At 44.4% G+C, this 57671-nt stretch carries 57 protein-coding genes (1 of these 57 running past the window's edge); 47 read left to right on the top strand and 10 right to left on the bottom strand.

Annotated features, from left to right (window positions below; all coding sequences use genetic code 11):
• Nucleotides 1-1650, top strand: partial view of a DNA polymerase I gene (gene polA / locus VF412_RS19840; protein ID WP_331341019.1) — the 3' portion only. Its footprint begins 936 nt before the window's first position; only the last 1650 of its 2586 coding nucleotides appear in the window; its start codon lies beyond the left edge, outside the window; its stop codon occupies nt 1648-1650.
• 23 nt (nt 1651-1673) lie between these two features.
• On the opposite strand, the gene VF412_RS19835 is transcribed toward polA, so the two are convergent.
• Nucleotides 1674-2453 (bottom strand): methyltransferase domain-containing protein, encoded by a 780-nt coding sequence (locus tag VF412_RS19835; RefSeq protein WP_331341018.1) that lies wholly within the window; start codon nt 2451-2453, stop codon nt 1674-1676.
• A gap of 85 nt (nt 2454-2538) precedes the next feature.
• Here VF412_RS19835 and VF412_RS19830 point away from each other — a divergent pair, with 85 nt between their 5' ends.
• Nucleotides 2539-3447 (top strand): LysR family transcriptional regulator, encoded by a 909-nt coding sequence (locus VF412_RS19830; RefSeq protein WP_331341017.1) that lies wholly within the window; start codon nt 2539-2541, stop codon nt 3445-3447.
• On the opposite strand, the gene VF412_RS19825 is transcribed toward VF412_RS19830, so the two are convergent.
• The gene (locus VF412_RS19825) at nt 3405-4037 is read right to left on the bottom strand and encodes a hypothetical protein (RefSeq protein WP_331341016.1); all 633 of its coding nucleotides are present in this window, start codon (nt 4035-4037) and stop codon (nt 3405-3407) included. The genes VF412_RS19830 and VF412_RS19825 overlap by 43 nt on opposite strands.
• A 102-nt stretch (nt 4038-4139) precedes the next feature.
• Between VF412_RS19825 and VF412_RS19820 the strand changes: the two genes are divergently transcribed.
• Nucleotides 4140-5129, top strand: coding sequence for a flagellar basal body-associated FliL family protein (locus VF412_RS19820; RefSeq protein WP_331341015.1), 990 nt, complete (start codon nt 4140-4142; stop codon nt 5127-5129).
• On the opposite strand, the gene VF412_RS19815 is transcribed toward VF412_RS19820, so the two are convergent.
• The gene (locus tag VF412_RS19815) at nt 5119-6351 is read right to left on the bottom strand and encodes a sigma-54 interaction domain-containing protein (protein WP_331341014.1); all 1233 of its coding nucleotides are present in this window, start codon (nt 6349-6351) and stop codon (nt 5119-5121) included. The genes VF412_RS19820 and VF412_RS19815 overlap by 11 nt on opposite strands.
• 150 nt (nt 6352-6501) lie before the next feature.
• On the opposite strand from VF412_RS19815, the gene yihA reads away from it, so the two are divergent.
• The 4 genes from yihA (at nt 6502) to VF412_RS19795 (ending at nt 10515) form a co-directional block, all read left to right on the top strand.
• Nucleotides 6502-7104, top strand: coding sequence for a ribosome biogenesis GTP-binding protein YihA/YsxC (yihA, locus tag VF412_RS19810; protein ID WP_331341013.1), 603 nt, complete (start codon nt 6502-6504; stop codon nt 7102-7104).
• Nucleotides 7101-7847 carry a 3-deoxy-manno-octulosonate cytidylyltransferase gene (kdsB, locus tag VF412_RS19805; protein ID WP_331341012.1) on the top strand — a complete coding sequence of 249 codons (747 nt, stop codon included), beginning with the start codon at nt 7101-7103 and terminating at the stop codon, nt 7845-7847. The genes yihA and kdsB overlap by 4 nt, the downstream gene beginning before the upstream one ends.
• Before the next feature lie 71 nt (nt 7848-7918).
• A complete protein-coding gene (locus VF412_RS19800) occupies nt 7919-9523 on the top strand; it encodes a CTP synthase (protein WP_349259019.1) in 1605 nt (534 codons plus the stop codon).
• Between the two features lie 11 nt (nt 9524-9534).
• Nucleotides 9535-10515: a KpsF/GutQ family sugar-phosphate isomerase gene (locus tag VF412_RS19795; protein WP_331341010.1), complete on the top strand. Its 981-nt coding sequence runs from the start codon at nt 9535-9537 to the stop codon at nt 10513-10515.
• A gap of 21 nt (nt 10516-10536) precedes the next feature.
• Here VF412_RS19795 and VF412_RS19790 read toward each other — a convergent pair whose 3' ends face one another.
• A complete protein-coding gene (locus tag VF412_RS19790; RefSeq protein ID WP_331341009.1) occupies nt 10537-11055 on the bottom strand; it encodes an asparaginase domain-containing protein in 519 nt (172 codons plus the stop codon).
• Nucleotides 11056-11312: 257 nt separating this feature from the next.
• Here VF412_RS19790 and VF412_RS19785 point away from each other — a divergent pair, with 257 nt between their 5' ends.
• Complete coding sequence (locus tag VF412_RS19785) at nt 11313-12926, top strand: fibronectin type III domain-containing protein (protein WP_331341008.1); 1614 nt, start codon at nt 11313-11315, stop codon at nt 12924-12926.
• Nucleotides 12927-12980: 54 nt separating this feature from the next.
• Here the strand turns inward: VF412_RS19785 and VF412_RS19780 are convergent, their stop codons facing one another.
• Nucleotides 12981-14888, bottom strand: coding sequence for a DUF4105 domain-containing protein (locus VF412_RS19780; protein WP_331341007.1), 1908 nt, complete (start codon nt 14886-14888; stop codon nt 12981-12983).
• 194 nt (nt 14889-15082) lie between these two features.
• Here VF412_RS19780 and VF412_RS19775 point away from each other — a divergent pair, with 194 nt between their 5' ends.
• Both VF412_RS19775 and VF412_RS19770 read left to right on the top strand, forming a co-directional pair.
• Complete coding sequence (locus VF412_RS19775) at nt 15083-15412, top strand: hypothetical protein (protein ID WP_331341006.1); 330 nt, start codon at nt 15083-15085, stop codon at nt 15410-15412.
• A gap of 10 nt (nt 15413-15422) precedes the next feature.
• Nucleotides 15423-16628 (top strand): hypothetical protein, encoded by a 1206-nt coding sequence (locus VF412_RS19770; protein ID WP_331341005.1) that lies wholly within the window; start codon nt 15423-15425, stop codon nt 16626-16628.
• A 56-nt stretch (nt 16629-16684) separates the two neighbouring features.
• Here VF412_RS19770 and VF412_RS19765 read toward each other — a convergent pair whose 3' ends face one another.
• Nucleotides 16685-17278, bottom strand: a complete 594-nt coding sequence (locus VF412_RS19765) for a pyroglutamyl-peptidase I (protein WP_331341004.1) — start codon at nt 17276-17278, stop codon at nt 16685-16687.
• An 86-nt stretch (nt 17279-17364) separates the two neighbouring features.
• On the opposite strand from VF412_RS19765, the gene VF412_RS19760 reads away from it, so the two are divergent.
• The 24 genes from VF412_RS19760 (at nt 17365) to lepB (VF412_RS19645) (ending at nt 40933) form a co-directional block, all read left to right on the top strand.
• Nucleotides 17365-17763, top strand: a complete 399-nt coding sequence (locus VF412_RS19760) for a hypothetical protein (RefSeq protein WP_331341003.1) — start codon at nt 17365-17367, stop codon at nt 17761-17763.
• A gap of 196 nt (nt 17764-17959) precedes the next feature.
• Nucleotides 17960-18439, top strand: a complete 480-nt coding sequence (locus VF412_RS19755; protein WP_331341002.1) for a KdsC family phosphatase — start codon at nt 17960-17962, stop codon at nt 18437-18439.
• 3 nt (nt 18440-18442) lie between these two features.
• Nucleotides 18443-19186, top strand: a complete 744-nt coding sequence (locus tag VF412_RS19750; RefSeq protein ID WP_331341001.1) for an outer membrane beta-barrel domain-containing protein — start codon at nt 18443-18445, stop codon at nt 19184-19186.
• Between the two features lie 12 nt (nt 19187-19198).
• Nucleotides 19199-20014 (top strand): outer membrane beta-barrel domain-containing protein, encoded by an 816-nt coding sequence (locus VF412_RS19745; protein WP_331341000.1) that lies wholly within the window; start codon nt 19199-19201, stop codon nt 20012-20014.
• Complete coding sequence (locus VF412_RS19740) at nt 20011-21579, top strand: hypothetical protein (protein ID WP_331340999.1); 1569 nt, start codon at nt 20011-20013, stop codon at nt 21577-21579. Before VF412_RS19745 ends, VF412_RS19740 begins: the two co-directional genes overlap by 4 nt.
• A gap of 2 nt (nt 21580-21581) precedes the next feature.
• On the top strand, nt 21582-24755 hold the full coding sequence (locus VF412_RS19735) for a tetratricopeptide repeat protein (protein ID WP_331340998.1): 3174 nt from the start codon (nt 21582-21584) through the stop codon (nt 24753-24755).
• The gene (locus tag VF412_RS19730; protein ID WP_331340997.1) at nt 24755-25615 is read left to right on the top strand and encodes a tetratricopeptide repeat protein; all 861 of its coding nucleotides are present in this window, start codon (nt 24755-24757) and stop codon (nt 25613-25615) included. The genes VF412_RS19735 and VF412_RS19730 overlap by 1 nt, the downstream gene beginning before the upstream one ends.
• A gap of 20 nt (nt 25616-25635) precedes the next feature.
• Nucleotides 25636-25980, top strand: coding sequence for a hypothetical protein (locus VF412_RS19725; protein ID WP_331340996.1), 345 nt, complete (start codon nt 25636-25638; stop codon nt 25978-25980).
• The gene (locus tag VF412_RS19720) at nt 25977-28076 is read left to right on the top strand and encodes an AgmX/PglI C-terminal domain-containing protein (RefSeq protein ID WP_331340995.1); all 2100 of its coding nucleotides are present in this window, start codon (nt 25977-25979) and stop codon (nt 28074-28076) included. The genes VF412_RS19725 and VF412_RS19720 overlap by 4 nt, the downstream gene beginning before the upstream one ends.
• A 96-nt stretch (nt 28077-28172) precedes the next feature.
• Nucleotides 28173-28838, top strand: a complete 666-nt coding sequence (locus VF412_RS19715; RefSeq protein WP_331340994.1) for a MotA/TolQ/ExbB proton channel family protein — start codon at nt 28173-28175, stop codon at nt 28836-28838.
• Nucleotides 28839-28934: 96 nt separating this feature from the next.
• On the top strand, nt 28935-29408 hold the full coding sequence (locus VF412_RS19710) for a biopolymer transporter ExbD (protein ID WP_331340993.1): 474 nt from the start codon (nt 28935-28937) through the stop codon (nt 29406-29408).
• Nucleotides 29409-30008, top strand: a complete 600-nt coding sequence (locus VF412_RS19705) for an ExbD/TolR family protein (protein WP_331340992.1) — start codon at nt 29409-29411, stop codon at nt 30006-30008. It abuts the gene before it with no gap.
• Nucleotides 30009-30091: 83 nt separating this feature from the next.
• The gene (gene lptC, locus VF412_RS19700) at nt 30092-31096 is read left to right on the top strand and encodes an LPS export ABC transporter periplasmic protein LptC (protein ID WP_331340991.1); all 1005 of its coding nucleotides are present in this window, start codon (nt 30092-30094) and stop codon (nt 31094-31096) included.
• Nucleotides 31093-31815, top strand: a complete 723-nt coding sequence (lptB, locus tag VF412_RS19695) for an LPS export ABC transporter ATP-binding protein (RefSeq protein ID WP_331340990.1) — start codon at nt 31093-31095, stop codon at nt 31813-31815. Before lptC ends, lptB begins: the two co-directional genes overlap by 4 nt.
• 54 nt (nt 31816-31869) lie before the next feature.
• A complete protein-coding gene (rpoN, locus tag VF412_RS19690) occupies nt 31870-33306 on the top strand; it encodes an RNA polymerase factor sigma-54 (protein WP_331340989.1) in 1437 nt (478 codons plus the stop codon).
• Between the two features lie 85 nt (nt 33307-33391).
• Nucleotides 33392-33889: an adenine phosphoribosyltransferase gene (locus VF412_RS19685; RefSeq protein ID WP_331340988.1), complete on the top strand. Its 498-nt coding sequence runs from the start codon at nt 33392-33394 to the stop codon at nt 33887-33889.
• A gap of 16 nt (nt 33890-33905) precedes the next feature.
• Complete coding sequence (locus VF412_RS19680; RefSeq protein WP_349259018.1) at nt 33906-34454, top strand: 5'-nucleosidase; 549 nt, start codon at nt 33906-33908, stop codon at nt 34452-34454.
• A gap of 114 nt (nt 34455-34568) precedes the next feature.
• A complete protein-coding gene (locus VF412_RS19675; protein WP_331340986.1) occupies nt 34569-35120 on the top strand; it encodes a hypothetical protein in 552 nt (183 codons plus the stop codon).
• 89 nt (nt 35121-35209) lie between these two features.
• A complete protein-coding gene (gene hpf / locus VF412_RS19670) occupies nt 35210-35560 on the top strand; it encodes a ribosome hibernation-promoting factor, HPF/YfiA family (protein WP_331340985.1) in 351 nt (116 codons plus the stop codon).
• A gap of 77 nt (nt 35561-35637) precedes the next feature.
• Nucleotides 35638-36261 (top strand): hypothetical protein, encoded by a 624-nt coding sequence (locus VF412_RS19665; RefSeq protein ID WP_331340984.1) that lies wholly within the window; start codon nt 35638-35640, stop codon nt 36259-36261.
• A gap of 118 nt (nt 36262-36379) precedes the next feature.
• Nucleotides 36380-37543, top strand: a complete 1164-nt coding sequence (gene metK, locus VF412_RS19660) for a methionine adenosyltransferase (protein ID WP_331340983.1) — start codon at nt 36380-36382, stop codon at nt 37541-37543.
• A gap of 81 nt (nt 37544-37624) precedes the next feature.
• Nucleotides 37625-39424, top strand: coding sequence for a translation elongation factor 4 (lepA, locus tag VF412_RS19655; protein WP_331340982.1), 1800 nt, complete (start codon nt 37625-37627; stop codon nt 39422-39424).
• A 4-nt stretch (nt 39425-39428) separates the two neighbouring features.
• Nucleotides 39429-40220: a signal peptidase I gene (lepB, locus tag VF412_RS19650; RefSeq protein WP_331340981.1), complete on the top strand. Its 792-nt coding sequence runs from the start codon at nt 39429-39431 to the stop codon at nt 40218-40220.
• On the top strand, nt 40220-40933 hold the full coding sequence (gene lepB / locus VF412_RS19645; RefSeq protein ID WP_331340980.1) for a signal peptidase I: 714 nt from the start codon (nt 40220-40222) through the stop codon (nt 40931-40933). Before lepB (VF412_RS19650) ends, lepB (VF412_RS19645) begins: the two co-directional genes overlap by 1 nt.
• Nucleotides 40934-40975: 42 nt before the next feature.
• Here lepB (VF412_RS19645) and VF412_RS19640 read toward each other — a convergent pair whose 3' ends face one another.
• A complete protein-coding gene (locus VF412_RS19640) occupies nt 40976-41779 on the bottom strand; it encodes a helix-turn-helix transcriptional regulator (protein ID WP_331340979.1) in 804 nt (267 codons plus the stop codon).
• A gap of 12 nt (nt 41780-41791) precedes the next feature.
• Nucleotides 41792-41944, bottom strand: a complete 153-nt coding sequence (locus VF412_RS19635) for a hypothetical protein (protein ID WP_331340978.1) — start codon at nt 41942-41944, stop codon at nt 41792-41794.
• A 232-nt stretch (nt 41945-42176) separates the two neighbouring features.
• Here VF412_RS19635 and VF412_RS19630 point away from each other — a divergent pair, with 232 nt between their 5' ends.
• Both VF412_RS19630 and VF412_RS19625 read left to right on the top strand, forming a co-directional pair.
• On the top strand, nt 42177-42866 hold the full coding sequence (locus tag VF412_RS19630) for a hypothetical protein (RefSeq protein WP_331340977.1): 690 nt from the start codon (nt 42177-42179) through the stop codon (nt 42864-42866).
• A 3-nt stretch (nt 42867-42869) separates the two neighbouring features.
• A complete protein-coding gene (locus VF412_RS19625; protein ID WP_331340976.1) occupies nt 42870-43697 on the top strand; it encodes a hypothetical protein in 828 nt (275 codons plus the stop codon).
• Nucleotides 43698-43709: 12 nt separating this feature from the next.
• On the opposite strand, the gene VF412_RS19620 is transcribed toward VF412_RS19625, so the two are convergent.
• The gene (locus tag VF412_RS19620) at nt 43710-45053 is read right to left on the bottom strand and encodes a hypothetical protein (protein WP_331340975.1); all 1344 of its coding nucleotides are present in this window, start codon (nt 45051-45053) and stop codon (nt 43710-43712) included.
• Nucleotides 45050-45679 carry a 2OG-Fe(II) oxygenase gene (locus tag VF412_RS19615; protein WP_331340974.1) on the bottom strand — a complete coding sequence of 210 codons (630 nt, stop codon included), beginning with the start codon at nt 45677-45679 and terminating at the stop codon, nt 45050-45052. The genes VF412_RS19620 and VF412_RS19615 overlap by 4 nt, the downstream gene beginning before the upstream one ends.
• 372 nt (nt 45680-46051) lie before the next feature.
• Here VF412_RS19615 and lepB (VF412_RS19610) point away from each other — a divergent pair, with 372 nt between their 5' ends.
• From lepB (VF412_RS19610) to VF412_RS19560, 11 genes are all read left to right on the top strand, one after another.
• The gene (gene lepB, locus VF412_RS19610) at nt 46052-46729 is read left to right on the top strand and encodes a signal peptidase I (RefSeq protein ID WP_331340973.1); all 678 of its coding nucleotides are present in this window, start codon (nt 46052-46054) and stop codon (nt 46727-46729) included.
• A 35-nt stretch (nt 46730-46764) separates the two neighbouring features.
• Nucleotides 46765-47667 carry an aspartate carbamoyltransferase catalytic subunit gene (locus VF412_RS19605; RefSeq protein WP_331340972.1) on the top strand — a complete coding sequence of 301 codons (903 nt, stop codon included), beginning with the start codon at nt 46765-46767 and terminating at the stop codon, nt 47665-47667.
• A complete protein-coding gene (carA, locus tag VF412_RS19600) occupies nt 47667-48728 on the top strand; it encodes a glutamine-hydrolyzing carbamoyl-phosphate synthase small subunit (RefSeq protein ID WP_331340971.1) in 1062 nt (353 codons plus the stop codon). The genes VF412_RS19605 and carA overlap by 1 nt, the downstream gene beginning before the upstream one ends.
• Nucleotides 48725-49372: a hypothetical protein gene (locus VF412_RS19595; RefSeq protein ID WP_331340970.1), complete on the top strand. Its 648-nt coding sequence runs from the start codon at nt 48725-48727 to the stop codon at nt 49370-49372. Before carA ends, VF412_RS19595 begins: the two co-directional genes overlap by 4 nt.
• A gap of 9 nt (nt 49373-49381) precedes the next feature.
• Nucleotides 49382-52576: a carbamoyl-phosphate synthase large subunit gene (carB, locus tag VF412_RS19590; RefSeq protein ID WP_331340969.1), complete on the top strand. Its 3195-nt coding sequence runs from the start codon at nt 49382-49384 to the stop codon at nt 52574-52576.
• Complete coding sequence (gene phnD / locus VF412_RS19585; RefSeq protein WP_331340968.1) at nt 52573-53481, top strand: phosphate/phosphite/phosphonate ABC transporter substrate-binding protein; 909 nt, start codon at nt 52573-52575, stop codon at nt 53479-53481. The genes carB and phnD overlap by 4 nt, the downstream gene beginning before the upstream one ends.
• 5 nt (nt 53482-53486) lie before the next feature.
• Entirely contained in the window at nt 53487-54230 is a 744-nt protein-coding gene (locus tag VF412_RS19580) for an ABC transporter ATP-binding protein (protein WP_331340967.1), read from the top strand.
• On the top strand, nt 54223-54993 hold the full coding sequence (locus VF412_RS19575; RefSeq protein ID WP_331340966.1) for an ABC transporter permease: 771 nt from the start codon (nt 54223-54225) through the stop codon (nt 54991-54993). Before VF412_RS19580 ends, VF412_RS19575 begins: the two co-directional genes overlap by 8 nt.
• Entirely contained in the window at nt 54986-55777 is a 792-nt protein-coding gene (locus tag VF412_RS19570) for a prepilin peptidase (protein ID WP_331340965.1), read from the top strand. Before VF412_RS19575 ends, VF412_RS19570 begins: the two co-directional genes overlap by 8 nt.
• Nucleotides 55778-55900: 123 nt before the next feature.
• Entirely contained in the window at nt 55901-56956 is a 1056-nt protein-coding gene (gene pilM / locus VF412_RS19565) for a type IV pilus assembly protein PilM (protein ID WP_331340964.1), read from the top strand.
• Complete coding sequence (locus tag VF412_RS19560; RefSeq protein ID WP_331340963.1) at nt 56953-57558, top strand: PilN domain-containing protein; 606 nt, start codon at nt 56953-56955, stop codon at nt 57556-57558. The genes pilM and VF412_RS19560 overlap by 4 nt, the downstream gene beginning before the upstream one ends.
• The last annotated feature ends 113 nt before the right edge of the window (nt 57559-57671 follow it).

Genomic DNA, 57671 nt, shown 5'->3' with positions numbered 1-57671 from the left:
TCAGCAACTGTCGAAGAGATCGCAGAGTATTCTGCTCAAAACTATGCAGAAAAGAAAATGTCGACTCGCGAGCTGGCAGACGCATTGAATGAAAATCAAGCCCTTTGGGCCATTTCTGATGACCGCGGTATCTTTATCGGTACAGATAAAGATGTCATTTCCGTCAGTGACCACGAGAATTTAGGTGTTCTTACAGATACATTCAAAATCCGTTGGAGTGGTTTCGATTTGAAGGAATACTGGCATAAAATCAATGCGAAAACTCCGATTGCAGCTTGGGATTCTATGCTTGCGGCTTATGTTTTGAAAGCCGGCGACTCTACGGACTTTGCAAAAATCTATCACAAGATCATGGGTGACACCTTGCCGGAAATGATCACTCCATCACAGCTTTTAAATTGTCATCGTCATTTGGCGAAGACATTAGAAGAGCGTTTGAAGGCAAGTCAGGGTGAAAAGGTTTACCGTGAATTGGAATTGCCGTTGGTGCGCGTTCTTCTTGCTATGGAAAACTTGGGAGTAAGAATCGACACGGATCTATTGGCTAAAGAAAGTTCTGATTTAGAAACTGAAATCAAAGAGCTAGAAAAAAATATTCATGCAACGGCGGGCGAGACATTTAATGTGGGAAGTCCGAAGCAGCTGGGTGTGATTCTATTTGAAAAGCTAGGTTTGCCAGCAGGTAAAAAAACGAAAACAGGTTATTCAACAGACACGGACGTTTTGGAAGGTTTGGATCATCCCATTGCAAAGCTAGTTTTGCAGTGGCGTGAGCTTTCCAAGTTAAAATCGACCTATGTGGATGCGTTGCCAACGATGATTAGTGCTAAAGATGACCGTGTTCACACGAGCTTTAATCAAGCCACAACATCAACGGGGCGTCTTTCAAGCACTCATCCAAACTTGCAGAATATTCCAATCCGTACCGAGCGAGGCCAACGCGTAAGAAAAGCGTTCATCGCTGCGAATCGCATGCAGCTTTTATCAGTGGATTATTCGCAAATTGAGTTGCGTATCTTGGCGCATATTTCAGAAGATCCAAACTTGTGCAAAGCTTTCGCTGAGGATTTGGACATCCATGCGGCAACAGCGGCAGAAATTTTTGGCATTGATTTGAAGGCTGTGACCTCTGAGCATCGTCGCGCAGCTAAGGCTGTCAATTTCGGTATTGCTTATGGACAAGGGGCTTTCGGTTTGGCTGAAAACTTGGGAATTCCAAGGGGCGAAGCAAAAGAGATCATTGATCGCTATTTCACGCGCTTTAAAAATGTCCGCGACTATATCGAAGGAACAATCAAACTTGCTCACGAGCAGGGGTATGTTGAAACTTTATTCGGTCGTCGTCGTTATATCGACGAACTTCAATCTAAAAACATGGCCTTGAAGAAATTCGGCGAGCGTGCCGCGATCAATGCTCCCATCCAGGGAACAGCCAGTGACCTAGTCAAGAAGGCTATGATTGAAGTGCACGAGAAAATTCCAATGCGCATGCTTTTGCAAGTGCATGACGAATTGATCTTTGAAGATACGCAGGAAAACCTGCAGAAGTATTCGTCAGAGCTTGTGAAGATCATGGAAAACGTAGCAAAGTTACGAGTTCCGTTGAAAGTGAATTACGCCATTGGCGCCAACTGGGATGAAGCCCACTAAGGAAAAGGCCTGCAACTGCAGGCCTATTTTTTTGCCCAAAGCAAAATGCGTTTGAACGGATAGAAGAAGGGCTTTTCGTCAGGCAAGAATTGGAAAAGTCTTTCGCGGTACTCTTGCAAAAACTCTTTATAGTTGTCTTCACTCATATGAGATCGGAAGTGAGTCAGCATCGAGCCTTTGACCCACTCGATCACTTCCTCTCGCGAATTCAAAACATGTCCATAGACTTTCATGGTGACGGTTTGTTCTCTGAAGCCAAGCTTAAATAATAGCTTCGCATACTCTTCCACCGACAGCATGACATCGGGTTTATCATAAGTTGCGCCGCCCAAGGCCGCCTTCCAGCGAGGCTCGTGGCTCATTTGCTTGGAAAGGATGTGTGTTGGAAAGTCATGGTTCATGGGCATTTGCACAGCCAATTGCCCGCCGTCTACTAATGCATCATAAAGATGCTGAAAGATTTCTCGATGGTTTTCGCACCATTGAATAGCCGCATTTGAAAAAACAACCCCATACTTTTCTTTTTCGCTCCAAGTTTTAATGTCACCCATGACAAAGGAAACTCCATCACCGGAAAACTTTTCGGACTCTTTAAGCATTTCAGTGGAGGAATCAAGCCCCACTGTCGAAGCTGCTTCTAGATATTTGTGTAAAGTTTGAGTCAACTCGCCAGTTCCACACCCTAGATCGATGGCTTTTCCGTTCGGAATGGGGTGGACCATATTCATAAGATCAATAAATGGCTGTGATCGTTCGTTTTTAAACTTTTCATATTGGGAAGGATTCCAGGTGCCTTTGCTCATAACTACCTCTTCTTGGTTCCACTTTAGCCTAAATCATTATAGAATCCATGGAATATAAATACTTTAATCAAGTAGGCTTTGGAATATGTTGGATTTTATTGAAACCTTGTTGGCTGTCAAAGAACTTGGAACTATGGGAAAGGCGGCAGCTCGTCTGCGCATTACTCAGTCTGCTGTCAGCAAGCGGATAAAAAGCCTGGAAGCAGAATACGGTCAGCCCCTCTTAGAGGCTGAAGGACGTCGAGTGCGTCTTACCAATGAAGGTGAGATTCTTCTCTTAAAAATTCGGCCTCTTCTTTTAGAAATTAAGGCCTGCATGCAAGAGCCAGAGCGTGAAGTGCAAAAGAAAATCATTATCGGAGTTTCTGAATCGCTCATGGCCTCGACAGCTCCCGTTGTCTTGGAACGCCTACGTCGAAGTTTGCCGCAGCTAAGCTTCGAGCTTCATGCTCATAGAACTCCCATTGCTGTCGAGCATGTCAGGTCTGGGGAGTACTCTTTAGCTTTGTGTGCTGAGGACGCTGTTTCTAAAGACTTAGAGGTGATACCGATTTGCAAAGAACCTATGGTTATTATTCCATCTCATGGAAAGAAATTTCGCTGGGGAGGTAAAGATGAGATTCAGATAATCAGTATCGAATCTTCGTCGGCGACATGGCTGACTCTTTTAAAACAGATTCCGCATTTCACTAGGAAATCTGGTGTCCAAATTGTGCCGACAATGACTTTAGAGTCATTCACAAGTATTGCGCAAATGGCAAAAGCTGGTTTTGGTCATGGCCTAGTGCCGTGGGGAATTGCTTGGGGAATGGGACTCGAGAAAGAGGCCATGTCTTTGCCTATGCCGGGTTTGCATCGTCAGGTGGCTGTTATAGGCAGAAAAGGTCTGCTAGCTCAGCCACTCATTCAACAATTTACTAAAGAACTGCAAAGGGGATTTTCCGAGTTGGATTATTCTGTTTCCCAACCCACGACACGGCCACCTTCAAAATAAACATAACGTGTTTCTTTGCGGTATCCTTCCGGTGTGGAAGAAAAACGTTGGTATTTCCAGCGCTCGTTTTTATAGAGTGGATTTCCTGAAACTTCGATACTCATCGGTTCGCCCCAAGAACGTTTCACATAATCTTGCGGCATACCCACGGCGATATCCTGCGTCTCAATAAGATCTTTCATTTCAGCCTGGGGCGCTTGCGAGCGATCCCAAATGTGGTGGCTATTCATCCATTGCTGACGACCTTCTAAAGTAGGAACGGACAAGAAGGACAGTTTCTCTTCGTCGTTCTTTAGCCAAGGCAGAACTTTGGAATATTGCTCTTTTTCTTTGCGAGAGCTGAGGGTTCGCTCTAGCTCGCGAACCTTTTGACGAGATCGAATGTCTTCCAGGTCCGATTCGCTTAAAGCATTGGGGTCTTTACCCATTTCATAAGCAGTTTGTCGTGTGCTGCTGTCTGAAGCGCCATCATTATGATCATTAGTGTAGTGAATTCCTGAGGAGCCATAGCCGCTGTTTGCTGATCTTTGGAAACTAGTGCAGGCACCTAAAAATAAAAACGGAAGAACGGCGAATTTCATCACTTTCATCACAAGACTCCTAAACCTAGATTCTAGCCGATGGACTTCTGTTTATAAATTGTTCTTGCCGGGTTTTTAGTTCTTTTCTTACAATCGTCTTGGGAGAAAAATTTGGCTGAAAACGAAAGCTCGACCAAAGTTGAGGAACCAAAGAAAGAAGGCGCCGAGAATGCTTCAGGAGAAAACTCTGAAGAGGTTCTGTCGTTGGATAATTTGGATTCAATTATCGCCGAGGAAGATCCCGAGTTCGCAGCCGGTCTTCAGGAAATCACGCCACAAAATATCGGTCATCTTGATTCCGATAGTGATTTAGAAATTGAATACACATTGGATTATGAAAAACGCCAATGGGTCGGCATGCCGGGCCCGCGCGGGAAGCTTGTTAAGGCTTTTCCATTCCTTCCTTATCTTTCATATAAAATAAAAATGAAGCGCACATCGATGCGGCTGACTTGGATCAGGTGGAAAGAACAACTAATTCATGGATTGCGCAATCTTGGCCCATCAATTTTGAAATGGCTAAAGGCACAGCTTGGCGCCATGAAATCCGGTATGGGCGAGGGAATGACGGCTTTCAAATCATTCAGTCTCGTAAAAAAATTAGCTTTTGTAGGATTGCTTGTTGTGACCGTAGGGGCTGGATTTGTTTTCTATAAAATTGCCACAAACAAGCTAATTCCGGCAGAGCAGGATTTGTTCTTGCCGTCATTGGACGAATGGGCCCAGGCAAAATATCAATACGGTCCTGAAGATCAAAAAGAGTCATTTTATGACTCTACAAGAACAGCGCAGAATATCATGGAACTGCAAAAGATGATCGTGAACATTCGTCGTTCCGCCTCATCGGGACCGAACCCCATGGCAGCCATGGAGTTCTATGTTGAAGGCACGGTCGCTGAAGTCGTCGTCGAGATCAAAGACCGCGAATCAGAAGTGCAGGATCTTTTCCAAAGAACGATCGAAGATACGAACTACGATCAATTATCTTCGGGGGAGGGAAAGCAAATGCTTTGCGACCGCCTTCGCAAGAACATCAATAAAATTCTCACGAAGGGGAAGGTTCGTCGCGTATTTATTAAAAATGCGGTGATTAAACCTTAAAGCTTTCTACATCGATATCATAATACTTCAAGCGATCATGAAGTGTGCTCTTAGGCATTCCCAGGTCTTGAGCCGTGCGACGCTGATTTCCTTTGTTCGCCGCAAGTCTTTTCAAAATCATCTGTTTTTCAATTTCCTTAATCACCGGAATATCGTTCACAGGAGTCGCTTCTTGAGTCGTAATCAATGTCTTATCCAAAAGCTTTTCGATGTGCATTTCTTCGATTTGGATGCGCGGATACAAAGCCGAGGCACGGGTTACAAGGTTTTTTAGCTCACGGATATTACCCGGCCACGGATGTTTTTTGAGTCTTGCAATCGCATTAAATGAAAAGCGCACTTTCATTTTTTTAGCGAATGTATAAAGCAATTCATCAAAGTCTTCTAAGCGTAAGGCCAAAGCAGGTGGAGAAACTGTGACAACATTCAAGCGGAAGTACAAATCTGAACGGAAAGCCCCTTCGCGGATTTTATCGCTCAAGTTCTGGTGAGTGGCTGCGATGATGCGAACGTCTGTTTTCACGTTGCGATCAGCACCGACAGGGCGAATTTCATTGTTTTCCAAGGCGCGCAAAAGTTTGGCTTGCAGGCTGTAGGAAAGATCACCGATTTCATCCAAAAATAAAGTGCCACCACGAGCGGCCTCAAATGCTCCTTTGCGATCATTGATAGCGCCGGTGAAGCTGCCTTTGATATGGCCGAAAAGTTCGCTTTCGATCAATGTTTCACTTAAGGCACTGCAGTTCACCGATAGGAAAGGGCCACTTCTGCGATGGCTGCATTCGTGAAGATTTTGAGCGATGACATCTTTACCCGTTCCTGATGGGCCTAAGATTAAAACCGGGAAGTCGGTCACAGCAACATTGCCTAAGACTTGAAGTTCTTGATTCCAGACTTCGTTGCGGCTTTTCATTGGGAATGTTGCAATTGGTTGTTCTTTTTCAAACGTAAATAGAAGTTCGACTTCGCCGATGCGGATGATGTCACCTTCTTGAAGAAGGGCTTCGACCACGCGAGCATCGTTGACGAAAGTGCCCAACGGACTGCGAAGATCGCGAATGATATATGTCGTTTCTTTGCGCTCGAGGCGACAGTGACGGTCGGCGACGTTTTCGCCAGGGATTTGAAGGGGGCAGCTAGAGTCTTTGCCAAGTGTGACAAAGTCACTGATTGAAAGGGTTTTCGCATTTTCGCCAAAGGTTTTGAGAAAGGCCTGCATCATTTTTGTGTTCTCCTGCTTATTAATTGCTCATGTTTGCAGAAAGGGCCTTTACAAGAGGTTTGCCGAGCCTCAGATGAAAATAAATGGGGTTTGAGCGGATTTCGACTCGCCCTATTATTGGGGTAGGGATTGTCTTCTCAGAATTGAGAAATGGATCGCACTTTGATAGTCTTGGTTATGCCAAAGTCGATTCAATTCATCAAAAGCGCCGTTCTGGCAAAAGATTATCCCGTTCATAACATGGCCGAGGTGGCGATCGCAGGTCGCTCTAACGCAGGGAAAAGTTCTTTCATCAATACTCTTTCGAAAAATAAAATTGCGAAGGTCAGTGCGACACCGGGGAAAACTCGTTTGTTGAACTTCTTCAATATGGAAGATTCCTATGTTTTGACGGATATGCCTGGTTATGGATTTGCGGCTCGAAGCGGAGATGAACTTCGTGAGTGGCAGCGCATGATCGAGACGTACTTGAGTGTTCGTGAAAATTTACGCGGTTTGATTTTGGTTATGGATATTCGTCGTTCTTGGACTGAAGACGAAGAAATTATGAAGCGTTTTTCTGAACGTGAAGGCTTTCCATTGGCAGTAGTTTTGTCAAAGGCAGATAAGCTTTCGCATAGTCAAAAGCTGCAAGCGATCGCGAAGATCAAAAAAGCGACGGGTCTTAGCGCTGTGTTTGCGACATCGGCTTTGAAAAAAGACGGTGGCGAAGAGGTTGAAAGATATATTTTCGAGAATTGGATTAAAGAATGAAAATCGTCGGAGTGATTCCTGCTAGATACGGCTCAACTCGTTTTCCTGGAAAGCCACTCGTGTCTCTAAAGGGTCGTCCTCTGATTCAATGGACGATTGAAGGTTCTAAAAAATCCAAACTTCTGACAGATCTTATCGTAGCGACAGATGACGATCGAATTAAAGCCGCGGCGGAAGCTGTAGGTTGTAAAGTCGCAATGACAGAAAGCGATCTTCCCTCCGGCAGTGATCGTATTCATGCAGCTATTCAAAATGTCGAATGCGATATCGTTGTAAATATTCAAGGTGATGAACCGTTGGTAACGGGCGATCTTGTGGATCGTTTGGCGCAAGTTTTTATTGATGATCCAACTTTGGATATGGCGACACTGGCTCATCCGATCACTGAAGAAGAATTGCAATCCATGAATTCAGTGAAAGTGGTTTTGAATCACAAAGATGAAGCTTTGTACTTCAGTCGCTATCCGATGCCGTATTCTCGCTTGAAGGCTTCAGAGATGGGGACTTACGAGGGATGTCTTAAGCATATTGGCATGTATGCATATTCGAAAAAATTTTTAAAGAAGTTCTGTGAGGCGCCTCAGGCTTTGATTGAAAAAGCTGAAAGCTTAGAGCAACTCAGAGCTTTATATTTGGGTGCAAAAATCAAAGTTGTCAGAGTCAAGGAAGCAAGTTTAGGGGTGGATACTCCCGAGGATTTGGTAAGACTCGAAAAACTCTTAACGGAAGGCCAAGGTAGATAATGGCAAAGAGAACAGCAGCAACAAAGAAGAAAGCCGTGAAAGTGTCGACAGCGAAGTCGACAAAAAAGGCTTTGAAGCAAAAATTTATTTTTGTGACCGGCGGGGTTGTTTCCTCGATTGGTAAGGGTCTGACAGCAGCAAGTCTTGGTGCTTTGCTGGAAGCCCGTGGTCATCGTGTGACCATCATGAAATTTGATCCGTATTTAAATGTGGATCCGGGTACGATGTCTCCGTTCCAGCACGGTGAAGTTTATGTGACTGAAGACGGGGCAGAGACTGATTTGGATTTGGGTCACTATGAAAGATTCACGTCGGCGTTGATGAACCGTTCAAACTCTGTGTCAACAGGTCAGATTTATGACACTGTTTTGGCTCGTGAACGTCGCGGTGATTATTTGGGTGGAACTGTTCAGGTTATTCCGCATATCACTGAAGAAATTAAAGCACGCATTTACGAGGCAGCTCAAGGAAGCGAAATTATCTTGGTTGAGATCGGTGGAACTGTCGGTGACATCGAATCCCAGCCATTCCTGGAAGCCATTCGTCAGATGCGTATTGATGTCGGCATGGAAAACTCGGTGCTTGTGCATGTGACGTATGTCCCTTACATCGCGGCCGCAGGCGAGTTGAAATCGAAACCAACTCAGCACTCGGTGAAAGAATTGCGTGAAATAGGTTTACAACCCGATTTCTTGGTTTGTCGTAGTGAAAAACATATCGACGACAATCTAAAAGGCAAGATCGGTTTATTTTGTTCTGTGAAACAAGAAAACGTTATCGCAGCTCAAGACAGTAAATTCATCTACGAAGTTCCAATGGCTTTGCATAAAGAACATTTGGATGAGTTGATTGTTGAACGCTTGGGATTGTCTGCGGGGAAACCAAATCTTAAAGGTTGGCAAAATCTTGTAAAAGTTTTAACTCATCCTACCAACTCTGTGAAAATCGGTGTTGTTGGGAAATACGTTGAACTTAAAGAAGCCTACAAGTCATTGCATGAGGCTTTAGTTCACGGTGGTGTTGCTAACAATGCTCGTGTTGAGATCATCTATGTTGATTCAGAGAAAGTGACTGATAAGACCGTTGCTTCTTTGCTTGGTAAAGTTGACGGCATTCTAGTTCCAGGTGGTTTTGGAACTCGTGGTGTAGAAGGTAAGATCACAGCTATTAAGTATGCTCGTGAAAAACAAATTCCATTCTTTGGTATTTGCTTCGGTATGCAATTAGCGGCGATCGAGTTTGCTCGCAACGTTTGTGGTATCAAAGATGCAACAAGCCGTGAATTCCATGCCGAAAATAAACGCAATGGTAATTTCGTGATCGACTCGATGGTTGAGCAACGTGGAGTCATCAACAAAGGTGGAACAATGCGCTTGGGGGCTTTTCCATGTGCGATTGCTTCTGGCACAACGGCCGCGCAGGTTTATAAAGCTTCAAGTATTATGGAGCGTCACCGTCATCGTTTTGAATTTAACAATAAATACAAAGCGCTGTTTGAAAAGAATGGCATGGTCGCTTCAGGTATTTGTAAAGAACGCGACTTGGTAGAAATTGTTGAGCTTCCAGATCATCCATGGTTTGTAGGTGTTCAATTCCATCCCGAGTTCAAATCCAAACCTTTGGCTCCGCATCCATTATTCGTGCATTTTGTAAAAGCGAGCTTAAAAAATAAATAGGGTCATCACTTATGTCTAAAATCATTCAACAAGGTCTAAGAGTTCTGGAAGTCGAAGCGCAAGCGATACTTGCTTTGAAGGACCGTCTTGGTGCTGAATTTGAACAAGTTGTTAGCCTCATCACAAACTGCAAGGGGAAATTGATTCTTACTGGAATGGGTAAATCCGGTCAGATCGCCCGAAAGCTGGCAGCGACATTTTCTTCCACGGGAACTCCAGCGGTGTTTTTGCATCCGGCTGAAAGCTCTCATGGTGATTTAGGTGTGATCCAAACTGGCGATGTTGTGATGGCTTTAAGTTATGGTGGTGAATCTCCGGAGTTTTCTGGAATCTTAAGATTTGTGGCTCGTAAGGGAATGCCTTTGATCGCTGTGACGGGGAATTTGAATTCTTCACTAGCGAAAGCGGCGCAAGTGACTTTGAATGTGCATGTTTCTGAGGAAGCATGTCCTTTGAATTTGGCTCCGACTGCAAGTAGCACCGCTACCTTGGCTTTAGGGGATGCTGTGGCTATGGCTGTGATGGCCGAAAAAGGATTCAGTCCTGAAGACTTTGCGGAGTTCCATCCCGGTGGCAGTCTCGGCTATCGTCTTTTGACTCGTGTGAAAGACGTTATGCACGGTGGAGAAGCATTACCAGCGGTGGGACTTGAAACACCACTTCGTGAAGTATTCTCGATCATGACTCATAAAGATGTTCGTGGGGCTGCGGGCGTCGTCGATGGAAAGGGTGATTTGGTCGGAGTTATTACCGACGGTCAAATTCGTCGTCGTCTAGAGAAAAGCACAGATCCACTGACTGGCACTGCGAAGGATCTTATGACGACAAATCCTCGTACGATCGATGCCAATGAGCTGGCAGAAAAAGCTTTGTTTGTGATGGAACAATTCCAGATCAATATGCTTTTTGTTTTGGATAAAGAGTCTGAAAAACCTCGCCAACCTGTGGGTATCTTACACGTTCAAGATTTGTTGCGTGCAAAACTTCGTTAAATCAAAAGGAATAGTTAGAAATCAAAACTGCTCGAACGTGCCTTTTTCTTTATTCTTTCTGACATTTGGAAGCGAGAAAATCTGGTTGTGGAAAGAAATATAGAAGCCAGGCTTCAAAAGCTTTGCCGCAAGAAGGGCTTCTGTCACATTTTGTGAAGCGTCACTATCTTCAAAACCCATCGGAATCATAGCGCCAGTGAAAACTACCGGAACGGTGGGTGCCGGCAGAGTTTTATAGCAATGTTCTGCTGTAACACTCATGGTGTCAGTTCCGTGTAAAACCACAATAGGGCAGTGACGAGCCATTTGATCTTGAATTGTGGCGGCAATCAACGAGCGATCCTCATCGGTCATATACAAAGAGTCTTTGCTAAGAAGCGGGTAAACCAAGATGTTCGTGTAAGGCAAGCGCATTTTAGAAAGAATACGATTGCGAATGCTAGTGCCGCGATTTTGTAGAGAGCCATCGAACTCGTCATAAGTTTTTTCGATGGTTCCACCTGTAGTAATGATAACGACGTCTTGAATATGATTGGCCATGAGTAGAATCTAATGTTTGCTTTTCCCTCTGACAAGTCTTGATCCTTGGCTTGCCATTCGCATCAAGTGGCTTTTAGCTGCCGCTCGCCGAGTCATCTTGAGACGGTAGCCAAAATTAGAATGTTTTAAGGACTGTCGAACTTCTTCTTTACACTTTCTGCGAAATTCTCCGAGCTGAACAGTCACTAGGCAAAATTTTGCTAAGTAAAAAATGTCTGTGCATACTGATCGAGAACAAATCAGACCATGGAGGTCTTGTGAAAAAAAGTTCCTTTAAAACGCCGATCTTTTTTTTCTTGGTTCCCGCTCTTACGTTTTGGAGTACCACGGCCTTCTCGAAAGTAGCAGCCAGTAGTAGCTCCAAAAGTTCCTCTCAAAGTGTTGCTGAGCCTCAACAAGATGTTCAGTTGTACTTCGGAACGATGACCAAAGATGCAAAGAGTTCAAACAAGAACTCTTGCGATGTTTCCAATGTCCAACTTAATGTCGACCGTGTCGACTATTTGACTCAAAAAGGTTGGTATTCGGTAGGTCATTCGCAATCTCTCAATTTCTCGAAAGATCAGGATGATTCACAGGGATCGTGCTCATTACGAGATTCAAAAGGTATTTCTCAAATTCGCATTGTTTTAAATAGAAACAAGTGCGGCGCGATTCATGATGACCGTGGGCACAGTTGTAAAATCTTAGATCCATACTTTGATGTTAAATTTAAAGCGCTGAATTTCGCGAAGTATGAAAATAATAAGCTTAAAGTTTTCTTGGATCTTCGAGAGTCGTCCTTCCAATATGATAAAAATGGTGTTTGTATCTTTAAGCCACACTTTAAAGTGGTTCACTCAGGCCATAATAAAGTCTGTTTGGATAAACGTCACAGAGAAGGCAAAAGCTGCGGTAATAACGGGCACCATTACGGGCTTTTCAATGGCAATCACTACGGCATCTTCAATAACAACAATAAATTCGGCATCTCTTTAGCAAAATATCATGACCATGCTTGCTGGGACCATGATGACAAAGATGATTCATATGGTGAAGAGTGCCATCAACATGGTGACATTCCAGTAGATAATGGCTCATGTGGAGGTTCTTCGTCTTCCGGCGGTTCATCTTCTAGTGGTTCTTCGTCTTCAGGTAGCTCATCTTCTTCAGGTGGATCATCTGGTGGGTCAACTTCATCTGGTTCAACTGACAGTGGATCTTCTTCATCAGGAAGTACGACTTCTACGGACACTGGATCTTCTTCCTCTTCGAGTGGATCTACGTCTACTGGTTCATCATCTTCTGGTGATAACACGTCTTCGACTCCATCAACGGGTGACGTAGTTTCATCAACAGGTGATTCAAGTTCTTCAAGTTCAAGCGGTTCGACTAGCAGTGGATCTTCCTCATCGGGAAGTACGACTTCTACAGACACTGGATCTTCTTCAGGAAGCTCAACTTCGACGGGTACTACGTCAACTGATACGGGCTCGTCATCAAGTGGCTCTACATCTACAGGTTCCACTGATACAGGAAGCTCATCATCAGGTAGCACTTCTTCGGGCAGTACTTCTTCAGGCAGCACTGAGAGCGGTTCGACAGTTGCCGCGGGTCCAGTGATCTCTGGCTTGCAAGTGTATGAGCAGTTCTTGGCAGCGGTGAGTGTGACTTGGAAAACAGATGTGGCAAGTACTTCACAAGTCATTGTGACAGATACGACTACAGGCGTTCAGACTACGACGACTTTGGACTCTTCATTGGTAACGACTCACTTGGTTTATATCTCTGGTTTGACTCCAGGGGTGACTTATCAGGTGCAGGCGGTTAGTACTGTGAACGGAACTTCAACGACAAGTACTGCGATTTATGTATCGACCAGTGCCAACTAAATAAAAATATGAATTGAGAAGGCAAGGCCGTTTCCTGAAAGGGGAGCGGCCTTTTTAATTTCTCATGCCTTGAGAGAAGATTTCGATGTTCGCGCGAGTTTGTGCTATGTCATTAGATCCGTACAATTTAATCAATTGCTGAATCAAGGCATCGATAGCGGTTTGATTTTGATCACGCTTGTCTTGAATATGGTACAGATAATCTTGCACCTGTGAGAGCTCTGGCTGTGACGGAATTCCGTAGCCGACTTTTGCAAGGCTTGCAGGGCCCGTTAACTCTTGATCAAAAGACAATGTCTTAAGAATCTTATCGACAAAGCTCTTTGTTTGTTGTCCCGCCGCAGAGTTCGGATCGACATCACCCTCTAAGAACTGATTGTAAGTGCTTTGAGTCACCTGCTTCAAAAGATATCTTTCCATGAATAGGAAGCCAGCTGCCCATTTTTTACGAGACAAAGTATCCTTAAAAGTCGTGCTGTAGTAAAGCTGACGCCGTTCATCCACCGACATCTTACTCCATTTTTTAATAGAGTAGTCATTGCCGGAAAGTTGATTGATAACAGCAAGAGCTTGATTCAAGGATGCTTCATAAGAAGCAAAGAAATAGCCTTTTTCCTTAGCGGCAGATAAGTCATCAAAGTTGATCTCGTTGCTGATCAAGTTGTGAGCCTGAAGTTCGCGAAGAACTGCTTTCGGCGTCTGCGTTCTGACGTTCATCATTTCCGGACGAGCCAAGCCTGCTTTGAACAGGTTCATAATTTCAACGGCACAGTTGTTACTTAAGAAATAGTAGTTGTTATTGTAAGACCAGTGAGTTTCAACCGCGCGCTCGAGGAATGCTTTGATCTCATCTCGGGAAAGTGACATCGGATAGCTGTAAAGGTCGCGCAGTTGAGTGATATTGTATTCGTCGATAATTTGCGGGAATGGGATAAAGAACAGACGACTTGAATAAGCCCCTGTCAAGCCAGCCCAACCATTGATTTGAGGGCTATCAACGAAAGCACGGAATGAAAGAACGATATGATATTGAATATCTTTAAGGCAATCAGGACCGACGACTTTCCTATCAGGAGCGCACATCACTACGCGAACCATTGAGTGGCCGAACGCACTCATCATTCCAGATCCAGCACCTGCCAAAAGATAGTGAATGGCGTAAACACGACTTGGATCAATGACACGAATGGCATTTTGAGCCTTGTCGAAGTTTGGATCGACGAACGCAAGTTCCTCTTTACAAGGCTGATCCCCGTATGGCTCCCATTGGAAGTGCTTAGCCAGATATCTATAGATGGAGGGACGACGACATTTATATTCACGGTCTGTGACAAAGTATTCCATATTCACAGCAAACATTTCTTTGGGATTTGTTGCCTCATAGGGATCTGGTGAACGGTAACCAAATGTCGTTGCATCTGAACGAGCACCTTTGCCGTTCAAAGTTTGATACCAGCCCACAGCATCTAAGAAGTCGGGCATTGTTGATACAGTTGTCTTTGTATTTTGATAAAGTTCGCAAGCGTCTGGAATGGCATAATCACGGTTGTGATCTTTCCATATATCACAATCCCACATTTGATCTTTGATCTGAGACGGAACAATCTTTAAGAAATCGTAAACGTGGGAAAGCTCATGAATAATAGTACGAGTCACGAGTTCGTCACGATCTAGAATGCGTGAGTTCAGAACGATTTGTCCCTTCGAGTTGACCTCTCCGGCCACGTGTTGATCCATCGTTACGATTTGAATTTGATAATGATCGAATTTTACCTGACCTTCCAGGCGGATTTTCATCAGCGGAGGTAAAATAGAATAGGCACCAAGAAAAGCTGTAGCGACTTGATCTTTTTGAGTGCGTGTTGCAGCTCCTTCAATAGTAAAGCGCGGTCCCGGACCCGTTTGAGCCCAAGCCAATGAGGCCATTAATAAAGTGACTATATATATAGATAAGGCGCGCATTTTCATCTTCACATATATAGAGCAAGGACCACACCCAAGAGAGTGAGGATATATGAGCTTTGTGTGTCTAGACCGTAAACAGGAGGACTGACAATTGTTGTCAAAACAGGGTGTTTCAAAGATGAAATGGGATAGATTCATTTTGAGACGGCATATCCGTTGCTTAAAGGACAGCGTCACTAATGGAGGTTTCTGTGAAAAAGGTATTATTGTTGTCTCTTGTTATGTTTGGCTCTGCAAATGCTTTGGCTGCGGCAACGAAGTCAACTGCAACGTCAATTGTAGAGAGCGTATCTTCATCATCTTACTCTAAAGTAGAGTGCAGCATGGAAGACTACTCTTGCCAAAAGTTGATCCTGGATATGGGCCGTCAAGAGGCTTTGAGCCGTGTTCTTTCAGGCGACACTGGCAAAATGTCAGTTGTTCTTGAACAGTCGATTTCGATCGTTCGTCAACAGGATGCAACTGCTAAAGATCTTTCTGATGAACAAATCGTAGATATCTTGGCTTCTCAACAGCAATAAGGAATACGCCATGAAAAATATTTTGACGTCACTTATCGCGTTTTTCGCGGCAGCTCCTGCGTTCGCGTATATTACGGCGAGCTCGGGATCGAAAGCTCCGATTGATTTCAATAAGCGCACTCACATCATGATCGTGGGTAACGGAACTGACTTGGGCAATGCTTTGACTCAAGCAGCGACGGCCCAGGCTAAAAAATATAATGAAATCTATCCAGACGATCAGGTTTATTTGATTTCTGTGAACGAGACCGGCAAGGATCAAGACATTAATGATCTTCAAGATTTTGGCTATCAGAACATCACCGAAAAAGGCAAAGGCTTTAAGTCTTCAGATGTATTCAATGAAATGAGTGCATTCAAGAAAATCGCTTCTTTCGATGTGTTCTCTCATAGCGTAGCTTATTACGGTGTGATCCTTGATGGTAAATTCAACCGTTTAGATCCACGTGCCGATGGTTATGAAAAATTGGCTGGCAACTTTACTTCCGATGCTTATGCATTCCTTCATGGTTGCAACAGCGGTTTCTTGGCCGGTGTGTTTTCTAACCAATGGGGCATCCCAGTCGCGGGTTCGTTCACTGGTACGGATTTCCAATATCTTTATGATAACAAGGGATTCTTTAACGATGACAACCGTGCTCCATCAAATTCTAAGAAGTTGAAAGTGAACAATGTTTCTTACGAAAAGAACATTGGTTGTTACACAGGCGCGTGCTCTCGTATGATGCCGGATAACTTTGGTTACCATGGTTTCTGGGGCGAGTTCGATGACGGCGGTCTTGGTTTCTACAAATGGTTCTGCGTTAAGAACTCTGAACAGCAATGTTTCAAAACGATGGCGCGTGCAGCAAGAGGTTATATCTCTGTAAAACCACTTCGTGAGAACTCTTCTATCGAAGATTACAAAGAAGTTGTAACTGATTGGTTGTGCCCAGAGAACAAGAAGGAATCATGCCGCAAAGCTTTGGATAACGCTCTTGTAACAGGCAACAGACAGTATGATCCGTTTGGTTCTAAATCTTTACAATGTACTTTCAAAGGCTGTAAAGCAGCATTCAGCTGTGATGCGATCAAAGCAGTAGGTCTTTTGAAATCACAATCTTGCACAATGAAGAATCTTCGTACGACAGATAAAACGACGACAATCGTCGACGAGTACGATGCTTACTTGAAAGGTTTCAAACTCCTTCAAGCTGAAGCTTCTGCAGGAAAATAATAGCTTTTAAGCAGAAATCTCCCTCCCTTGAAGCCTCGGTCGAAAGATCGGGGCTTTTACTTTTTCATCAGTGTAATAAGCGCAGACAGAATTTCGGATTGAGTTGCTAAAGGCATACTCGGCATCTCGGGTTTGTTTTCAACTTGTTCTGGCAGGTAAGGCACATGTACGAATAAAGCAGGGATTTTATTTTGTGTTAATGAATGAATGACCCTGTAATAAAGCGCATTGCAAACATAAGTTCCCGCAGAAAATGAAACTGTCGTGGCTCCGATTTTAGAGAGCTCATCCTTCCAGTCATTTGGGAAGAAATCGCTGATGTAGGAGGCAGGTGCAGAGTCTATCAAAGTTTTTTGGGGAAGTTTGATACCGTCTTCGTCTTGCAGGGAGTTTTCGCTCCAATTTAAGGCCACACGCTCGAGACAGACAGAGTTCCTTCCACCGGCTTGGCCGATCATAATAACGGCATCGAAGGGGCCATAAGATAAATAGTGCCGCTGTAAATCTAGAAATGATCTTTCGTAACTTACAGGAAGTACCAGGACATCGATATCTGAAAATCTTTTTCCGAGCTCCAAGGCGAGAATTTCACTGGGATTGATAGGTTCTTTAAGAAAGGGCTTAAATCCCGTGACCAAAAGTTTTTTCATTTCGAGATCCTTTCCTGAGTGGTGCCTTGATGATAAAATACATGTCTCTGGGAAACCAAGAGTAAATTTTTTGAAGGAACCTCGTCATGGAAGCCATTGGAAAGATTATTAGTTCGGTGATCAGTAGTTTGCTGGTCTCAATTATTTTGTTTCTTGTCACATATTCTTTTATGACCGGAGAATTCCCGCCCAATTTAGCTCGTTTGAAAAAGGGTTATCAAAATTTGCACGAGATGGCTAAGGTCAGCCGACAAATTCATGAAAAGGATCTGCAATTACGGAAACAATATCAACAAACCGGCGCCGTGAGTGACGAAGACCTGCAAGCTTTGCAGGAGTTGAATCTTCAGCGTGCCGATATTGGTACAAATTTGTTGGGTGCAAATTCAGGATCTTCTGATGAGGTCATGCAAAGGCAGATTCACGCCTTAGAAAAAAGGGTCAGTCACCTAGAGGCCGAATTGAAGCGCCAACACTCCAAATAATGAAGTGAGAATGAGTTGCTCGAGAGTTTTTGTGGAGACTCTTCCTTAAATGGTCTAGCAAGAGAAAACAACGGTACATAATTATTCTTGAACAAGTCTTAAGTCCTGGCGGCCCAAAGTCCTGTATCTCTGTGAGTCGCTTGCCGTCTTGTATATAGTTTTCCACAATGATTTAGTGGGAATAGAAATATCAAAATTGAAAAATATCAAGATGTTGGTCCTCGACGTTGATGGCGTATTGACTGACACACGGCTATGGTATGACGGCAAAGAATGGCGTCGTTTTTTTTCGATCCGCGATGGTGTGGGTATCAAACGTCTTATAGATTCTGGTTATAAGTTAGCTGTCATAACAGGTAGCAAGGCCGAAGATATCCGCGTGCGTGTGAAAGCTCTTGGTATTCAATATTTCTATGAAGGGGCTCTTGATAAAGAACCTTCATTCTTACGGCTTCAAGAAGATTCTGGAATTTCTCCCTCTGAGATGGCGTATGTCGGTGATGACATTTTCGATATTCCCATGATTCAGGAGGTGGCATTTGGCGCAACTGTGCCTGAAGCTGTTGATGAAGTTCTTGAGATTGCGGATTACGTGACTCGTCGGCCGGGTGGATGTGGAGCCGTCAGAGAAGTTTGTGATTACATCTATAAACATGGGGCCTTTTCAGGTAGGTAATTCATGCTAAAGAATATTTTGAAAGCTGGAGTCATCCTCATCAGTGCGTTTTTTTTACATCGCACAGCTTTTGCTGGAGACGTTGTCGAACTTCCTCAAGAAGAACTTGCAACGGAATCCGTATTGCCGGTTTTTGATAAACCAGTGAGTGTGAAGAATAGAAATATCGTCACGGCGAAACGTTGGGACGCTGATGTATTTTATAGCTATGCGATGACAGAACCTATCGCCAATGTCAGCAAGTTTGGCGCGGCCTTCTATTATAATATGAATGAAGACCACGCTTTGGGTTTGATGCTCGCGAAAAACTTTTCGGGTCTTTCGAGCTATGCAAATCAACTGCACAGCCAATATGGCTTGGATTTCAGCCGTGCCCCACAACCTCAAAGTTCTTACTTATTGGACTATAATATCAAGGCTTTCTACGGAAAGATGAGTTTATCGAAGTCTATTGTGTTTAACACTTTGATGTATGGTTCTTTGTCCGCCGGCGCCATTCAATATCAAAACAAAACTTATCCGGCGGTTGCCGTTGGTCTTGGTGAGAAGTTTTTCTTCTCGAAACAATGGGCGTTGCGCTTTGACTTGCGCTTGTTTGCGAATCAGGCGCCGGTTCCCTTCCTGGCGGATGCTCTACACGATGGATCTGCGGGACATACCGCTGATCCGACTCCATCTTATTCCGACTTTAAAGAACGTCTCACTTACACGACAACGCTTGATGTGGGCTTGTCATATTTATTTTAGGGGAGTTGAAAGATGTTGAACAGAAATCTAGTAACAGCTTTGCTCCTTATTAGTTTTGCAGCTCCAGGAGTTGCAAAGGCGCAGGCCAAAAAAGACGGCGATGATCTTGATGTGATCGAGTTGGAGTTGGATAAATCGGCTCCAGCAAAACCGAAGGAGACTCCGGCAGCGGCGGCTTCTTCCACCGAGGATACTCAGGATAATAAGCCTTTGACGGACTTTAAAGGTTTAGGAACTTTGTCGCCATTTAAAGAAGTTTCTATTATTCAAAAGCGTTTTATGCCAAAAACGGGTCGCTTCCAATTATTTGGTGGTGTCTCTTTGGTTACCAATGATCCGTTCTTTAATACTTTCGGTGGTGTGGCGAAGGCTGCCTACTTCTTGAACGAAACTTGGGGCGTAGAGTTTAACTATTTCGCTTTGACGACTTCCGAGCGTCAATCAACCAAAGAACTTCAAGACAACAATAATGTAAAGACCGAAAGCTTGGCTTATCCGAAATCTTACTTCGGTGTGGATCTGATGTACGTACCTATTTACGGCAAAATGACTTGGTTTAATGAGCGCATTCTTCCATTTGATTTGTATTTCTCTGCTGGTTACGGTTCGACAGCGACATCGACAAATGAAAATGCGGGAACAGTTCACGTGGCGACGGGCCAGATGTTCTCTTTGACGAAATCTTTGGCATTCCGTTGGGATTTCAGCTGGAACTTCTATAATGCAAGTGTTGTGGATCAGAATAACGTTAAGACAACGAACTCATTTAATAACTTGTTCCTGACAGTTGGTATGAGTTGGTTCTTTCCGGAGGCTAGCTACAGATGATCAAACTATTACCACTCCTGATCGCGACAAGTATGGCTTTACCTGTGGCTGCACAGGCGCAATCGACGAAGCGCTCGCCTAAAAAGTCTTCGGCATATCAAGCGTCTAATCGCGAAAGCCAGTTGAAATCTCAGTTGAGTAATGCTCTTCGTATGGCTCAAAGTGGGCAATACGAGGGGGCTGCGAATGCGCTTTTTTCGCTCGCAAGAAGACCTGAGCTTGCCGCGGAAAGACCGCAAATTAAATACATCCTCGGAACTATGTTGATGGAGTTAAAACTATATCAGACAGCAGCGTTCCAATTCGTAGATGTGATCCGTATGAATCATCCGAAGTATTCGAAACAAGCGATCGAGAAGCTGTCGCTGGTTGCGGATACCTTGGGTGATGACACGATCCTGAACTATGCGATCTCACGCGTGGATGTCAACGATATCCCAGCTAATCAAAAAGACATGATTTACTTCCGCTTGGGCGAGATCAAAATGCGCAATCACGATTATTCTCACGCGCAAGATCTTTTCAATCGTGTCAGTCCTAGCAGCAGCTATTACTTCCAAGCACTTTACAATAAAGGCTTGGCAGAGTCGGAAGCGAATCAACCTGCGCTGGCGGTTGGTACATTTAGAAAAATGTTAGACGCCCGTCGCAGAGCACCTGTGACAGACACGAATCGTGTCGAGGCTCAATTGGCGTTGGCTCGTTCACTTTATCAAAAGCAGGATTGGGAGGCTTCCATCGAAGCATACTCTCAAGTGCCTCGTGATACGGTAATGTGGCACGACGCGGTTTTCGAGCAGTCTTGGGCAATGCTTCGTGCCGCGAGATTCCGTTCAGCTTTGAGTAACTTCCAAACTCTCCACTCGGCATATTACGAAGACTTTTATATGCCGGAGAGTTTACTTCTTCGCTCCATCGTATACCTCTACATCTGTAAATATGACGAGATGGAAAAGGTTTTGGGATTGTTCGAAAAAACGTATGGCCCTGTTCGTTCTAAGATCGGTGACTTCTTGAGGTCGACAAATGATCCAATGGCGTATTACAGCGAAATTGAAAAGGCATACGTGACGAAAACGACAGATAAAACACCAAGTTTGCGTCTGCCCTATATCGTTCTAAAAAATATTCTTGATCAAGGTGATGTGAAGCGCTCGATGCACTATCTAGAAAGATTGGCGGCAGAGAAAGCGCGTGTGGATGGCAACTACGCATTCCGCGCCTCAGCCTTGGGCCAGTACTCTTTAAAGATCATCGCAAATCGCAGTAAGAATACGAAAGTGTCTGTCGGCGAAATGGTGAAGGCTCATTTATTGAATATGCGCGCCGAGCTTCGCGATCTCTATGAACAGGCGGGCTTCATCCGTTACGAAATGATCAATGGTCGTAAGGAAAGTATTAAAAAGAAAATTGCTGGTAAGGATATCAATGAAGGTCAAATCGATGAAAAGATGGACCGTCAGTTCTATATCCAAAATGGTTACCAATATTATCCGTTCCAGGGCGAATTCTGGTTGGATGAAATCGGAAACTATCACTATCTAGGAAGACAGAGTTGCGAGTAATTATGAAATTCAACAGACATCAACTTCTTATTTCGAGTCTTGTATCTGTACTTTTCCTAAGCCCGTTGGCTGAGGCGAAGAAAAAGACAGTAGGTGAGCTGTTGTCTCAAGCAAATCAGACAAGTCGTGGCGGCAATGCTCAGCAGATGTCTAAGACAGATACTTCATTGCCAACGACGAATTTGGGTTTTAACCAGCAAGTGAACGCGGTCAATCTTGAGTCGGTGAAGCCACCGCGCTCGTCTGAGCTTATGCAAAGAGATGGTGGCAGTGACAAAGTTCAATACGAGCGTATCTTGGACCAGCAGATTCAAGAGCTTTATAAACTGACACAGAAATTCAAAACAAGCCCGAATCGTGGAGAATTGTGGCTTCGTTTGGCCGAGCTTTATGTAGAAAAAGCAGGCTTGGTCGATGGCCGTCGTCAGGATGAGTACGATGCAAAGCTTAAGGCCTTCGAGTCTGGTAAAACAAAAAAGAGACCGGTTCTAAACACGGCCGAAGCACGTGAATACAATAAAAAAGCTGTCCAACTTTACGAGTGGTTCCAACGTGATTTCCCTCGTGACGAAAAGATGAGCCAAGCATTGTTCTTCCTTGGTTACAACTATTTCGAATTGGGTGACGTACAAAAAGGGGCTCATTATTATGAAGAGCTTACTCGTCGTTTCCCGAATTCACCGTTTGTAGGCGAAGCGCATTTTGCCCTGGGTGAATATTATTTTGAAAACGAAAGATGGGCACCCGCCTACAAAGAATATTCTTATTTGATCAAAGATAAGAGACATCGCTTGAACACTTTTGCGACTTATAAAGGCGCGTGGTGTTTGTTCCGCTTAGATCGCGTGCAACAGGGTATGTCTTATCTCGAATATATCATTAAATCCGGCAAAGCGGAGACCGGTGATCAATTGGCAGGAAAGAAAACTGTGAACCGCACACGTCTGGAAGGTGAAGCTCTTCGTGACATCGTCGTTTTCTATGCAGAGGGCGGCGATCCTGCAAAAGCAGCGTCTTACTTCCGTGGTCTTGTGGGCGACAATATCAATCCATATCTGGAAAGATTGGCTTATCAATATGCGGATCGCGGCAACAAAGATGCTTCTCGCGATGTATTTAAGCTTTTGATTTCACAAAGTCCGAACTCACCGAAAGCGTTCGAGTACCAATATCAAATCGTTCAGAACTATTATTACGGCAAGAATACGACTCGCTTTAAAGATGAACTTTACGGTTGGGTTAAAGATTACGATGCAAATGGTTCTTGGTATGCTGCTAATAAAGGCAAGCCTGATTTGATCGCAAACTCTGATAAGCTTCGTGAAACGACTTTACGAAACTACGTTTTGCAACAACATCAGACCGCACAAAACTCTCGTGCGCCATATTCTCAAGCTCAAGCAAACGAAGGATACCAACTTTACTTGCGTGAGTTCCCAACGGCTGCGGCTGTTAGCGACATGCACTTCTATTATGGTGAGTTGTTGTACGATATGCAGAAGTACGACGAAGCGGCTATCCAATATAAATGGGTTGTTGATAATTCCCCACAAAGCAAGTTTTATGGCAAAGCTGCGCAGAACTTGATCTTGTCTGTTGAAAGAAGCATGCCTACAGACCAAGAGATGCAAAAACGAGTGGGTAACTCCATTGATCCAGTTCCTCTTGAGCCCAAAGTGGAAAGATTCATCACAGCAGGCAAATGGTATATCGAGAAATTCCCGAATTCCGATAAAACTGCGGAAATTAAATTCCGTATCGGTCGTTTGTACTATCAAAGCAATCACTTTGAAGAGGCAACTCAATACTTCCGCGATATCGTGAAGCAACATCCAAATACGAAGCAAGCAGAATACTCTGCCAATCTTCTATTGGATATCTACAACTTGAAGAAAGACTACGCGGGACTTGAAAAAACAGGTTCCGAACTGCTTGCCGTTCCTTCGATTGCTGCCTCCAAAGCAGGGTCTGATATTCGTGGCGTTTTGGAAAAGGCGTCCTTCAAGCGTGGGCAAGATCTAGAGGTAGATAAGAAATACGCAGAAAGTGCTCAAACCTTCAATGCCTTTGCAAAGCAAAATCCCAAATCGACTTTGGCAACGACAGCTTTATTCAATGCTGGCGTAAACTATGAAAGAGCTGGCATGACCGCTCCGGCGATTGCGGCTTATCAAGGTGTTTTGCAATCGAAAGATCCGGCGTCAGATAAATTGAAATCAAAGGCGCGCAGACTTTTGGCAAAGCAATATCAAGATTCGGCTCAATTTGAAGAGGCTGCGAAACTATACAAGCAAGCGGCTCTTGAAAATCCAGCTGATCCTTTGTCGCCAAACTTGATGTTCAATGCGGCGTTGTTGTATGAGGCACTGGGAAAACCGGACGAATCAATCCGGGCATATACAGAATTCACGAAAATGAATAAGAAGCATTCCGATAATGTTGAAGTGGCCTTCAGCATGGCGCAAATACATCGCAAAGCAGGACAAAACCACGCAGCGTTAGATCGATATGTAGAGTATGTAGAGACAGGCGGCAAGGATCCTGAAAAGGTTGTTGAGGCTGCTTATTGGGCAAGTGAACTTTATCAAAAACAACGATCAATCACGAAAGCTAAAGAATGGCGCCAAAAAACTTTGGCGATTCAAAAGCGTCTAGCTCCGAATAAAAAAGGACCCGGCGCTTCCTTTGCTGCGAAGATCAAATTGGCCGAGGCCACTGAAACTTTCGGAGAGATGAAGGCAATCACATTCCCTCGTGATCCAGCGAAGCAAAAGGCGGCGGCTGATAAGAAAGTTGCTTTGTTGACGAAGCTGACAAGCGAACTTGTTGATATCATCAAGTACGACAGCGCTGAGGAAATCGTGAGTTCTTTAACATTGTTAGGCGATGCAAATCAAAACATGGCGCAGTCGCTATTAAATGCTCCGTTGCCTCCGGGATTGAACGCCGATGAAACGAAGCAATACAAAGCGGGAGTCGAGAAGTTTGCTGAGCCGTTCAACAATAAAGCGAAAGACAGTTATAAAGCGGCGGTCGAGCGCGGTTGGGAGCTCGAGGTTTACAACGACTCGTATAAGAAAGCCTACGACTACATGAGCAAACAAGATCCTAAGACTTATTATGACGGCGGGGAAGTCAGCTCTGATATTCGTCTTGTGAATTGGATAGGTCAGTAATGAAAAGAATCATCCTTGTATTAGCATTGATGGGATTGGCTGCATGTTCTTCGACTCCAACGAAAGAGTCGAAGACGGATTCTGCTGCGGCAAACGAGAAGGTCACTGAAGCGCCGGTTATAGAAAAAGACGTGGATGTACCTTCTGCTGCTTCTGAGGCAGTTCCGGAAAAGCCCAAAGCACCTGCGGTGCCTTCGCAGTATGCCCCTCTGAATGAGGCGATCAAAGCACAAAGTGACGACAGAATTTATTCAGCGGCGACTCAAATTCTCACTCAGTCGCCGAATGATGCGAAAGCGCTGAATGCTCTTTCAATGTACCACTATAAAAAAGGACGCTTTGAGCTTTCCCGCTATCTTTTGGGTAAAGCCATTTCGGCGAACCCAAAAATGGGCGAGCTGTATTCAAACCTTGGTATAGTCCAGTTGGCTCAAAATGAGCGACGGGAAGCAGTCAAGTCATTCCGTAAAGCCTTGGACATCAACAGTGACGATCCGGTGGCGGCCGCAAATTTAGGTGCCATCTATGTGCAAGAAAAAGACTATAACAAAGCGAGTGTTGTTCTTGAAACGGCCTACAGAAAAGGCGTTCGCGATCCACGTGTCTTGAATAATTATGCGATAGCATTAGGCGCGACAGGAAAATTAGATAAAGCTGATGAGTTGTATAAATCTATCTTGAAGGACAACGCCAATAATAAAGAGGCGATGTACAACTATGCTATCTTGTTAGTCGATCGCATGGGGAAATACCAAGAAGGCTTGGACGTCATTAACAGACTAAAGTTTGTAGGCGGGCCTTCAGATACTCGCAATAGAATTATTGCTTTGGAAAATAAGGCGAAAGCTGGTTTAAAATAGAACGAAGGGTCGGGTAGAGTATGTTGCAATCTTTTAAGATCATCACAGTTATGTTTGCTGTCACGTTCGGCTCTATCTTTGCATTTGCCCAAAGTGATCAACCGGAAGCGCCGATGGTGCAGTCGACAACAACGACAACTATTAGTGGTGGGAACACTTCGTCGAATACAGTTCGTAAAGAACGTAAAGCGCAATTGAACTTCGAGGACGAATTAGTTGAAGGTTCTACGCAGAAGCCGGAACTTTTTTATCTCTTCCAAAAGAAGAACTTCAACTACAAAAGATTGATTAAGCTTAGAGAAAACTTTTTACCCGAGATGAGAAGATCAGCAGAAGATGTACAGCGGGTTCGGGGTGCTAATTGAGATCGCCGTTAATATTTAGAATTTTTAAAAACAATCAGTTAGTCGGTGTTAAACAATTCGATCAGGATCAAATCGTGATTGGACATAATGCCGATGTAAACATTGATTTGGATTCTGACCAAGTCTCTCCGATTCATTGCTTGATCGAACGTCGCGATAATGGCTATTACATCTGCGATTTAGGATCTCAATCAGGAACTTTCAAAAACGGCCAAGCTGTTTTGGATGAGTCTGTATCATCGGGTGATGAACTTGATATTGGTCCTTTCAAAATTTCTTTCTTCATCGGTGTGCCAAAGCCGCGTGCGACGCCGGGTGCAGCGACTCCGGAAGCTCCGACATCCGTTGTTGTTGCTCCTGTGATGCCGACTCCAAAACCTGAGCCTACTATGCCTCCGGCAGCGGTTGTTAAAACGGAAGAGATAAAAATTGCTCCCACCCCGGTGATTCCCGTTGAAACTCCGAAGGTGGAGGAAAAGCCTGCAATCCCGGTTCGTCCCGCGATCAAGGCTGGTAAAGACAACTTTAAAAAGAAAAAATCCGGAAAAACTTTTGCGCCTCCGAGCGAAGTGCAGGATCTTAAAACTTATTTGAAGCCTGGGAAGGGTGCAGTTGTTCAAGTCATAGTGGCTTGGAAAGAACGCATTCTTACGACTTATCACTATAAAGGCACGAAGCCTGTAAAGGTGAATGTCGGTGGTGATCGTGATTTGGCTTTGCCAGATGGACTTGTGCCAAAAGGTTTTCAAATTATTGATCTGACAAATGGCCTTCGTGTGAATACGACGGGCGAGATGGGCGTTGAGATGGTATCATCCGCAGGCTTGCAGCCTGTTGAGGATCTTTCTCGCTCTGGAAAAGCTCAGCGTGGTGGTCAAGGCTATTCAGTTCGTGTTGATCAAAATGAAATGCTTTGTGTAACTTTGCCGGGCGGAAACATCACTTTGTATGTTCGCTTTGTGCCACAGGCTCCAGTTGTTCCGATGATGCCACCTTTGCTTCTTTCGGGTTCCGAGATGACCGGTGTCGTGATGTCTATCGTTATGGTGGCATTGCTAGCATTGTATATTTCGGCAACGACCCCGAAGGATTGGCAAGAGAACAAGCAGGAAGATGTTCAGCGTATTGCACAGGTTATCTTCAATAAACCAGTGCCGACGCCGACACCGGCTCCCAAACCAAGTCCGACTCCAACACCTACGCCTCCTCCACCAGTTGCGACTCCTCAGCCGCCTCCTCCAGAGAAGAAAGTGGTTGTTGCGGATCAGAACAAAGATGCTCAACGTAAAGGTCAGACAGGTCAGCAGGCGGCTAAAGCTCAAGTGGCAGCTAGAGCTAGCGAAGTGGCTCCGAAGCCAAACGCGAAGGATCGTACGAAAAAATTCACTTCGACTCGTCAGGGTGGTGCGGTGAAAACAGGTCAGACTGCTGGTGCAAATGCGCAGTCATCGAATAAAGATCTTTCGAAAGTGGGACTATTCAGCGCCTTCGGTGGCGGTGGCAATCGAGCGAATATCGACAAAGCTTATTCTGGCGCGGGTGAAGTTCTTGGCATGGCTGACAAGGCCTCAGGAAACTCGGGCTTCAATGAAAACCGTGCAGGCGATGATCTTGGATCTAAATTCAAGGACTCGGGTGCTGGCGGAAAAGGAACAAGAACAGAGGGTATCGCAGGTATCGGAACGAAAGGTCGTGGGTCAGGTCAATCTGCCTACGGCGCAGCTGAAGGTTTTGGATCTAAGACCTCTGTTGCAATTGCCGGTGGCGGTTTCGAGGAGTCTTTCGATGCGACAATCGACAAAGAAGCTATCCGTCGTGTGATTCGCGCGAAACTTCATGAAGTGAAAAGCTGCTATGAAAGAGCACTTAATACTTTGGAAAAAGGTCGCAAACTTGAAGGTAAAATCGTGTTGGGATGGGAAATCATCGAAAAAGGTCAGGCTCGTAACGTCAAAGTGAAGAGCTCGACCTTGAACAGCCCAGAAGTTGAGAACTGTGTTCGTCAACGTCTGGCAAGTTGGATCTTCCCCGAGCCGCCGACGGGACTAGTTGCCGAAGTCCAGGCATACCCATTCGTATTCAATCAACAGAACTGACTTGTACTCCGAGTAAGGAAGTCTAAGACGGTTTGAAAGTTTGTTTGGTAGAGTTAGATTTTAAAGATTTATAGAATTGTTTTTTAAGGAGAACCCATGAACCCAACAGTAACAGCAGACAACATGAATTTCTTCCAGCGTGCATTCGCTGAGGGCGGTATCGTCATGTACGTAATCGCCGCTATCGCGATTCTTGCGATCATCGTCATCGTAGATCGTTTGATGAAACTTAAAAACCTTTCTGTGGATAAAAAAGAATTCACAGATCAAATCTTCCGCATGGTTGTTGCGGGTGATCTTCGCCAAGCTGTGAGCTTTTGCGATGCTCGTCCGGCTCCATTAACGAACACTGTAAAAGCTGGCCTTGTTCAAGCAATGAACAAACGCCCAGATGAAGAAATCCAGGTGGCAATGGATGCTGCTGTGATGAGAGAGATGCCAAAAGTTGAAGGTTGGGTTTCTTTCCTTGCGGTATTCGGTAACGTAGCAGTACTTGCGGGTCTTCTTGGAACGATCATTGGTATGATCGGTTCATTCCGAGCGGTTGCTGCGGCAGACCCTGCAACCAAAGCATTGGAACTTTCAAAAGGTATTTCCCACGCCTTGAATTGTACGGCGTTCGGTCTTTTGGTAGCGATTACTTGTATCGTTGCTTACGGTTTGTTCCAGCATCGCATTCAAAAAACAGAGAATGAAGTTGTTGAGACAAGCATGACTCTTTTGAACCTAGTGGTTGCAAACCGCGAGAAGATTCGCGATTAGCTTGCACTCCGGCTTCGCCGGAGTAAGAAAGTCTACTCTCGGTTATTGTGGGGTAGCGAGTTTGAAATGGATTTTTGAATTTAGATTGAGGCAAAAATGGCTCACATAGATACGGGCGGCGGCTCGGGTCGCAATAGAAATATCGAACTAAATCTCGTGCCTTTCATCGACTTGATGAGCGTGCTTATCACGTTCTTGTTGATCACGGCTGTGTGGACTCAAGTATCTATGATTCAGATTGGCAGTTCCATGTACGGAAAGAAATCTGACACGCAACCAAGTCCAACTCCACCGCCTAACGCGGATGTGGTGTTGAAGGTTGATGTGAAAGAGATCGGCTATGTTTTAACTGTTGGGAAACAAGTGATCAGTCTTCCGATGCAGAATGGCCAATTTGATGACGCCGGCCTTGTTGCGCAATTGCAGCGAGTGAAACAGCTTTATCCCGAAAAGATCGATGCCGTCGTAACGGTGGCAGACGCCATGCCTTATGAGCATTTGATCAAAGCGATGGATAATCTTTTAACCTCAGGTTTCTCGGCGATTTCAGTCGCGACTGGAGGAAACTAGATGGCTATCTTTAGACCCGGTGAAAGACACCGTTATCACAATATTCTAAGCAAAAGAAAAGGCAAACGTGACGTCACTGCGATCCTGTCTTTGACTGCGATGGTGGATATGTTCACGGTACTAGTGATCTTCCTTTTGCAAAACTACAATGCGACGGGCGAAATTCTTTATATCCCGAAAGAAGTGGTTCTTCCGAAGGCAGCCAGTGTGCGAGAATTGAAGCCAGCCCACGTTGTGACGATCTCAAATAAAGAAATCCTTTTGGATAAAGACGTTGTTGCAACTTATGACGAGGTGAAAGCTTTAGGTTCAGAGGATTGGAATATCCAAAAGCTTCGCGATCAGTTGACAGATGCTTTGCAGAAATCAAAAGCTGAGCAAGATAGCAAACTGCAAAACAAAATCCGCGACGTTGTCGAAACAACAAAAGGTCAAGACGGCGCAGACGATCCTAATGCATGGAGCAAAGTAACTATTCAGGCCGATAAAGGAGTCGATTTCCTTACGGTCAAAAAAGTACTGTTCACTGTCACAGAGGCCGGCGCTGGCGAAATCAATTTCGCAGTGACTAAGCTTCCTCAAGAGTCGACTTCTAATTAAACATCGTTTAGGATAAAAGGGCATCTCTGCACTCTCGCGATAGAGGGTGCAGGCGCGAACGTTTGGGAGAGTGCCTTTTCACTATGAAAAAAGTTTGGAATTACGTTTTTATTGCTCTCTTGGTCTTTCTTTTTGTGGAAGTCCTGATCGTATTCCCATCCAAACTTCAACACGACGATGATAAATCTGTTCGCGAGCGCGTCGAAAAGCAAGAGGCAGAAAAATCAAAAAATGGTGGCAAACCCGGAGAGCCTTCTTCGTTATCAGATCAACGCTTGGGTGGTGTTCACTTAGTGGAAAGCCAACAAGGCATGCGCGACTGGGAACTTTTTGCGAACTCTGCCGAAGGAAGTCAGGCCTCGGGGAATTGGAAGCTTCATCAAGTAAAAGTCCTTTTCTATAATAAAGAAAAGGTAGAGTTCACGGTGACGGGCGATCAGGGTTCTATCGATGCAAAGAGCAAAGATTTGAGTATTATCGGAAATGTGACCACGACATCCGTAAACGGATACACTTTCCAATCTCCGTCGGTGTATTACTCTTCGGTGAAGCGTCAAATTCAAAGTCCTGAAGATGTGACGATGAAGGGTCCAAAGGATAAGACCGGAGAAGGCATGGTCCTGAAGGGTCGCAAAATGCTGGTTCTGGTTGATGAATCGAAAATGTTTATTCAAGAACAAGTTTCTGCTCGCAAGCCGATGAAAGATGGCAAAGCTTTTGACATCGTGGCCGACGGAGCCGAGTTCAGCGGGAAAAATCGCGAAGCCAAATTTCTAGGTAAAGTACGCATGACATACGATAACATGCGCTTGGAAGGACCCGAGGCGTCGTTCCTTTACGGAAGCGGTGCGGATATGTTGAGCTCTGTTGCCGTCAAGGGTGGTGTCAAAGTGAGCGATGCAGATAAGTTTGCAACTTCCGAGAGCGTAAACCTAGACCTTCTTGCGAACAAATATGTTTTCAAAGGCAGCCCTAAAATCATTCAGAATAACGATGAGCTGACCGGCGAAGAAATCGTTTTTCTCGAGGGCGGAAAAAAGGTTAAGATCGAAAAAGTACGTGCAAAGATGGAGAACAAAAAACGATGAGCATGCTCACCATCAAAGACATTTCAAAGAGTTTCAAAAAGCGTAAGGTCGTTGATGGCGTTTCATTTTCCGTCGAGTCTGGCCAAGTCGTCGGTCTTTTGGGACCAAATGGGGCCGGAAAAACGACTTCGTTTTATATGGTTGTTGGTATTATTCAATCCGATACCGGCGCTGTGAATTTGGACGAGGAGCCATTGGCTGCGTTGCCGATGTATAAACGCGCTCGCGCAGGTCTGAGTTATTTGGCTCAAGAACCGAGTATTTTCAGAAAATTGACGGTAGCTGAAAATATCACAGTATCCCTCGAGGCCCATGGTTACAGTGGGGCTCAACGTGCGGAAAAGCTTGAGCAGCTGATCGGCGAGTTCCGTATCGACCATATCCGAGATAGTTATGGTTATGCTCTATCAGGTGGTGAGCGTCGTCGGGTGGAAATCGCGCGCGCTTTAGCAGGATCGCCGAAATTCCTCCTCCTGGATGAGCCGTTTGCGGGGATCGATCCTATTGCGGTCGCTGATATCCAGAATATCATCCGCGAACTTAAGGCCAAAGGTATAGGAGTTCTCATTACGGATCATAACGTACGTGAGACTTTAGGTATTTGCGATTATGCTTATATACTGAAGGACGGGAAGATCCAGGTTAGCGGAAGTTCTGATGAAATTGCAAATTCGGAACTCGCTCGCAAGTTCTACCTGGGTGAAAACTTTAAACTTTAGAGCAACGGCTTTTGTGCCCGCGCTGCAGTAGCGTTTCGTTAAGAAAGGAATTCAATGGCTCTCAGACAGTCGATGAACCTGAGCCAGTCACTTGTCATCACTCCACAGTTGCAACAAGCCATCAAGCTTTTGCAAATGTCGCGTATGGAGTTGGAGTCGGCAGTGCGCTCTGAGCTTGAAGAAAATCCTATTCTTGAAGAAGCAGAGATGCTGAAGGACGAAGACCTTCAACGCACGAAAGAAGCTGCAAGCGAAGTTGATCCTGGAACTGAAACTGCTAACGATCAACATTCTCAAGATCCACAAAAGCAAGACGAGTTCGAGTGGGAATCTTATATCGAAGCCAATCAGAAACCGCCACAATCAGGCATGGCCGGCTCTGAAGAGATCATGAACTATGAGAACGTCATCACGGCGTCTCAAACTTTGCATGACCACCTTTATTGGCAAGTAAAAATGAACGGCTTTTCTGAAGAGGAAGAGCGTGCTGCGGATGCCTTGATCGGTGCGATTGACGACGATGGTTACTTAAAAGTTCCATTGGATCAAATCGCTGAAGAAGAAAAAGTTGAATTGCCTTTGCTTGAAGACACTTTGACGTTGATTCATGAATTTGATCCTCCAGGTGTTGGTGCTCGTGATTTGAAAGAATGCTTGTTGATTCAAGCTAAGCATCTTCAAGAGGACACTCACGATCTTGTGAATCTTTTGAATAATCACTTAAAAGATCTGGAAAAGAAGAACTACGAAGCCATTGCGAAAGCCATGGGCCGTGAGGTGGAAGATATCATCGAGATGTGTAAGATCATCTATGCCATGGATCCTAAACCTGGTCGCGCCTTTGTCAGCAGTGATACTCACTATGTGACGCCAGACGTTTATGTTTATAAAGTCGGTGAGGACTATGTCGTATCTTTGAATGAAGACGGACTTCCGCGTTTGAAAATTTCGAACTTCTACAAAAATATGTTGAAGGGCGGAAAATCCACCGGGGACAAAACTCAGGATTATATCCAAGAGAAACTTCGTTCGGCAGTATGGTTGATCAAATCTATCCATCAAAGACAAAGAACGATCTACAAAGTGGCTGAGTCCATCGTAAAACATCAACGTGAGTTTTTCGAAAAGGGCTCCGAACATTTGAAGCCTATGGTGTTGCGTGATATTGTGAACGACATCGGCATGCATGAATCCACGGTGTCACGTGTAACAACGGCAAAGTATGTTCACACGCCACAAGGGATTTATGAGCTCAAATATTTCTTCAACTCAGGTATCAGCTCTTCAGATGGTGATTCATTAGCCAGCGAATCTGTGAAAATCAAAATCAAAGATTTGGTGGCAAAGGAAGATACGAAGAACCCACTTTCAGATCAAAAGATCGTGGATCTTTTAAAACTGGAGGGCATCCAGATTGCTCGTCGTACGGTTGCAAAATACCGCGACATGCTGAAGATCTTGCCTTCATCGCAACGTAAGAAATACTTCTAAAGCGCCTGCAACGGCGCTTTGGTCTTCAACTTTCCGACATTTTAGGTTACAACGGCACTGAGCTCGCAAGTGTGGAGGTGTTGCTGTGGATTTAAAATCGTTGATTCGTGACGTGCCCAATTTCCCCAAAGAGGGAATTCTTTTTAGAGACATGTCACCACTTTTGCAAAATCCCAAAGCGCTAGATTTCGTTTCGCAAAACCTGGTGAGTGAAGTGGAACTTGCAAAGATCGATTATTTCGCGGGGATTGAGTCTCGCGGATTTATTTTGGCTGCTCACTTGGCAGCAACCCATAAAAAAGGTTTCCTGCCGATTCGTAAAGCGGGCAAGCTTCCTCCACCGACAAAACGAATCAGCTATGCTTTAGAATATGGAACAGCAGAAATTGAACTGCCAGTGGGGCATGGTCGTATCATGATCGTGGATGATGTTCTTGCGACGGGCGGTACTTTGCAGGCGGCTATCGATCTAAGTACTCTTGCAGGATACACGGTAGAAGCGGTTGCTGTGCTTGTGAATTTGAAGTTCTTGAACACAATGAAATTTAATAACAGAGAGGTCTTCTCCCTTGTTCAATATTAAAGATGTTGCCTTGTTGATGGCTCTGCAAAACGAGTCTCAAGGTCTTTTTGAAAAAGAAAATGTTCCGGTGTTCTACACTGGCATTGGTAAGGTGAATGCGGCGTTAACGGCGATGGATGTCGTTCACAAGACTCAGTGCAAAGTCATCATCAACTTAGGCACGGCGGGCAGTGGGAAATTTAAAACTCACGAGCTTGTGGAAGTTTCATCTTTTGTTCAGCGAGATATGGATATATCTCCTCTTGGATTTAAGGTGGGCGAAACTCCATTTGATCCACTTCCGGGAGCGATCGATTTGATTCCTTATTTCCCAGAACTGCCAAAAGGTGTTTGCAGCACGGGAGATAATTTTGAAACGGGAACACCGAAGTTGCCTTCAGATCTGGTGGATATGGAAGGTTACGCCATTGCGAAAGTATGCCGTAAGATGGGCGTGCAAATGATCTCTTTAAAGTACATCACGGATGGCGCGGATCATAATGCGCACAATGATTGGGCTGCTAATCTTATTCCTGGTTCGCAAAAGTTACTTCAGTACTACAAAAAAATGGTAGAGCTTATTTAAGCTCTACTGTTATCAGTTCGACACTTTTTAAAAGTTTTCAAAAATTCAAATCTCAGATTGAGACTTTGACCAAAACCCACTCATCTTTAGTCTAGGGCCGCCGATAAGTTTTTTATGAGAGCGGCCCTTCGTATTTTTTCAGTCTCTGTTGTAGCATTGATCGGTTTGTCTTTGGGGTACAAGAGTGCCCTGTTCGATCAGAAAAAAGCAGCGACTGTGATGAGTCAGCCCGAGGCTGAAAGGCTTCGTCAGAAGGCGCAGTTTTATTTTCTTATGCGCAACTATCAAGGTGCGTTGGATCTTACTCAAAATATCTCTAAAGAAAATCCAGAGTACGACAAAATTCAAATCATCCGCCGCATGGCTCAATATAAGATAAGCAAATCAAAGAGCAAAGAGTCGGCAAAAAAATCCGTCATCACTCAAGCGTGGGACTACGAACATTATCCATCCGCGGTACGAGATTCTTTGTTTGATTCCCTCTATGCAAGTTCCGAAGGGCGCTGCTTTGATGCCTTCAAGGACATGCAGACCGTTAGTAAATATACCAATGTGAACTACGATCAGTGGATTTATGACAATTGCAAAGAAACTCGCGAAAAGCGGGTGCCTGCTTCTGTCCAAGCTTTGGAAAATTTAAAATTAACCGGAAATAAAAGTTACTGAGTCTCAAAATAGAGCTCATCTTTGGTCTTGCTGGGCCGATAAGCTTTATAGAACATAGGCCTTGAAAGGGGCCGTAAAAGGAGAGAAACATGAAACTCAACTATACCTTTAAGCACCTCGATCATTCCGACTCTTTGCAGACATATACGGAAGACAGAATGTCAGAGATCGGGCGCTTTTTGCTTAAAGAGGGTTACGGCAGCGTCTATTTCAGCAAACAAAAGAATGAATTCTGCGTAGAGATTTCTGTAAATACGCGTGAAAAATATTTTAAAGCGACCGCGTTCGGCATGGACATCTACTCGGCCGTGGATGCCACTGTTGAAAAGCTCGAAAAGCAATTCCTTAAAACGAATAAGCAATTCAAAGAACATAAAAAACCTGATCTGACGAAAGAACGTCGCACGGAAACGGCAATTCGCTTTAGAAAAGCGGCTTAGTCTTAAGATTTCTTAAAAATTAGAAGTACTGACAATAAAAGGTGGTTTAGGACCGCCTTTTATTGTTATATGGGCCTATGACAGATGTTAGGCCTCAGAACGTTTCGGAAAACTGGCTTTTCACCTCGTCAGTTTCTGAAGATGAGCAGATTCGTGCCTACAAGCACCGCTTGTTGGTGATGATCACCTTCATCACAGCGCTGTTGATGTGGACTTATGCCTTTATCTCCTCCATTTTTGTGAAGGGGACGCTATTACCTTACATTGGCTTCGGGTGTTCGATAGTGCATTTATTCTCGCCCTGGGTCTTCAAGAAAACCAAATCGATGACGGCTGCGGCCTATAACATGGTCACAGCAGGGATTATCTTCCAATTTTCATTCGCATTTTTCACAGGCGGTTTTTATTCGCCAACTCTAATTTGGTTCGCCGTATTGCCAATGATTGTAGGCATCTTAACAAATAAGGCGCACGCAATTTTGTGGACTTTGATTTCCACGGCGGGCGTGGTTTTGATGTATTGGCTTCAGAAAGAGGGCATTTGTCCTTCTGACTCTCTGTCGGATTTGGCCAAAGTCACATTACAGTTCCTGAGTTCATTGGGACTGATCGGTCTTATTGGTGGCTTTACCGTGTCTTTTATTGAGCTGAGCTATTTTTACGGCAATCGAAGTAGGGTAAAGTCCAATCTTGACCCCTAAATGCGAGTTTGATAGGTTGCGAGCTCGCAATACACTGTTTTACACTCTGACTCGTCAGAGTAGGGTTCCAGCTTCGCTGGCTTTACAACATCAACTTCCCCAATGAGGAACAAAAGAAGTGAAAAACTATCTTTTTACGAGTGAATCTGTTTCTGAAGGACATCCGGATAAAATGGCAGACCAAATCTCCGACGGAGTTTTGGATGCAATCCTAGCACAAGACCCAAAAGGCCGTGTTGCTTGTGAGACTTTATTAACAACTGGTTTGATCGTTGTAGCGGGTGAGATTTCTACGTCTGCAAAAATCAATATGTCTGAAATTGCTCGCGATGTTGTTAAACGCATCGGTTACGATCATTCAGATAAAGGTTTCGACTACAAAACTTGCGCAGTGACTGTAGCAGTTGGTCAGCAATCTCCAGACATCGCAGTGGGCGTGAAAGAGACTCTTTCTGACGACCAAGGCGCTGGTGACCAAGGTTTGATGTTCGGTTACGCAGTTAACGAAACTCCAGAGTTGATGCCTCTTTCAATCTCTATGTCTCACAAACTTGTGAAGGACTTGTCTGCTCTTCGTAAAGCAAACAAAGTAGACTGGTTGCGCCCAGATGCTAAATCACAAGTGACTGTTCAGTACGTTGATGGCGTTGCAAAACGTATCGACGCGATCGTTATCTCGACTCAACATGCTGATAACGTTTCAAATGCAACAATCAAAGAATTCATCACTGAAGAGTTGATCAAAAAATCGATCCCTGCTCAGTGGATCGATGCAAAAACGAAATTCTACATCAATCCAACAGGCCGTTTCGTAACGGGTGGTCCAATGGGTGATGCGGGTTTGACGGGTCGTAAAATCATCGTAGACACTTACGGTGGTCACGGCGCTCACGGTGGTGGCGCGTTCTCTGGTAAAGATCCTTCGAAAGTGGACCGTTCTGCCGCTTACGCAGCTCGTCACATTGCGAAAAACATTGTCGGTGCGGGTTTGGCAGATCGCTGCTTGTTGCAAGTGGCTTACGCTATCGGCGTTGCTGAACCAGTAAGCATTTCTATCAATGACTTCGGTACAAGCAAGGTGGGTTCAGAGATTCTAGAGCAAGCGGTTCGCAAGGTATTCGACTTGAGACCAGCTAGAATCACTAAGGATTTGGATCTTTTGAGACCAATCTACTCTCCAACGGCTGCTTACGGCCACTTCGGTCGCACTGAAGAGACGTTCACTTGGGAACGTTTGAACAAAGTAGAAGAATTGAAAGCGGCAGTTAAAGGCCTAGCTTAAGTTCTCGAATTTTAAAGTTTTTTATCAATGTGCGCCGAGTTGTTCCTAGCAACTCGGCGCTTCTTTTATATAATGGCGCAAATGGATCCTAAGTTTATACGTAACTTCGCAATTATCGCTCACATCGACCACGGTAAATCTACTTTGGCGGATGGTCTTCTTTCTGTAACGGGTTCTCTTTCTGATCGTGAAAAGAAGGAGCAATTCTTAGATAACATGGAACTTGAGCGTGAGCGTGGGATCACCATCAAAGCTCAAACTGTGTGCCTTGATTTCAAATCGAAAGATGGCAACGACTATCAAATCAATTTGATCGATACACCGGGGCACGTGGATTTTTCTTACGAAGTTTCTCGTTCATTGGCTGCTTGTGAAGGCGCGATCTTAGTTGTCGATGCTGCTCAAGGGGTGGAAGCGCAAACTTTGGCGAACGTCTACCTTGCGATGGAAAATAATCTTGAGATCATTCCTGTTCTAAACAAGATCGATCTTCCTTCTGCAGATCCAGAAGGTGTAGCAAGACAAATCGAAGACACTGTTGGTTTAGATACAACAGGAATCATTCACGCTTCTGCGAAAGAGAAAATCGGCATCACCGATATCTTGGAGGCGATCGTTGAAAAAGTTCCGCCACCGAAAGCAGATCGCACACTAACTCCGCGTGGTTTGATCTTTGACTCTTGGTTTGATGCTTATCAAGGTGTCGTTGTCCTTGTTCGTATGGTTGATGGCACAATCAAAAAAGGCGACAAAATTAAATTCATGGCGACAGATCGTGATTACGAAGTTCTGCGCATGGGTAAATACAAACCATTCCCTGCACCACAAGAAACTCTTGAGGCGGGCGAGGTGGGCTTTATCATTTGCGGTATCAAAGATATCCGTGATGTTAAAGTCGGTGATACTGTGACGGGCGCAAAACATCCAGCACCAGAACCTTTGGCAGGTTTCCAAAGAATCAAGCCAATGGTTTTCGCCGGTATCTTCCCGGTTGTTGCATCTGAATACGAAAGTTTGAAAGATGCATTGGATAAACTTTGTTTGAATGACTCGTCTTTGTCTTTCGAAGTTGAAAAATCTGCGGCTCTTGGTTTCGGCTACCGTTGTGGTTTCTTGGGCCTTTTGCACATGGAGATCGTTCAAGAGCGTCTTGAGCGTGAGTTCAATCTTGATTTGATCACGACAGCTCCGACGGTGGTTTATCAAATCACTCAAACGGATGGCACCGTGATGATGTTGGAAAATCCAGCAGGCATGCCGGATGAATCTAAAATTGCTAAATTCGAAGAACCTTACGTGAAGGTGACTTTGCATACTCCGACTGAATATATCGGCGGCATCTTGAAGCTTTGTGAAGACAAGCGTGGTGCTCAGCTTAAGATGGAGTATGTGAACGAAAAGAAAGTGATCATCGAATACAAACTTCCGATGAATGAAATGGTTATGGATTTCTATGACCGTTTGAAATCTATCTCTAAAGGTTACGCATCTTTGGAATATGAATTCATCGGTTTTGAAGAATCAGACCTAGTGAAACTTGATATCTTGATCAACTCGGAACCGATCGATGCCTTGTCATTGATCGTTCACAGATCAAAAGCAGTCACACGCGGTCGTAAGTTGACAGAGAAAATGAAAGAACTCATTCCTCGTCAGCAGTTCCAGATCAATATTCAAGCTGCAATTGGATCTAAAATTATCGCCCGTGAAACTCAAGGGGCGATTAGAAAAGACGTTACTGCCAAATGTTATGGTGGTGACATCTCTCGTAAGCGTAAACTTTTGGAAAAACAAAAAGAAGGTAAGAAGCGCATGAAGGCTGTCGGCTCGGTCGACGTTCCTCAGGAAGCATTCTTAGCGATCTTGAAAGTTGAGGACTAACATCATGGCGAATCAGCAAAAACCGGCTCCGTGGGACTGGCGTACAAAACATTTTTGGACTGAAGGTTGGGGATCTTTATTCCTGGCTGTGTTTATTGCATTGTTCATCCGTTGGGGCTTCATTGAAGCATACGTGATTCCATCAGGTTCAATGCTTCCGTCATTGTTGATTCACGACCATATCTTTGTGAACAAATTGACTTACGGCTTGCGCGTTCCTTTCTCTGAAAATTGGTTGGTGCGCTTCAGTCAGCCTAAACGTGGCGAAGTGATCGTGTTCAAATATCCAAAAGATATGAGCACATTCTTCATCAAACGTATCGTGGGCGAGCCTGGCGATAAGATCTATTATGAAAATGGCACATTGTACGTTAATGATAAACCGGTGGAAAAAAAGGTTCCTGCGAATCTTGATGACTACGATTGGTTGCGTGACGCTGACTTTAATCGTGATGGCAACGTCAACGATGCAAAAGGCAACTACGTAGAATTTACGGAAGCACTTCCTCCGGGCAAAGGTGCTGATAAAGGAAAGGATCACGCGATTCTTTTGCGCAAAGGTGATGTTTACGAGACTTTCGGACCTGTGACGGTACCTGAAGGACATTTGTTCGTGATGGGTGATAACCGCATGAACTCTTCTGATAGCCGCGTATGGGGTTTCTTGCCTGAACAAAATATTCTAGGCCGCGCGATGTTCGTATGGTTGAGCTGCGAAGAGACAATCCCAGCACTTCCATTCTTGTGCAATCCAATGACCATCCGTTGGGGTCGCTTCTTCCATCAAGTAAATTAATGAATAAATCTAACGAGCAAAAAAATCTAAAAGGAACATGGGGGCAGGCGATTCTCACGTTCCTTTTTCCCATTTTGCTCGTGCTAGGTGTGCGTTGGGCGATCTTTGAACCTTTTGTGATTCCATCGGGAAGTATGATCCCGAATCTCTTGGTTCACGATCATATCCTTGTTAAAAAATTCGCCTTCGGTGTTCATCTTCCATTTAGCGACAAATGGTTGTTCCAATGGCACAAACCTGAACGTGGCGAGATCGTTGTTTTTAAATATCCTGAAAACCCAGATGTTTATTATATTAAACGTTTGATCGGTCTTCCCGGTGATGAGGTGGTTGTTCAGGACGGACATATCACTGTGAATGGTAAGAAATGGGATCTTTCACCAGTGTCATCTTATCCAGATGCTGAGCCGGGATTTGCCTATTACGATGAATCCATTGATGGTTCTTTGCACACAGTTCGCTTTATGACTCCGGAAGTTGTTAGCGGTGTGGATGCCAAGACTTATAAAGTTCCAGAGGGGCATTTCTTTTTCATGGGCGACAACCGCGATCAGTCCAGCGATTCCCGCTTTTGGGGCTACGTGAAGAATGATTATCTTGTAGGCCAAGCTTGGATGATCTGGCTCTCATGTGATTCCACTTTGCCAACAATGACCTTCGTGTGTGATCCATCGCAACTTCGTTGGAACCGCTTCTTTAAACGTCTTAAGTAATTGCAGTCTTGTGACCTCAATCGCCGTCACCCAAGTCGTCCTTTAAATATTTGTGATTTCACCCAAAGATTTTTCTAAGATCTCGAGTCCCTTGTAATCATTTTCTGTGATCGTGTGCGCTTTCAAAAGTACGGCGGTCTTTAGTTGTTCTGCGGGCTTTGATTTCTCTTCATAGCTTGCAAGCTTCAAGAAAGCGTCTTGGGCCTTCAATGATTCTTCCAAGTATTTGTTATAAGAATTTTCTGTGACCTTCAATGATTGCAGCGAAAATCCTTTTTTGTGATCTGGAGTATCCTTAGATTTGTAAAGTCCTTCAGAAATATTTTGGATGTAAAAGGTCGCCGCATTCTGAATAAAGCCCTCATAATACGCTTTAGCCAGAACACCACTTTCCAGCGAAGGAAGCTGTTTGAAAGTGGGCTTTACCTTTTGCTTTGCCGTGACCTTGATCAATCCGTGCTTCTCAAGTCCTAAAAGATACTTATCTGTCGATCTTTGGGTCAGTTTATATTTCTCTGCAATCTGTGCCGGCGTCTTTTCATAAAGATGCGCGAAATAAGCTAAGAAGTTTCTGTTCTTTGCTAAAAAGACTTGCTGATCTTCATTGAAACGCTCGATTTTGTCGGTGCTGATATTTGTGATGGTCTCAAGGTCCGTTAAGGTCACCTCAAGCATCTCACAAAATTGCAGCAAGCGGCTTAAGGTCATTTCTTCATCACCTAGAATACGCTTTACAGTGGGAACGGAGCATTCAAGTTCTTCTGCCACATCTTCGTAAGTCATCTCTCTTTTCTTTAAAAGATCTTTAATCGCTGATTTGATTTGTTGAGTTTTGAAATCGTTCATTGCGAATCCTTTTTAGTGAGCCGAGTATTCGTATTCTTCAATAACTAAAACGCTGCCGCGACCCATTGGATGTAAACTGTGAAAGTGTTGGCATCTGAATGAGCCAAGTCGTGCGGTCATCAGAGTTTGCGCTGCTTCAAAAATGATTTGGAAAACTTGTTTCATGTTCACCCTCATATAAGACCGCGAATCATCTCGCCGTCGTTTTCCTAAAACTGCCTGAAGCAATCTAGTCTTACCATCATAATTTTAAAGGTATCATAAAATGATCCTTTTGCGGAAAAATTGGCTAATTTTACGAATAAAGAATCTATTTATGATCTCTTAAGGGCCATGTTTCAAAGTGAGACAGCAGGATGGCATAGCTCTTGGATTGTCATCGGATATGGAAAAACTAATGGCTCTGTTCTCAGTTATATTGGTTACGGTTGCTGCCCATGCGAATGAATCGCCTTATTTGGTGTGTCAGCGTCCAATTGTTCAACAGGCGATCGCTTTGGCTCAGCAAACAGTTCAGAATACTCAGTACAAAATAAAGCCACGTGCTAAACAATACACTTCGGATTTGCGCGACGATATCGCCGGTATTGAATTAGTTGAAAAAAATGTCTTTAAGAAAAGGGTTTTCGATCTTCAGTACGATGTTGTGACGGGTGCTTCCATCAGCTTCGAAGACAAGGGCTATACGCCAAGTATTCGTATTTACCAAGACACCATCAAAGACCTCAATGCTTTAGAAAACTCCAAGCTCGCGCACCTATTCACGATGACTCACGAGATGGGACATATGGTGCAAGGTATTTGGCAGGCTCAAGATCCGAAGAAACTAACTCCGCATGGAATGATCTCGTTAGACGGTAATGAAGATCACTACAACCTATGGCATTCAGAAACAGACTGCATCGGTGTTGAACTCATGTATCAAGCTGGCGTTCGCGATTTCTCTGCCGTTGTTCCGGCTTTAGATTCTATTCGCAAAGAGTGCTATGAGCTGCGCGACAAACCGTTCTGTGATCGCGCCTTCGAAATTCGCTCGCGCTCGGTTCTTGAATATTTAAAGAACAATCCAGAATTGACGGGTCCATAGCTTATGAAATGGCCAAAGGTTCTTATCAGCTTGATGTTGCTCGCAGCTCCGTTTGCACATGCAGATCAAGGTGAAACTTTGGTACTTCCAATCAGTCGCAATTTCGATCAAGGTTCGACAGGGCTTTGTTGGGATTACGCGATGATGAGTGCGCTTGAAACACGTTATATGGTTTTGCATCCCGGTGAAAAATTTGAACTATCTCGAGGTATCTTGCAGTACGAGCATTTCTTAGCAAAGGCTCAAGAAAACCCGGTGGCTCCGTTACATAAGGCGCCCGAGGATGGGTATTTTGGCGAAGCCATCGACTTGATCAGAACCTTTGGTGCGGCACCTTTCGATGCATATCCCGACGCGAAGAAAAGAAATTATGAAAGTTTGCGTTCTCTGACGAACCCAGCAGAATTTTTGGCAGCAGTACAGCCTATGTTTGCGGCTATTCCTGAAAAAGTTCAATGGCGGGGACGAGCTCTTTCCCCTGTCGATTTCGCCAATGAAATTTTAGGACAAGATCATTGGACCGATATCGCAGTAGCTCGCCATGGGGAACAAGGTCTTGGGCAAAATCCAGATCCCGGAGCAGCACCAGGAAAGACGGCTTTGTATCTCCCATTGGAGCAAATCGTCACTTTGATTAAAACGAATTTGCAAAAGGGAATTCCAACGGCCTACGCCACCGATACACATTCAATGTTGATCTATGGAGCTCGCTACGATGCAAATGGGCAAGCCGTTGAGTACCTTATCAAAGACAGCTTTATGGGGTTGCTCTACAAAGCCAACGCTTACCAAATTCACAACATGATGAATTTGGTGAATACAATCTATTAACTTAACGGCATCTTACCGTTGATGTCGCACTTCCAAGACCAACGAGTATTTTGAAATAGCCTCGATCTTGCGATCTAAAATCTCACGATTCTGCTGGTCAAGATTCGCGTCCCATTCATCAAGTAAAATGACGGGTACGGGATTGTTCTCGATAAAATTTAGATGCTTCAAAATCTTTTCACCGGTGGATTCGCTGCCGATTTCCTCATTGATTTCCAAAGAAGGATTTGCTGGCAGATAGAATGACTCTGGCAATGTCGAGTTCAGCTGAAGTAACAGAGTCGATTTGCCCGCTCCATTTTCGCCAGTCACGACAAGGCGGCCCGATGTCCAACTTTGAATATCGGAGAGAGTTTTTTTGTATTCACCCGCAGCTTCTCCATTAATTCTAATTTTTTGAATCTGAATACGCTCACTCAAATCTATGGATGGTAAAACAGAGCCTTCCCAGTAATTTTTAAATCGTGCCGAAAACGAACTGAGATTTGTAATTTGTTGAAAGAACGAACGGAAGTTTGTCAGGACACTTAACTGCTTGGGCACGGTTACAATCAAGGCTGCAAGTAAAGCGGTGTCCTTGATGTGTGTGACTGCCAAATAGATAATGCATACAAAAACGGGAAGGCTCGAAATCACTGTGAGGATAAGAACCAGCATTTCCGTTTTTTCTTGGGCTTCACCAATCAAATTTTTGGAATTTGTATAGTGCGACTGCAATTGTGATTTGTAGTTCTTTTGAATGGTCGAATTTTTTAGGAAAACATTGTCCCAGGCTTTTAAAAGGTAGGCGAGGAAAGCCATTTTACTTTCTTGTTCGCGTTCAATCAGTTTTTCAATTCTTGGCGAAAGCTTTTGAAAAGCCACATAGGATAGACCTGCCGCTAACAGGAAGGCCCAAATGAATTCTTTGTCGATCACAAAAGACAAGACAAGAACATTTAAAACAATCGTAAGAACATAAAGATAAATATCGAAAATAGAAAAAGCGACGGCGGTCAGATAGCCCTCAGCTTCGGGACCGATAGAAGTTTGGAATTCTTCTTTTTTGCTGTGATTCGTCCATAAAGCTGGTTGACCGGCAGAGTTCAAAAGTCTTAGACGGATGAACTCGTAATAGGCCTCGAAGTAACCCTCCATTTCAGTGCGACGCAAATAAACCGTAAATGCATGGGGCAGAATCGACAGGGCAAGAAATGCCCCTAAGTAGGAAAGAAAATACGCAGGTCTTTGCAGGTTCTGACCTGCAAGGGCCAGAGCACCAGTGCTCAAGGCCACCAAAATCTGCTGTCCAGTAATCAGCCCCACCATGCGAGCCACAAATTTTTTATTAAGTAATTTAAAAACAATTTTAGTCACAAGTTCCTCGATTCAGAGATCAAGCTCCATTCAGCGAAAATCAAAAAACGATTCCAGTTACTCACTTTGCGAACGCTATGCCAGTTTGTTTCGTCACAGAAAAAAAGAACCAGGCGATTCTCCAAAGGAGCGACCCATTTTGTATCAACACTGTCCCAATGAGAGTTTTGTTCTTTGTGTAAAAGAAGCTCTCCACCTTTTTGGGAGTTCCAAGACGGGGATAAGTAATAAAGCATAACCAGGGTGCGATGATCGATATAATCAAAGTGAGGTGGAAACTCAGGTGATTCTGGTGTCATTCTTCTTAATTGAAGAGCACCTTTTTTATAAATCTCTAAAGAATGCCCTGAAATTTTCTCGAGCAGAGATTTGAATTCTTGAGAAAGAAATTTTTCTGCCAGGTTTAAGTCGGGAAGTGATTGGTATTGAATCTGTTCAGGGTCTTCCTCGCTGATTTTGAAATTATTAGACGTCAGAACCAGTTGCTTTTGAATCGCAGAAAATGTTTTTAGATCAAACAGATTGTCTAAAACAAAATGACTCCAAGGAGCAGAGTCCTGATATTTTGATGGGTCGAAGCTGTCTCGACATTGAAAACTGTATTCATTGGAAAGTTGATAAGTCATAAAACTCTCGCAGAAAAAAGAAGGGCGAGTGGGAAGGCTCGCCCCTAAATGGCTACTTGTTCAAAAGGTCTTTCATGCCTTGTGGAAGTTCTTCTTTATCAAAGTCGCGACGACCGTTTGCATTTCCGCCTTTTCTTTCTTCGTGAACAAAAATCATTTTTTAACTCCTTGGTTGCTAGGGGTGATTCCCTTGATATCTGGCCGTCATCGCAAGGGGCGCGCCAAGGACATGGACCCGAAAATCGACTGTTAAAGTGGCTATATTTGATTTGAAGGGGTTTAGGCCCAGTGGGAGGCGAGTTTATGGACCAGTGTCTTAGATCAAAGAATCTCTGTTCAACTGGTTCTAAAATTAGTTAAGATTTTCCTTATATGACTCGTTGGCGGGAATACTTCCTAACATTATTGGCGGCTGTGCTTTTTGCGTTGGTCGTGCGTACTTATATGGTGACAGCTTATAAAGTGCCAACGGGTTCGATGCAGCCGGCATTGAAGGCCGGGGACTTTATTTTTTCTTCGCGTATCTCTTACGGTATTCAGATTCCGTTTGCTCAGAAAAAAATCGATACGGCTTTTCCAACCCGCGGCGATTTGGTAGTTTTCAGTTATTCGAATCAGCCTGACGTTAATTATGTGAAACGAGTTGTGGGATTGCCAGGGGATCGCGTGCAAATCAGACAGGGTCGTTTGATTTTGAATGAAGAGCCTTTTACTTATGAAAAGTTGCCTCTAGATAAAACCGACAATCCAAATTCTGAAATGTTTGATGTCTTTGAGGAAAAGTACAAAGACTCTAGCTGGCGCGTGATTTTCCAAAAGCAAGATAAGGATAAAGATTTTGGTCCAATCGTTGTTCCTCCAGGAGAGGTTTTTCTTTTAGGTGACAATCGGGACGCAAGTGACGACTCGCGCTATTGGGGGACCGTTCCTGCCTCTCAGGTATTAGGGAAAGTTGTCCTTATATGGTTATCTTTGGATTGGCAGAAAAAGTGGGGAGGCAATCGCTACCCCTCAGTGCGTTGGAGCAGAGTTTTTTCTCCGGTCCATTGACAAGGGCCTTCGCCTTGCCTAGGCTAAGGTTCTAGATGTTATCTAGGAATACAAACTCACTTATTGATCTGGTTTCCCTCGAAAAAGAAAAATTCAATACTCTATTCTCTTTTGCGGACCAGATTTCTTTGAATAAATTAGCAACCCAAAAGGGCTTCGGCAAAACCGGAGCCCTTTTGTTTTTTGAGGCGAGCACTCGAACTCGAATGAGTTTCGAAACTGCCAGCGCGCGCTTAGGAATTTATCCTCTGCTTTTGGATGTGAAATCGGGAACTAGCCTGGAAAAAGGCGAAACTCTTGAGGACACTGTGCTAAATGTAGCAGCAATGAATCCTTCTTATTTAGTCATTCGTTGTGGAGATGATTTGAATCTTAGCGAGATGGCAAAAAAAGTTTCCATGCCAATTTTGAATGCAGGCTGGGGAAAGAAGGGGCACCCGACGCAAGCGTTATTAGATGCTTATACTATTCGTAAGCATCTCGGCACTTGTGAAGGACAAAGACTTCTTATTGTCGGGGATGTTCGTCACAGTCGTGTGGCAGCTTCGCACTTCGAACTTGCAAAGAAGCTGGGTTATGAAGTCGCTGTGTGCGGACCAGTGGATTTCTTGCCAGAGAAAACCTCTTTGAAAGTATTCTCGAATCTGCATGAAGGCTTGCAATGGGCGACGGTCGCGATGGCCCTGCGTGTGCAATTAGAACGACACGCAATGAAATATTCGCTGACGGATTATCGCGAGCAATTTGGATTTACGAGTAAGAATTTAGAAAGTTTGTCAGATAATGCCTTGATCATGCATCCAGGTCCGATCAATCAGGGAACTGAGTTGGACAGCGATGTTTTGCAAGATCCGCGATGTCAGGTTTTGAACCAAGTTTCTAACGGCGTCTTGATTCGCCAGGCGATACTTTATAGTGTTCTTGAAGGAGAGTTATAATGGCCTATCTCGTACTGGAAAGTGGTGAAGTGTATAAAGGAGCTTGGCACGGCGGTGAAGATCGCGCGGGTGAAGTTGTTTTTAATACCTCCCACAGCGGTTACGAAGAAATCGCCACAGATCCTTCTTATTTTTCGCAAATCGTTGTGATGACAGCGCCGATGCAGGGGAACTACGGCATCGAAGATGATGTTTGGGAATCTCGCCAAATTTGGATTGAAGGTTTTATTTGCTTAGAAATTCAAGATACAGAGCGTGATCATGCCTGGAGACAGCGTTTGACCACGAAAGGCATTCCTTTAGTCACAGAGATTGATACACGCGCATTGGTTTTAAGACTTCGAAGTGGGGGAACTCCTTGGGGAGCTTTGATCAATACGAACTCTGAAGCGGAAGCTCGTCAAAAAGCGGAGAAATTGATTTCTGCAAAAAAGACTATGGATAAGGACTGGGTTTACTTAACCTCGCGCAAAGAGCCTGAAGTTCGAAAGGGCTTGAACTTAGTCGGACCTCGCGTGGCAGTTCTTGATTTCGGCAGCAAAGAAAATATTTTGCGTGAATTGCAAAGCCGCTGTTCAGAACTGAAGATTTTTAATAGCCGTACTTCTGTGCAGGATATTTTGGCTTATAATCCAGATGGAATAATGCTGACAAATGGTCCCGGAGATCCGGCCGATGTCAAAGTGGCGATCGGCACGGTTCGCGAACTTTTGGGTGTAAAACCTATTTTTGGAATCTGTATGGGGCATCAAATCCTAGGACTCGCCTTGGGTGGCAAGACCTACAAGATGAAATTTGGTCATCGAGGCAGCAATCACCCCATCCAAGACAATATTCTTCAGCAAATTTACATGACCAGTCAAAATCATGGGTACGCGGTGGAGCAGTCTACACTGCCTGAAGATGTCAAAGTGACTCACATAAATCTAAATGATGGCACTGTGGCAGGTTTTTATAGTGAAAAAAGAAAGTGTTTAGGAATACAATATCATCCGGAAAGCTGTCCAGGACCGCATGAAGCGTCCGGGCTATTTAGCTATTTTATCGAGCGGATGATATGAACGAATATGAAAAGGTAATAGAAAAGATTCTCAATCACTTTGTAAGTGATGCGTTTAAGGATGAACTAGCATTGGCGAAGAAAGAATTCTTCGAAAATGCGGGAACTTTGGATGAAAACTCTGAGCATTATGAATCTCGTATGGCTCAGTTCTATGACTGGTACTTCTTCACCAGAGAACTTGTGGGCTACAAGCAGACTCCACTAGAGGCTTGCCATCTTGTGCGCGAGTTGCGTTTCACTCCAGAAGAGCTGGCTATTATCGACATTTTGAAACAACACCGTCATTCGCTTTTTGAATTTATCAAAATCAAAAATGGTGACGTGTATATCAAGGACTTGCTTGCGAATAAGAAGTTAATAGTGAAGCAATCTCCGTATGTCTTCGGATTCGATCCAGATGAGATTTTTGAGGTGCGCCTGATCCCTAACGGGGATTCTTATATCTTCACGCGCGGCTTCTGCTTCCATCCGGAAAGTGCGAAGAAGTTCATCTTGGGCGAAGTAAAACGTCATCGCAAAGATCCAGATTTGGATCCGGATGTGATGATGCTTCGTCTGATCAAGATGAGATATAAATTTGAGCAGTATAAACATGTACGCCCTGAAATGATTTATTCAAACGAGGGCAAGTTAGGTATCTAGGAGGAATGAGTGCCGCGTAAGTCCGATTTAAAGAAGGTTTTGATTATTGGTTCTGGACCTATCGTAATTGGACAAGCCTGTGAGTTTGATTACTCTGGCACTCAAGCCTGTAAGGCACTTATGAAGGAAGGATTGGAAGTCATTCTTGTGAATTCCAATCCTGCCACCATCATGACCGATCCCGAAGTGGCAACAAGAGTCTATGTTGAACCACTGAAGGTCGATTATCTTGAAAAAATCATCGCCAAAGAAATGCCAGATGCCGTGATCCCCACATTGGGTGGTCAGACGGCTTTGAATCTTGCTTTGGATCTTCATGCCAAAGGCATTTTGCAAAAATATAAGGTGCAACTGTTGGGAGCGACTCCGCAAGTGATCAAAGCCGGCGAAGACCGCGAAATTTTCCGCGGGCTTTTGGATAAGATCGGCGCTCGTTATCCGAAAAGCTACATGGTTCGCACTTTCGAACAAGGTTTACAAGTTGCTGAAGATCTTGGTTACCCCATGATTCTTCGCCCGAATTACACTTTGGGTGGCGGTGGCGGTGGTATCGCTTACTCTCCGGAAGAATATCAAAAAATGTTGGTGGGGGCTCTTCATGAAAGCCCGACATCTGAAGTGTTGGTGGAAGAAAGCATTCTTGGTTGGAAAGAGTATGAACTTGAAGTCATGCGCGACTACAAAGGCACGTTCGTTGTTGTTTGCAGCATTGAAAATCTAGATCCATGTGGAGTTCACACGGGTGATAGTATTACAGTGGCACCTCAACAAACTTTGAGTGATCGCGAATATCAAGCGATGCGTGACGAAGCTTGTAAGATCATCAATGAAGTGGGAATCCAAACGGGTGGCGCAAACATTCAGTTTGCTGTTCATCCGACGACTCGTGAACGTGTCGTGATCGAAATGAATCCACGCGTGAGTCGTTCTTCTGCGCTGGCAAGTAAAGCGACGGGATTCCCAATTGCCAAAATTGCGGCGTTGCTGTGCTTGGGTTACAGTCTTGAAGAGATCAAAAACGATATCACCAAGGTGACGCCGTCTTGTTACGAGCCGGCTCTTGATTATATTGTGACAAAAATCCCTCGCTTTGCCTTCGAAAAATTCCAAGGATCGAAAGACTCTTTAACGACACAAATGAAAAGTGTTGGCGAAGTGATGGGTATTGGCCGTACTTTGCAAGAGTCTTTGATGAAAGCTCTTTCAAGTCTTGAAAAAGATCCTGAAGCGATTCCGGAAGTATTACTTCAGACAGAAAAAATCTCGTATCCGAACAGTCAACGCATCTATCATCTTTTCCAGGCATTCCGTGAAGGAAAGACCGTGGCAGAGATTGAAGATCGTACAGGAATCAATCCCTACTTCCTTGAACATATTGATTCTTTGATGAAGTTTGAAAAGAAATTCAAAGCGGAATTCAACGAAGGCAATACAGATTTACTTCGTGCGGGTAAGCGCAAAGGTTTTACTGATGCACGCTTAGGTGCTTTGGTTGGAAAAACTGAAATGCAGATGCGCTCGCTGCGTGAAAAAAGCCAAATTTTGCCAGCATACTTGCAAGTTGACACCTGTGCTGGGGAGTTTGAGTCTTCGACACCATATTTTTACTCGACGTACTGGTCGACGCAATCTGCAAATGTTTCAGCAAAAGATGCCGTTGTTATTGTCGGCAGCGGCCCGAATAGAATCGGTCAAGGGATCGAATTTGATTACAGCTGTGTTCGTGGTGTGAAGGCCTTCCAAAAGAACGGCCATAAGGTCATCATGGTGAATTCAAATCCAGAGACTGTATCAACGGATTACGATACTTCTGATGTTTTATTCTTTGAACCTCTGACAGCAGAGTCATTGATTGAAGTCATGCGTTTCATGAAGCCAGTGGGTTTTGTCGCTCAGTTAGGTGGACAAACTCCGATCGGCGTTGCTCCGGAGTTGGTGAAAGCAGGTTACAAACTTCTGGGTTCTTCGCTTGAAACAATTGATTTGGCCGAAGACCGCGGTCTATTCACTAAAATCTGTAAAGAGCTTCACTTCGCTATTCCAAACTCTGCTATGGCGGGATCTTTGGAAATGGCGCTTGCAAGTGAAGCCTCTGTCGGTTATCCGATGATCTGTCGTCCAAGTTATGTCTTGGGCGGCCGTCGCATGGAAGTGATCGAAAACCGTGAAGAGTTGATTTCTTACTTCCAAAGACATGCGGATTTTATCTCTCAAGATAAGCCGTGTATGATGGATCAATTCTTAGCTGGTGCGCTTGAAGTTGATGTGGATTTAATTCGCGGTGAAGATTGGACTGTGATCGGTGGGGTGGTTGAGCATATTGAAGCTGCCGGAGTTCATTCGGGCGATTCGATGGGAGTTCTGCCTCCGCAGCGTTTAAAATCGGAAACTTGCACTCGTATCGAAGAACTTAGTATTCAATTAGCAAATCGCATCGGTGTCATCGGTCACTTGAATCTGCAATTGGCTGTGAAAAATGATATCGTTTATATGTTGGAAGCAAATCCACGCAGTTCTCGCTCGGTACCGTTTGTGGCAAAAGCAACGGGTATCCCATTGATTGATTTGGGTGTGGCGGCGATGTTGGGTAAAAAGAAAAAGGATTTACATCTTTCTTCTTTGAACTGGAGAAGTGCACCGACGGTGTCTGTTAAAGGTGTTGTCTTCCCATTCAAGAAATTCCCAGAATCCGATTCGATCTTGGGGCCAGAGATGAAATCGACAGGGGAAAGCATGGGCCGCGGAAAAGATTATTCCGAAGCTCTCGCGAAAGCTTTCCTTTCAAGTAACATAAAACTTCCTAAGTCAGGCCAAGTGTTCTTCTCACTTCGTGATAAGGATAAGGACATGATGTTGCCATTAGCCCGAGAACTTCAACGCATGGGTTACGGAGTTTCTGCAACAACCGGAACGGCGATGTTCTTCAACGATATGGGTGTGAACTGTTTGGCTTTGAAAAAAGTCGATGAAGGTCGTCCTCACTGTGTGGATAAAATCCGCTCGGGTGAAGTGGCCTTTGTGATCAACACAACATCAGGTCGCCGTGCGATTGAGGCCAGCTTCGACATTCGTCGAGCTTGCACAGACTATAATATTCCGTGCCTGACAGAAAGTGATGCGGCCGAGGCTTTCGTTCTTGCCTTGAAAAATGCCAGAAATGAGTCATCATCAGTCGAAGCACTACCGTCCATGGAGGCCTTTTGATTCGACAATTTTTGCCGCGATTTCTTCTGGTGTTGGCATCGACATTCGTTGTTTCAGCTTCTCACGCAGAAACCTTAATAGCTTCTGCCGAGAAAGCTCCGAACGAAATCACAATCGGCGTGATTCCTGGAGGAAATCCTGAGGAAGTTCGTCAACAAGGTTTGGCGCTGGCAAAAGAGCTTCAAGGTAAAATCAATATCCCGGTCAATATCTATGTTTCAAAAAACTATGTAGGGTTGATCGAGGCCATGAAAACGAAGAAGGTGGACTTTGCTTTCTTCACTTCATCGACTTACGTTTTTGCAGAACAACAAGCTCAGGCAAAGGTTCTTCTTAAAAAAGTTTGGAATCATCCATATTATTATTCCGCCGTGGTTGTGCCTGCGAACTCCAAAATAAAAAAATTGGAAGATCTTAAAGGCAAGCGCATTGCTTTTGTCGACGAGAAATCTTCTTCTGGTTATTTGTACCCAAAAGTGGCCTTGCTTAAAAAAGGTCTGGATGAAAAGTCCTTCAAAGATGTTAAATTCAGTGGAAATCATGCGGCCTCTATTCAGATGTTAGAATCTAACGAGGTCGATGCCGTTGCCACTTTTAGCGATGATGAAAAGGGTAAAGACGGCGCCTGGATTAAGTTTGGCAAAACTAAAAAGAAATTCCGTGTGATTTGGGTGAGTGCTCCGATCCCGAACGATCCCTTCTGTGTTCGTCAGGACTTCTATGACGAATATCCAAAGATCACCCATACTTTAATGTTCACGTTGATCGATATTCTGGAACAGGCGAGCGATAAAAACATTTATTCTGAAATTTTGGGGACGCAGAACTTGATGCCGGCCACTTCTAAACAGTATGATCCTGTGAGGGAGATGGTCAAAGCTCTGAATATCGAGCTTAAACCATAAGGTGAATGGCGGCATTATCAGTTGAAGGACTCAATAAAACCTTTCGTGGTGGTCTATTCGAAAAAGATCGCCATGTTTTGCGCGATGTAAGTTTCTCTTTAGAAGAGGGGAAAACGGTCGGCTTTGTCGGAAGTAACGGTTCGGGCAAAACAACAACTATTAAATGTCTTTTTAATTTCATCAGACCCGACAGCGGTCAAATCCGTTTCTTTGGACAGGAGCTTGGCAACGATGTGAAAACTCGCATCGGTTATCTGCCAGAACGTCCTTATCTTTACGAATTCCTCACTGGCGAAGAATTTTTAAAACTTCATTGGAATCTTTGTTACGGCTCAATGACCAAAGACTTTTCTGAAAGAGCTATGGATAGTCTGCGCATGGTGGATCTTATGGAAGCTAAAGATCGTCGCCTTCGCACGTACTCAAAAGGTATGTTGCAAAGAATTGGTATTGCACAGGCCATTTTAACTCGGCCCGAGCTGCTTATTTTGGACGAGCCGATGTCGGGTTTAGACCCAGACGGGCGAGCGATGGTGAAGGACATTCTTCGTGAGGAACAAAAAAGAGGCGTCACTTTATTTTTCAGCAGCCACCTTTTGCAAGACATGGAAGAACTCTGTTCTGAACTTGTTGTCATCAATAAAGGGCAGATCCTATACACGGGCGCTTTGCCAACATTTATGGCGGAATATCAAAGCCTTGAAAAAGCCTTCCAGGTTTTAAAAAACAAGGAGGGGGCTCGTGTTTAAGGTCCTCACCTTGGCAAAGACAACTTTGCGAGAAATGTTGCGCGAGCGCGTTTTTCTCGTTGTTGTGGTTATCGCAGTTCTGCTTTTTGCATTGAGTTTTTTATTAGGCGCTTTGTCCTTGGCCGAGCAAAGAAAAATTCTCGCTGACTTTGGATTTTTGGGAATTCAAGTTGCAGTCCTTGGAGTCTCCTTGTTCTCGGGTTCTTATTTATTGGCCAAGGAAATTGAAAAACAAACGTGTTTGTTGATTCTGTCTCGTCCGATCAGTCGTGATCAGTTCATCCTTGGCAAAGTTTTGGGTGTGTTGGCGCTGAATGTGATTTTAGTGGTTTCGTTGGGTATTGCTTTATGGGCGATGTTGGGGCTTTGGAGTGAACCGTCGAAATGGGCCACATTTGCCGAGATTTGTTTGAGCCTTTGGATGGAAAGTGCCGTGGTTCTTTGTCTGGTGATAGCACTCAGTCTTGTTGTACGTCCGGTTTTAGCTTTGTCGTCGGGATTTGTGATATTTCTTTTGGGTCACTGGCTTTCGGATTTGGCGTTCTTTGCGGAAAAAAGCAAAGAAGAGCTTTTCATTAATGTCGTCAAACTTCTCCACTGGATCGTTCCTAATCTTTATCGATTAAATTGGAAGTCCGACTATTTTCTAGAAAATGGCATCCCGGGGCAGAATGTATTGTGGATGTTAGGGCACATGGTAGGTTGGTTCTTGATCTATCTTGTCGTGACGAACTTCTTCTTTAGGAGAAAAGACATTGTTTAACCTTGATACGGCTTACTACTTCATTTTCTTCGTTTTCGGGGCCATCTTCGGTAGCTTTGGCAATGTCATCATCCTTCGTTTGCCTAAAGAGGAAAGTATCGTGAAGCCTCGCAGTTATTGCTATAGCTGTAAGACGCCCATCAAATGGTACGACAATATCCCGATTTTAAGCTGGTTCATCTTGCGCGGAAAATGCCGAGCTTGTGGCGCGAAGTTTTCTTTCAGATATCCGCTGGTAGAGATTATTATGGGGGTTTTGTTCTCCTTGAGTTATCACTACGCGGGGATGACATGGTCTCTGATTGAATATCTTCTTTTTGTCTTTGGTTTGACGGTTTGTACATTCATTGATCTGGATCACATGATTCTACCCGATGAATTTACTTTATCAGGAATCGTGATCGGCTTGCTTGGTGCTTGGTTGAATCCTCAACGCGAATTCATGGACGCATTTTGGGGTGTCTTGATGGGTGGTGGATTTTTGTGGGGCATGGCTTACATCTATTATCTGCTCACAAAACAAGAGGGCATGGGCGGGGGAGATATTAAACTCCTTGCATGGATCGGAGCTTTGTTGGGTTGGAAAGCCATTCCTTTTGTGATTATGACTTCTGCCATAGTTGGCAGTGTTGTCGGATTGATTGCTTCAAGAAAACAAAAAGCTGGACTAAAGACTGTAATTCCATTTGGCCCATATCTGGCATTAGGAGCTGTCCTTTATCTTTTCGGCGGCCAGACCATCGCCTTCTGGTATCTGGACCTTTTCCTCCCGGGATTAAGCTAGTTTTAACTGGACCCCTTGTTTGACATTCTATGCCGGACCATCAATAATTTTAATATGTTAGACTTGCGTCTAAAGACGTTGGTCTTTAATTGGTATTTGTGCAACTAGGGAAGCAGCTGGCTGATGTTTTTTAAATCGAAAAAGGTCATCGGACTCGACATCGGAACGAGTTCCATAAAACTTGCTGAAATGGACTTCAGTGGTAAAGGAGCCCAACTGCTTTCCTTTGGCTTTGCGCCAACACCTCCGAATGCAGTTTCTGGTGGTGAGATTACTGATATCGCTTCTGTGGGAATGGCTGTACAAGCTCTTGTTGCAGAGGTGAATTCTAAAAGAAAAAACATAGCGACAGCGATGTGGGGAACTGCGGTGATCGTGAAGAAAATCACGATTCCAAAAATGGATAAGAAATTGATCCGTGATCAGATCCGTTTCGAAGCTGAACAATACATTCCATTCGATATTAATAATATCAGCTTGGCCCATCATATTCTTACAAATAGCAGCTCTCCGGATACAATGGATATTCTATTGATTGCGGCACAGAATGAACTGGTGACTCAATACACGCAAGTGATTGAAGTGACGGGTTTAAATTGTGGCGTCTTAGACGTGAGCGGGTTTGCCTTGGCCAATGCTTTCGAGCTTAACTACGGAAAGCTTCATGGAGAGGTCGTTGGCATTTTGAATTTCGGTGCTTCGATCACAAATTTTGTCGTGATCCAAAGCGGTGAAGTGATTTTCTGTCGCGATATCCCTGTGGGTGGTGCGAACTACACAAATGAAATTCACAAAACAATGGGCGTTACAATTCCTGAAGCAGAAGCGCTTAAGCTGAGCGCAGTTTCAAAACGTGAAGTGCCCGACGACGTTCATGCCGTAATCAGCGCAACGAACGAAGCTGTTACTGAAGAGATTCGCAGTAGTTTGGACTTCTTAAGTGCGACGACAAATGGTCTTACGTTGAATCGTTGTTTTTACACGGGTGGAAGTTCCGCAACTTCGGGTCTCGTAGAAACGGTTTCTCGTGTGACAGGTATTCCGATGGAGCCGTTTAATCCTTTTATTAAGGTGAAGGCGAATCCGAAAAAATTCAGTCAAGAATACCTTGATCAAATCAGCTCATTCGCTGGTGTGGTGACAGGATTGGCCCTGCGTGAAGTGGGGGACGAGTCATGATTAAGATTAATCTAGCGTCCTCAGGTGTTGGAAGTTCGGCAGCGATCAGTGCCTCTTTAGGCATAGCGACGGATGGATTTGTTTCTCCGGAAGAGGCAAGAAAAGAAGCCCTGAAACGTATTGTTGTGATGTTGATCCCAGCATTAGGTCTTTATGCATACCAACAGCAAAACGTTCCGCAAAAACAGACTGAGTTGAATGCAAAAACTCAGATGTTGAATGAGCTTACAAACTACAACGCGAAACAAAGTGCCTCCGTTGCAGAGATTAAAAAGTTTAAAGAAGACCAGGCTTTAATCGAAGCTCGTATTGCGGCTTTGAGCAAAATTTCCAAAGATCGTCACAGGGAAATCCGTGTTCTTGATTTGCTCCAACAGGTGATTCCTGAAAAAGCCTGGGTGACACAAATTAAGATCACTCCTGAGAAAGTGAATGTTCAAGGCTTGGCATTAAGTGACTTTGAAGTTTCCTCGTTCTTAGAGGCACTTACAAAGAGTGTTTTCTTGATGGATGTAAACTTGGTGAGCTCATCTGAAACAACTGTCGATGGCGTGACTTTGAAGAAGTTTGAAATCAGCTGTGTGTTGGAGAGACCTCAATGAATAAGTTTTTTGAAACTATCTCGACTTATTCCATGGGTAAGGCCCTTATTATCGGTCTTGCCATTGCGGGTTTTTATTTCTTCACGCTTTACGATGATGGATCTGCGATTGAG

This window comes from Bdellovibrio sp., assembly GCF_036384735.1.
Taxonomy (GTDB): Bacteria; Bdellovibrionota; Bdellovibrionia; order Bdellovibrionales; family Bdellovibrionaceae; genus Bdellovibrio.
The sequence above is the reverse complement of the archived record's forward strand: the minus strand, read 5'-3'. Positions and strand labels throughout refer to the sequence as shown.

What these genes read in the sequence shown, in the direction of transcription:
- lepB (WP_331340980.1), top strand. Translation starts at nt 40,220, where the DNA reads ATGAATAAATCTAACGAGCAAAAAAATCTAAAAGGAACATGGGGGCAG.
- kdsB (WP_331341012.1), top strand. Translation starts at nt 7,101, where the DNA reads ATGAAAATCGTCGGAGTGATTCCTGCTAGATACGGCTCAACTCGTTTT.
- yihA (WP_331341013.1), top strand. Translation starts at nt 6,502, where the DNA reads ATGGATCGCACTTTGATAGTCTTGGTTATGCCAAAGTCGATTCAATTC.
- VF412_RS19710 (WP_331340993.1), top strand. Translation starts at nt 28,935, where the DNA reads ATGGCTCACATAGATACGGGCGGCGGCTCGGGTCGCAATAGAAATATC.
- VF412_RS19640 (WP_331340979.1), bottom strand. Translation starts at nt 41,779, where the DNA reads ATGAACGATTTCAAAACTCAACAAATCAAATCAGCGATTAAAGATCTT.
- VF412_RS19760 (WP_331341003.1), top strand. Translation starts at nt 17,365, where the DNA reads ATGGAAGCCATTGGAAAGATTATTAGTTCGGTGATCAGTAGTTTGCTG.
- VF412_RS19665 (WP_331340984.1), top strand. Translation starts at nt 35,638, where the DNA reads ATGACAGATGTTAGGCCTCAGAACGTTTCGGAAAACTGGCTTTTCACC.
- VF412_RS19745 (WP_331341000.1), top strand. Translation starts at nt 19,199, where the DNA reads ATGTTGAACAGAAATCTAGTAACAGCTTTGCTCCTTATTAGTTTTGCA.
- lepB (WP_331340981.1), top strand. Translation starts at nt 39,429, where the DNA reads ATGGCGAATCAGCAAAAACCGGCTCCGTGGGACTGGCGTACAAAACAT.
- VF412_RS19835 (WP_331341018.1), bottom strand. Translation starts at nt 2,453, where the DNA reads ATGAGCAAAGGCACCTGGAATCCTTCCCAATATGAAAAGTTTAAAAAC.
- VF412_RS19770 (WP_331341005.1), top strand. Translation starts at nt 15,423, where the DNA reads ATGAAAAATATTTTGACGTCACTTATCGCGTTTTTCGCGGCAGCTCCT.
- carA (WP_331340971.1), top strand. Translation starts at nt 47,667, where the DNA reads ATGGCCTATCTCGTACTGGAAAGTGGTGAAGTGTATAAAGGAGCTTGG.
- VF412_RS19635 (WP_331340978.1), bottom strand. Translation starts at nt 41,944, where the DNA reads ATGAAACAAGTTTTCCAAATCATTTTTGAAGCAGCGCAAACTCTGATG.
- VF412_RS19780 (WP_331341007.1), bottom strand. Translation starts at nt 14,888, where the DNA reads ATGCGCGCCTTATCTATATATATAGTCACTTTATTAATGGCCTCATTG.
- VF412_RS19725 (WP_331340996.1), top strand. Translation starts at nt 25,636, where the DNA reads ATGTTGCAATCTTTTAAGATCATCACAGTTATGTTTGCTGTCACGTTC.
- VF412_RS19815 (WP_331341014.1), bottom strand. Translation starts at nt 6,351, where the DNA reads ATGATGCAGGCCTTTCTCAAAACCTTTGGCGAAAATGCGAAAACCCTT.
- VF412_RS19750 (WP_331341001.1), top strand. Translation starts at nt 18,443, where the DNA reads ATGCTAAAGAATATTTTGAAAGCTGGAGTCATCCTCATCAGTGCGTTT.
- VF412_RS19560 (WP_331340963.1), top strand. Translation starts at nt 56,953, where the DNA reads ATGATTAAGATTAATCTAGCGTCCTCAGGTGTTGGAAGTTCGGCAGCG.
- rpoN (WP_331340989.1), top strand. Translation starts at nt 31,870, where the DNA reads ATGGCTCTCAGACAGTCGATGAACCTGAGCCAGTCACTTGTCATCACT.
- VF412_RS19705 (WP_331340992.1), top strand. Translation starts at nt 29,409, where the DNA reads ATGGCTATCTTTAGACCCGGTGAAAGACACCGTTATCACAATATTCTA.
- VF412_RS19825 (WP_331341016.1), bottom strand. Translation starts at nt 4,037, where the DNA reads ATGAAAGTGATGAAATTCGCCGTTCTTCCGTTTTTATTTTTAGGTGCC.
- VF412_RS19735 (WP_331340998.1), top strand. Translation starts at nt 21,582, where the DNA reads ATGAAATTCAACAGACATCAACTTCTTATTTCGAGTCTTGTATCTGTA.
- VF412_RS19595 (WP_331340970.1), top strand. Translation starts at nt 48,725, where the DNA reads ATGAACGAATATGAAAAGGTAATAGAAAAGATTCTCAATCACTTTGTA.
- VF412_RS19795 (WP_331341010.1), top strand. Translation starts at nt 9,535, where the DNA reads ATGTCTAAAATCATTCAACAAGGTCTAAGAGTTCTGGAAGTCGAAGCG.
- VF412_RS19680 (WP_349259018.1), top strand. Translation starts at nt 33,906, where the DNA reads ATGGCTCTGCAAAACGAGTCTCAAGGTCTTTTTGAAAAAGAAAATGTT.
- hpf (WP_331340985.1), top strand. Translation starts at nt 35,210, where the DNA reads ATGAAACTCAACTATACCTTTAAGCACCTCGATCATTCCGACTCTTTG.
- VF412_RS19630 (WP_331340977.1), top strand. Translation starts at nt 42,177, where the DNA reads ATGGCTCTGTTCTCAGTTATATTGGTTACGGTTGCTGCCCATGCGAAT.
- VF412_RS19830 (WP_331341017.1), top strand. Translation starts at nt 2,539, where the DNA reads ATGTTGGATTTTATTGAAACCTTGTTGGCTGTCAAAGAACTTGGAACT.
- VF412_RS19675 (WP_331340986.1), top strand. Translation starts at nt 34,569, where the DNA reads ATGAGAGCGGCCCTTCGTATTTTTTCAGTCTCTGTTGTAGCATTGATC.
- lepA (WP_331340982.1), top strand. Translation starts at nt 37,625, where the DNA reads ATGGATCCTAAGTTTATACGTAACTTCGCAATTATCGCTCACATCGAC.
- VF412_RS19765 (WP_331341004.1), bottom strand. Translation starts at nt 17,278, where the DNA reads ATGAAAAAACTTTTGGTCACGGGATTTAAGCCCTTTCTTAAAGAACCT.
- VF412_RS19625 (WP_331340976.1), top strand. Translation starts at nt 42,870, where the DNA reads ATGAAATGGCCAAAGGTTCTTATCAGCTTGATGTTGCTCGCAGCTCCG.
- VF412_RS19615 (WP_331340974.1), bottom strand. Translation starts at nt 45,679, where the DNA reads ATGACTTATCAACTTTCCAATGAATACAGTTTTCAATGTCGAGACAGC.
- pilM (WP_331340964.1), top strand. Translation starts at nt 55,901, where the DNA reads ATGTTTTTTAAATCGAAAAAGGTCATCGGACTCGACATCGGAACGAGT.
- VF412_RS19605 (WP_331340972.1), top strand. Translation starts at nt 46,765, where the DNA reads ATGTTATCTAGGAATACAAACTCACTTATTGATCTGGTTTCCCTCGAA.
- lptB (WP_331340990.1), top strand. Translation starts at nt 31,093, where the DNA reads ATGAGCATGCTCACCATCAAAGACATTTCAAAGAGTTTCAAAAAGCGT.
- VF412_RS19790 (WP_331341009.1), bottom strand. Translation starts at nt 11,055, where the DNA reads ATGGCCAATCATATTCAAGACGTCGTTATCATTACTACAGGTGGAACC.
- VF412_RS19715 (WP_331340994.1), top strand. Translation starts at nt 28,173, where the DNA reads ATGAACCCAACAGTAACAGCAGACAACATGAATTTCTTCCAGCGTGCA.
- VF412_RS19740 (WP_331340999.1), top strand. Translation starts at nt 20,011, where the DNA reads ATGATCAAACTATTACCACTCCTGATCGCGACAAGTATGGCTTTACCT.
- VF412_RS19730 (WP_331340997.1), top strand. Translation starts at nt 24,755, where the DNA reads ATGAAAAGAATCATCCTTGTATTAGCATTGATGGGATTGGCTGCATGT.
- lepB (WP_331340973.1), top strand. Translation starts at nt 46,052, where the DNA reads ATGACTCGTTGGCGGGAATACTTCCTAACATTATTGGCGGCTGTGCTT.
- lptC (WP_331340991.1), top strand. Translation starts at nt 30,092, where the DNA reads ATGAAAAAAGTTTGGAATTACGTTTTTATTGCTCTCTTGGTCTTTCTT.
- VF412_RS19580 (WP_331340967.1), top strand. Translation starts at nt 53,487, where the DNA reads ATGGCGGCATTATCAGTTGAAGGACTCAATAAAACCTTTCGTGGTGGT.